Below are 57,671 nucleotides of genomic sequence, written 5' to 3'. Positions count from 1 at the left end.
TACCGTTTTATGGTGGAAAGTATTTTACTTTTTTCGAGCCTGTTTTTAATGTGGCCGATATGGCAATAAGCGCAGGGTTTATTATGCTTATTGTGTTTAATAAGAAAGCTTTTTCTAAAGAAGAAGATTAAATAAATACCTCAAATTCTAAAGTATGAAAAAACGAATAAGTTTCATTGTTTTTTTTATTTCATTACATACGTTTTCTCAAATGGACGTAAAAACCCATCTTAAAAACATTGAAAATGGTTATGAGTTTTATGCAGATAATAATGAGGTAGTTCCTGTGTCTATTAAAGTTTCTTTTACATTAAAAAATTTAAAATCATCGGAAGGCAATGATAAAATATTTCTTTTACCAGCAAATACAAAAAATATTAAGCTAACAACACTTTCTACTATTAAAAATGGAAAATATGGTGTTAGTTCTGAAACCTGGTATAATCATGGAGATCATTTTTTAACCGAATACGACAAAGATTATGAGTATAACTTGCCGTTTGAAAAAGGTGGAAGCCATAGTTTGTCTCAAGGTTATAATGGTCATTTTTCGCATCAAAATAAGAATCAATTAGATTTTACTATGCCAATTGGAACTAAAATTCTAGCGGTACGTGATGGTGTTGTTGTAAAAGTGGTAGATAGTAATACTAAAAACTGTAGTACACAAGAATGTGAAAAGTTTAATAACTATATTATCATATATCATAAGGATGGTACTTTTTCTGAATACGCTCACATTAATACAAAAGGGGCAAAAGTTAAAGCTGGAGATATAATTGAACAAGGACAGTTCATTGCCGAAAGTGGTAACATTGGTTGGTCTTCTGGTCCGCACTTACATTTTTCAGTATATCTGCAAAGAATAGATGGAAAAAGAGAATCTGTTAAAACAAAGTTTAAATTAGAGGATGGGTTGAAATCTGGTTACTTGGTGGAAAAAGAAAAGTATACCAGAAATTATAACTAAAACCGATACACCTGCTTTGGTGTAACACAGTAATCTAAGGCGATATCTCCTTCAAAAACATCTGAAATTTTAGCATCTGCCTCAAAAAAGGAAAGTCCGATTTTTATGGTTTCTGGTTTGCAAGAAGCTAAGAATGTATCATAAAAACCTTTTCCATAACCAACTCTATTTCCTTTAGTATCAAAAGCTAAAAGAGGTACAAATACAACTTCCATGCTTTCGGCAGGAATAGGGATTCCATCTACGGGCTCTGGTATGTTGTAGGTGTTCTTTTTAATGATGGTATTATCGGTTAGTAAAAAGTGCTTCAGCAAACCGGTTTTGAAATCGCTTTTAGAAAGTATAATGTTTTTATCTTTTCCAGATAAAATGTTTAAAATATAATCGGTGTTTACTTCGTGTTGTTCTGTAATGCTTAAAAAAATATGGTAAAAAGAAAAGTTCCAAATATCTAGTTGCAATAGTTGATTCGCAATTTCTAAACTGGCATCGTCTAATTGCGCTTCGGTTAGATTTCTGCGTTGTAATCTATAGGCTATTCGTAACTCGGCTTTTGTCATAATAACTCTGTGGATATATGAAACAATGCATCTCCTTGATACACAATTGGTAATTCGTTTACGTTAATGATATACCCTGCATTATCAGCTTTCACAAAGTGGTTAGACTTGCCATATGGATCTGTGATGTTTCCAATAACATCTCCCTTTTTAACCATGCTGTTTATTTCTACGGTTGCTTTAAACATCCCAGAATATTTCGCTCTAATCCATCTGCTTTCGTTAATAAAAACACAGTCTGTTTTAGGTTTAGAAACTTTAAACTTAGCAGAGAGCATTCCTAAACTGTGCAGTACTCTTTTAATACCATTTACACCGTGATTAGTGATGGTTGTATCTATATGAGAAGATTTTCCGCCTTCGAAAAGAAGTATTGGTTTTCCTAATTTCTGACAAGTACTTCTGAAAGATTTATTGATGTTTTTAGAGTATATAATAAAGGGAGCACCAAATTTTTTAGACAGGTCATCTAAGACTTTATCTTCTTTAATGATTCTAATTTGTGGCGCATTAAAACGTCCGGAACCACCCGTATGGAAATCCATTATAAAGTCTACTTCTTGTACAATTTCATGTATCAATTTGTAAGCAACTCTACTTGCTAAAGACCCTTTTAAAGTGCCAGGAAAAACACGATTTAAATCTCTTCCGTCAGGAAAATCTCTAGAAAGATTTATAAACCCAAAAACATTAATAATTGGAATACATATAATAGTTCCTTTTTTAGGAATGTTAATTCCCTTCGCAATAACTTGACGTATAATTTCAACACCATTTACTTCGTCACCATGAATTCCAGCGGTTAGTAAAACCGTTGGCCCTGGCTTTTTTGCACGTGAAATAAGCACGGGAACATCTACAGAGTTGGAAGTGTGTAGTTTTGCAACCTCAAAAGAAAGCTCTTTACTTTCTCCTAGTTTTATACTTTCACCAAGAATGGTAATGGTTTCATTATGGTTTATCATAAATTAACTAGCTATTTTTTTCTATATAAGTAATAATGCTTTTTGCAATATTTTTTTCGGTAGCTCTTTCAATTCCTTCTAATCCAGGAGTCGAGTTGACTTCTAAAATTAATGGACCTCTACTAGATTGTAGCATATCTACACCACAAACAGGAAGCTTTAATGCGCGAGAAGCATTAAGCGCTAATTTTAATTCTGGTTCACTAAGTTGAATCACGTTTGCGCTTCCACCTCTGTGTAAATTAGATCTAAACTCACCTTCTTTTCCTTGTCTTTTCATTGCACCAACCACTTGTCCGTCTACAATTAAAGCACGTAAATCTGCTCCTTTTGCTTCGCCAATAAATTCTTGAACAATGACTCTAGCTTCTAGTCCGTTAAAAGCTTCTAGTACAGATTCAGCAGCGTTTTTAGTTTCTGCTAAAACCACTCCAAGTCCTTGTGTTCCTTCTAGTAATTTAATAATTACAGGAACGCCACCAACATGTTCTATAACTTCTTCTACATCTCTAGAATAATTAGTGAAAACGGTTTTTGGCATACCAATTCCAGCTTTACTTAAACGCTGTAAACTACGTAATTTGTCTCTTGAGCGTTGTATAGCATCGGAGGTTACAATAGTGAAAACACCCATTTCTTCAAATTGTCTAACCACAGCACAACCATAGAAAGTTATAGATGCTCCAATTCTAGGAATAATAGCATCTACATAATCTAGGTATCTGTCTTTGTAGAAAATGGTTGGTTTGTGTTGCTCAATAATAATATCACACTTTAAAGGATCTATAACCTCTACTTGGTGACCGCGTTTTTCTCCTTCTTCTACTAATCTGTTTGTAGAATATAAATTTGCGTTACGCGATAAAATAACTATGTTCATAATGTTTTTAAATTGTATGATATGTTTTCTTGGTCTACATCAACCAAAAATTTTCGTTTTAAAAATTGTCTACCAATAAGTACTGGGAATCTCATTTCCTCTCTAGTGCTTAAAGTTAAGTTAATCTTATATGTTTTTCCAAAAAAAACGACTTCAGATTTCACTTTAAATCTATTTTCCTTAAAACCATTGCTGCTTTTTACATTGGTTTTTGTAAAGTTTTCAAAAATTACTTCCTTACCGCTAAAGTTAGGATGTCCTTTACTGTAAAAGGTGCATTTTAAATTTTCACCATCCACAATAATTTGCGAACAGTGTATTGCAGACGTATAAGCGCCTGTATCTATCTTAACATCTATGTTGTATAGATCTAGTTTAGGAAAGTCTATTTTGTCTACTCTTCCTATTGTTTTTCTAATCATTTATTCTATTTCAAAAAGTGGCGCAATGTAATAATTAAGTATTTGTAAAAACCTTCTTTTTTATTAAAAAATTATACGTTAAAATCAGGGTATTTTTTCTTTATAAAAAATTAAAATAAGTACATTTACAAGATGGGCGAACCTGCTTTAAAAATACAACTTAAAACCTTACCAAATGCACCAGGAGTATACCAATACTTTGATGTAGAAGATACTCTTATTTATGTTGGTAAGGCTAAGAATTTAAAAAAAAGGGTAAGCTCCTACTTTACCAAAACACATGAAAACGGTAAAACGCGAGTGCTTGTAAAAAAAATTGCAAGCATTAAACATATTGTGGTGGAGACAGAAACAGATGCGTTACTGTTAGAAAACAACTTAATTAAAAAGAATAAACCACGCTATAACGTGTTATTAAAGGATGATAAAACCTATCCTTGGATTTGCATAAAAAAAGAACGTTTTCCTAGAGTGTTTACTACTAGAAGGGTTTTTAAAGATGGTAGTGAGTACTTTGGGCCTTATACCAGTATGAAAACCGTGTACACACTTTTAGATTTAATAAAAGGGTTGTACCAATTGCGGACTTGTAAATACGATTTATCTCCGGAAAAAATTGCAACAGGAAAATATAAAGTTTGCTTAGAGTATCATTTAGGAAATTGTAAAGGTGCCTGTGAGGGTTTAGAAATGGCACAAGCATATAATGAGAACATTATAGCAATTCGAGAAATTTTAAAAGGAAACTTTAAAGATTCACTTTCGCAATTTAAACAGCAAATGAAACAATTTGCTGAAGAAATGCAATTTGAAGAAGCGCAAAAAATAAAAGAGAAAGTCGAAGTGCTTGAAAATTACCAAGCGAAATCTACCATTATTAATCCAAAAATTAGCAATGTAGATGTGTTTAGTATTGTAAGCGATGAAAGTTTTGGGTATGTGAATTTTATGCAAATTTCTTATGGTTCTATAATACGTTCGCACACTTTAGAAATTAAGAAAAAGTTGGATGAGTCTGATCAGCAACTTTTAGAATTAGCAATTACAGAGATAAGACAACGTTTTAACTCTAACTCCAGAGAACTTTATGTACCTTTTGAGGTACATGTTGGCGAGAACCTTAAAATCACGGTACCACAACTAGGCGATAAAAAACATATTCTAGACTTGTCTATTCGTAATGCCAAGTATTTTAGAATGGATCGTTTTAAACAAATTAAAATAACAGATCCAGATAGACATGTGAAAAGGATCATGGCGCAAATGAAGGCCGATTTGCACTTGAGTGAAGAACCAAGACATATTGAATGTTTTGATAATTCTAATATTCAAGGTACACATCCTGTTGCTGCGTGTGTTGTTTTTAAAAATGGGAAACCAAGTAAAAAGGATTACAGACATTTTAATATTAAAACGGTAGTTGGTCCAGATGATTTTGCTTCTATGGAAGAAGTGGTTTACAGACGTTATAAACGTTTGTTAGACGAAAAAGAACCTTTGCCACAACTGATTATTATTGATGGTGGAAAAGGACAACTTTCTTCGGCTTTAAAAAGTTTAGATGCATTAAATTTAAGAGGAACAATTGCGATCATCGGAATTGCGAAGCGTTTGGAAGAATTATTTTACCCAGATGATCCAATTCCACTATATTTAGATAAAAAAAGCGAAACGCTTAAAATTATACAACAGTTGCGTAATGAAGCACATCGTTTTGGAATAGAACATCACAGGAATAAAAGAAGTAAAACAGCTTTAAATACAGAATTGGAAGGTATTCCAGGAATTGGAGACAAAACAATAGTAGAGCTATTGAAAGTATTCAAATCTGTAAAGCGAATTGCCAATGCAAAATTGGATGAATTGGAAGCTGTTATTGGAGTATCTCGAGCAGAAAAAATATATAATTATTATCATAATAAATAAATGAACAAAGCATTAGTCTTCATATTTCTTTTTTATAGTCTTTTTAGTTTTTCACAAGAATTAGAACAAGAGGATCTAAAAGTAGGTCTGGTATTGAGTGGTGGTGGTGCAAAAGGTCTTGCGCATATTGGTACGCTTAAAGTTATTGATAGTTTAGGTATTAGAATAGATTATGTTGCTGGTACAAGTATGGGAGCAATTATAGGTTCTTTGTATGCTTCCGGTTATTCTGGTATAGAAATAGATTCCATTTTTAAAGGTGTAAACTTTGATGATATTATTAGTGACAACTTACCACGTAAAGCAAAAACGTTTTATGAACGCGATAATTCAGAAAAATATGCAATAACACTTCCGTTTAAAAAGTTTAAAGTAAAATTACCTAGAGCATTATCTCGAGGGCAAAATACATTAAGCTTACTTACCAAGTTAACTTTGCATGTAAGTGATATTGATGATTTTAGTAAACTACCAATTCCATTTTTCTGCGTTGCCACTAATATTGAAAACGGAGAAGCTGTGTATTTAGAGTCTGGCAGTTTGCCGCAATCTATTCTGGCAAGTGGTGCTTTTCCTTCTTTGTTTCAACCAGTACGAATAGACGATAAGGTTTTAATAGATGGTGGTGTTGTAAACAACTATCCAATAGATGAACTAAAAGCCAAAGGCGTAGATATTATTATTGGAGTAGATGTGCAAGATGATTTGGCAACGAGAGATCAACTGCAATCTGCAACTAAAATATTACTTCAAATAAATAATTATAGAACCATAAATGATATGAAAATCAAGTCTAAAAAGACAGATATTTATATTAAACCAGATATAACAAATTTTAGTGTTGTGTCTTTTAGTGAGGGCAGAACGATTATAGATAATGGCGTAGTAGAAACAAACAAACATATAGAAGCGCTTAAAGAGATTGTTGCCAAACAAGTAAAAAAGAAACCGCAATTAGCCAAAATAACACCAATAGACAGTTTAAAAATTAAAGGAATAAATGTTAATGGAATAGATAAATACTCCAGAGCTTATGTGCTGGGTAAATTAAAATTTAAACCCGACGAAGAAATCAGTTATAACACATTTCAAGAAGGCGTAAATAACCTTGCAGCAACTAATAATTTTGAGAATGTAAGTTATAAGCTAACACCATCTTTAGACAAAGATGGATATATGATGGATGTGAACCTAAAAGAAAGCAATTTAAATACCTTGCTAAAATTAGGGCTTCATTATGACGACTTATATAAAAGTGGTGTTCTAGTTAACGTAACTCAAAAAAAGATTCTTTTTAATAGTGATGTAGCTTCGTTGGATTTTGTAGTTGGAGATAATATTAGATATAATTTTGACTATTATGTAGATAAAGGTTTTTATTGGAGTGTTGGTGTGCATTCTAGATACAACCAATTTAAACAAAATATTCAAGCACAAACTATTTTAACAGACGAACAACTGCTAGCTGTTAATGTAAATAAACTGGATGTTAAGCTAGTGGATTTAACCAATCAGTTTTATTTGCAAACCTTATTTAGAAAAGATTTCTCATTGACATTAGGTGCAGAACATAAACACTTAAAAATAAAAACAGAAACCATACTTACCAATGCGAATCAGGAGGAAACTGTTTTTGATAATAGTAGCTATTTTAGTCTCTTCGGAAACTTAAAACTAGATACTTTTGATAATAAGTATTTTCCAAATGAAGGTGTATTCTTTGAGGGTGATTTTCATTTATACTTGTATTCTTCTGATTTTAATAGCGATTTTTCAGAATTTTCTATCGGAAAAGCAACCATTGGGTACACAAAGAGTTTTAATAATAAGATTACCACAAATATTACAGCCGAAGGCGGTTTTAAAATTGGTGAAAACGATAATAGGTCTTTAGATTTTGTAATTGGAGGTTATGGAAATAACTTCATTAATAACTATAAATCGTTCTATGGCTATGATTTTTTATCGTTAGTAGGAGATAGTTTTGTAAAAGGAACATTAAATGTAGATTATGAAATTTTTAAAAATAATCATATCAACTTAGCGGCAAACTATGCTAATATTGGTGATGGCCTTTTTGATTCTGGTAATTGGTTTTCGTCTCCAGATTATTCTGGTTATGCAGTAGGTTATTCGTTAGATACCTTTTTCGGACCAATAGAAGCAAAGTACTCTTGGTCCCCAGAAATCAAAGAAAGAATGTGGTTTTTTAACGTTGGTTTTTGGTTTTAAAAAGTCTCAAAAATTTTCACGATATTTGTAATACATGAACCATTCATAACAAAGTTTCGATACGGAGGAAGTGAATGCTTCATAGGAGCATTGAAAAACAATACGTATGAAACCATTTTGGCAAGACATATTAATCTTTTTAAAATTTCTTCAGAAAAGAAATCCAGAATGATCGTGCATTGTTTTATTCGATTTTAAAAGAAGTAGTAATAACTTTAAATTTTAAAAGAATGCCATTTTATCATAAACTAGGGAAAATTCCACCTAAAAGACACACGCAATTTAGAAAACCTGACGGAACTTTATATGCCGAACAATTATTTGGCACCATCGGTTTTGACGGTATGTCTACAAATTCATACCACGAACATAGACCAACACAGGTAAAAGAAATAAGAAAGCAATACAGCGTTGCTCCAAAAATAGCAAAAGCAAATCATATACAATCGTATCGTTTTAGAGGGTTTCAAATAAAACCAGAAATGGACTATTTAGAAAGCCGGAAAGCAGTACTTACCAATAGTGATTGTACCATAATTCTTGCTGCACCAAAACAAGCTACTCAAGATTATTTTTATAAAAATACAGATGCAGACGAACTTATCTTTATTCATAAAGGATCCGGGAAACTAAGAACACATCTTGGTAATCTAGATTTTAAATATGGAGATTATCTGTTAGTTCCAAGAGGCGTTATTTATAAAATGGACTTCGATACCGAAGATAATAGATTGTTTATTGTAGAATCTAAAAGACCAATTTATACCCCAAAACGATATAGAAATTGGTTCGGACAATTATTAGAGCATTCTCCGTTTTGTGAGCGTGATATACGTCAGCCACAAGAACTAGAAACCCATAATGAAAAAGGAGATTTCATTATTAAAGTAAAAAAACAAGATGATATTTTCGAAATGGTCTACGCAACACATCCTTTTGATGTGGTAGGTTATGACGGTTATAATTATCCGTATGCGCTTTCTATTCATGACTTTGAACCTATTACCGGACGAATTCATCAACCGCCTCCAGTGCATCAAACTTTTGAAACAGATGCATTTGTAGTTTGTAGTTTTGTACCAAGATTATATGACTATCATCCAGATTCCATTCCAGCACCTTACAACCATAGTAATATAGATAGTGATGAGGTTTTATATTATGTAGATGGCGATTTTATGAGTCGAAATGATATTGATGCCGGACACATAAGTTTACATCCTGCAGGAATACCCCACGGTCCGCACCCAGGAGCTACAGAGCGCAGTATTGGCAAAACCAAAACAGATGAGTTGGCGGTAATGGTAGATACTTTTAAACCTTTAATGGTTACCCAAGAAGCGATGGAAATTGCAGACGAAGAATACCTTAAATCTTGGTTAGAATAAAATAGAATCAAGAGGTAAGAATATAGAAAATAGAACGAGAACAATGCTAATTAATGTATTTAAAAAAGTACATATATCTTTTTTCTCACTTCTTTTTTCTTCCTTCTTTTAAAACGAATAAATTATAAAATAATTCTCCTTCCTTTTAGGAAGACTAGTATAAAAATGAATCAAAATAAATTACCCGCAGATTCATCTGCAATGACATTAGGAATTATAGCTTTAGTAATTTTGTTTTTAGGTTGCTGTTGTGGTTTGTTTTCCATAGTCTCCGTAATTTTAAGCATCATAGGTTTAGTTTCGGCGAACAAAAGTATTAGGTTATTTAAAGAAAACCCAGACGTATACTCCAGCTTCAGTTACACCAATGTAAACAACGCTAAAGTTTTAAATATTGTGGCTTTGGCGGTAAGCGGACTTATTACCATGTTATATATAACATATTTTATGATTTATGGCGTGCTTATCTCTACCATACTCATGGATACTTATAATAATAACGAAAATGATTCGTATTACGAATGGGAAAACGATTCCTTATATTATCCAGAAGAGGATCTGTTTGAAATAGAAAGTGATTCGATTATTATAGATTCCGTTTCCATAAAAAAGTATAAAGAAATAGTCAAAGCAGAAAACTAAAAATAAGTATTAGAAGCTATTTCCTGCTTTTCGTTATATCTTTTTTGAAAATAAAAAAGGATGTCACTGCAATCAGGGCTAAAAACAAGTAAACGCATCCGTAAAGAAGCAATGTTTATGAGTTAATAATAAAGTAAAAGAAAATACATTACAAAAGAAGAATTAACAAAGATGGAGATGAAAATTCAAGAATTTCAAAAAATGACAATGGGCTTTCAAAATAAGCTCTAAAAGTCTTTTTTCTTGTCTCTTTTTTCTGTCCTCTAAAAAACATACAGATGAGTAAAAAAGAAATAAAATCAGTAAACTACGGTTTAGAAAAAATATTTGAAGGAGCACAAGATTTCCTTCCGCTTTTAGGAACAGACTACGTAGAGTTTTACGTTGGTAATGCAAAACAAGCAGCACATTTTTACAAGACAGCATTCGGTTTTCAATCCCATGCATACAAAGGTTTAGAAACGGGGTCTAAAGATTCGGTGAGTTATGTGTTAACACAAGACAAAATCAAGTTGATGCTAACCACACCTTTAAATAGCAAATCTCCAATAAACGATCATATTGTAAAACATGGAGATGGTGTAAAAATAGTTGCACTTTGGGTAGAAGATGCTAGACAAGCATATAAAGAAACAACATCAAGAGGTGCAAAATCATACATGGAGCCAACAGTAGAAACAGACGAACATGGCGAAGTGGTGCGAGCAGGAATTTATACCTACGGAGAAACAGTACACATGTTTGTAGAACGTAAAAACTACAACGGAGCCTTTTTACCTGGTTTTCAAAAATGGGAATCCGATTATAATCCGCCAAGTGCAGGCTTAAAATATATTGACCATATGGTTGGTAATGTAGGTTGGAATCAAATGGATGTTTGGGTAAAATGGTATGAAGATGTTATGGGATTTGAAAATTTCTTATCCTTTGACGACAAGCAAATTCACACCGAATATTCCGCATTAATGAGTAAAGTAATGTCTAACGGAAACGGTAGAATAAAATTTCCAATAAACGAGCCAGCAAAAGCTGCAAAACGTTCTCAAATTGAAGAATATTTAGATTTTTATGAAGGTGCAGGAGTGCAGCATATTGCAGTTGCAACCGACGATATTATAAAAACCGTTTCTCAGTTAAAAGCAAACGGTGTAGAGTTTTTATCCACGCCACCAGAAGAATACTATAGATCGGTTCCTGGAAGATTAGAAGAGTTTAGTCACGAGTTAAGAGAAGATATCGAAAAACTAAAAGGTTTAGGTATTATGATTGATGCAGATGAAGAAGGATACTTATTGCAAATATTTACAAAACCAATAGAAGATAGACCAACCTTGTTTTTTGAAATTATTCAAAGAATGGGAGCTCGCGGATTTGGAGCAGGAAATTTTAAAGCGCTTTTTGAGTCTATTGAAAGAGAACAAGAAAAAAGAGGAACGTTGTAACAAATATTTAACATACGGTTCATTAAAAACTCTAACATTTATATCGTTAGAGTTTTTTGTTTTTTTACTTTTGGAATAGTAATTGTAATTATCAAACCATAACAATATAATGTAAGATAGCAAGTTACATTTACAACCAATATGGATATGAAAAAATTAATAATAATAGTACTTGCAGTGGTTACTATCGGTACTACTCAAGCGCAAGAAGATAGCGCTTTTCAAGCAGGAGAATGGTTTCGTTTTGAAATGAGCTACAGTGGTTTCCTAAAGGCAGGAAATGCAACGCTAACCGTCAAAGACGACACTATAGATGGAAAGCCTGTGTATCACGTGGTTGGTAAAGGTTGGACCACAGGAGCTATTAAATGGTTTTTTAAAGTAAAAGATAGGTATGAGAGTTATTTTGATAAAACGACTTTATTACCGTATAAGTTTATTAGAGATATCGATGAAGGTGGTCATAAAAAAGACATTGAAATAGACTTTGATCAGGTAAACAGAAAAGCACATGTACATAATAAAAGGAAGAATAGAAAAACGGTAGTAGATACAAAACCAAATGTTCAAGACATGGTTTCTATGTATTATTATTTAAGAAATAAAATAGAAATTGCGACGCTAAAACCGGGAGACGAAATTAAAACAGATATGTTTTTTGACGATGAAAACTATGGTTTTAAAATAAAGTATTTGGGCGAAGAAATTTTAGATACCGAATTCGGAAAAGTAAAAACACTCAAATTTAGACCATATGTATTGGCAGGACGTGTTTTTAAAGAAGAAGAAAGTTTAACGCTTTGGGTTTCAAAAGACAAAAATAAATTACCTTTACGTATTCAGGCAGATTTAGCAGTAGGTTCACTAAGAGCAGATCTAGATGCTTTTAAAGGCCTAAAACACCCTTTTAAAATTATTGCAGATAACTAAATAATTGATGGAAAAAGATATAACTAGCCAACTTAAAGAAAAATTCGATAATATAGGCCAAGACTTAGACGTGCATTTACAAGGCTTGTTATATAGTAAGCCTATAAATTATTGGGATTATATACAAACAGACGCATTATTAGATCTACAAACCCAACGTTCTGTTTTACCAGATGAAATGGTGTTTATTATGTATCATCAAATTAATGAGCTGTTATTTAAAATGATACTTTGGGAGATTGATCAAGTAGCAAATAAAGAAGATCTTGATGCTGTTTTTTTTACAGACAAATTAATGCGGGTAAGTCGTTATTTCGATATGCTTACTTCTTCTTTTGTAATTATGAAAGATGGAATGGATGTCGAGCAGTATAATAAATTCAGAAATACCTTAACACCGGCTAGCGGATTTCAAAGTGCACAATACAGAAAAATTGAATTCGCTTCTACAGAACTTATCAATCTAATCGATAATAGATTTCGAGATACAATCGATAGAAATACACCGTATGAACATGCTTTTGACCATTTATATTGGCAAGCAGCAGGAAAAGACTATAAAACTGGGAAGAAAAGCTATTTATTAACAGTTTTTGAAGATAGATATAAAGACGAATTTATTAGATTTACAAAATTTTATAACACACATAATCTTTACACAAAGTTTAAAGCATTACCGCAAAGTGTTAAAGAAGACAAACAATTAATAGATGCAATGCGTCATTATGACCATACTGTGAATATTAAATGGGTTATGGCTCATTATAATACAGCAAATCACTACCTAAATATTGGTGGTAAAACTGCGGAAGCAACAGGTGGAAGTGAATGGGTTAAGTATATGCATCCTAAATACCAAAGAAGAATATTTTTTCCGGAACTATGGAGCGAGCAAGAATTAAAAGATTGGGGAACAGATGTATAATTGCTTTTGCAACTATTAGTTTATTTTACAGCTGTAAACAAGAACCAAAAGAGATAATATCAGAAGAAATAGCAATAGTAGAAGAGCCAGAACAAACTTTAGAATTTGGATTCAATCTTGATGACTATATTGTTAAAAGGGATACCATCCAAAAAGGAGATAGTTTTGGTGAAATATTACAAAGAAACAGTATCAGCTTTTCGCATATCTTTCAAATAGCAGAAAAAACAAAAGATACTTTCGATATCCGAAAACTTCAGGTAGGTAAGCCATACACACTTCTATGCACCAAAGGAGATTCGCTACAAAAGCCAAACTGCTTTATTTACCAACCGAATAAAGAAGAATACGTAGTTATAAACTTTCAAGATTCGATTCATGCATATACCAGTAGGAAACCTATAAAGTATGTAGAAAAAGAAGTTGCAGGAGTTATTACTTCTAATATTTCCGAAGCATTAAGTGATCAAGATATCAGCGTGCGTTTAGCCTACAAACTAGCAGATGAAATTTATCCTTGGACTATAGATTTTAGACGTCTTCAAAAAGGGGATGCTTTTAAAGTAATTTATACCGATAAATATATAGATGATACTATTTATGCTGGAATTGCAGATGTTAAAGCTGCATATTTTAAGCATAATAACGAGCCTTTTTATGCTTTTGAATTTGAAACGGATAGCGTAACAGGAGTTTCCGATTATTTTAATGAAGAAGCAAAGAACTTACGTCGTGCTTTTTTACAAGCACCAGTTCAATTTAGCCGAATTTCATCCCGTTATAATTTAAAACGTCGTATTGCATATTACGGTAATAGATTGCGTCCGCATAGAGGAACCGATTTTGCAGCAGCTATTGGAACACCAATTCTTGCAACCGCAAACGGAACGGTGACAGAATCTACTAGACGTGGCGGTAATGGAAAGTTTGTGAAAATAAGACATAATGCCACTTACGAAACGCAATACCTTCACATGAAAGCCCAAAAGGTTAAAAAAGGACAGTTTGTAAAACAAGGAGATGTTATTGGCTGGATCGGTATGACGGGAAATACTGGAGGACCTCATGTGTGTTATCGTTTCTGGAAAAACGGAAAAGAAGTAGATCCTTTTAAACAAAAGCTTCCGGAAGCCGAACCAATTTCAGATAGCTTAAAAGTAAAATATCTAGAGTTTATTAAACCTCTAAAATTGCAACTGGATAATATTCAATATAAAATTCCAGAAATAGAAGAGAAATTAGAAGAAGTGTTTGATAATACAAATGCAATTACGCAAGTTAATAAGTAACTCTATGGCATTACCAAAAATTAACCCAACCACCACTACAGCTTGGAAAAATCTTGAAAAACATTTTAAAAATGTGCAAGATGTTGAAATGAAAAATTTATTTGCTCAAGATGAAAAAAGAGCAAACAAATTTACCATTTCGTGGGAAGATTTTTATGTCGACTTTTCGAAAAATAGAATCACCGAAGAAACTTTCGAACTGCTATTAAAATTAGCAGATGAGGTGAAGCTAAAAGAAGCAATGCAAGCTTATTTTTCTGGTGAAGTAATAAACGAAACGGAAAAAAGAGAAGTTTTACACACGGCTTTAAGAGCGCCGAAAGACGCCAATATTAAAGTGGAAGGTGTTAATGTTATGCCGGAAATATTTTCGGTAAAACAAAAAATAAAAGATTTTTCGGAAACTATTATTTCTGGAAATAAAAAAGGATATACCAACAAAGCATTTACAGATATAGTAAATATTGGTATTGGAGGTTCAGACCTTGGTCCTGCAATGGTGGTAGATTCGCTTCAGTATTACAAAAATCATTTAACCACACATTTTGTAAGTAATGTAGATGGCGATCATGTAAACGAAGTCATAAAAAAACTAAATCCAGAAACTACACTATTCGTAATTGTTTCTAAAACATTTACAACACAAGAAACCCTATCGAATGCAACGACATTAAAAGATTGGTTTTTAAAAAGTGGGAAACAAGAAGATATCGCAAAACACTTTGTGGCTGTTTCTACTAATATTGAAAAAGTAAAAGACTTTGGTGTAGACGCAAATAATATTTTTCCAATGTGGAATTGGGTTGGCGGACGTTTTTCTCTTTGGAGTGCTGTAGGCTTAACCATTAGTTTGTCGGTAGGAAATGAGAATTTTGAAAACTTACTTCTAGGAGCAAATAAAATGGATACCCATTTTAAAAACGAAGATTTTAAAAGCAATATTCCAGTAGTGCTTGCGCTAATTAGTGTATGGTATAATAACTTTTTTAAAGCCGAAAGTGAAGCTGTAATTCCGTATTCACAATACCTAAATCAATTTGCTACCTATTTACAACAAGGTATTATGGAAAGCAATGGGAAAAGTGTCGATAGAAATGGCAATCTAGTAAATTACCAAACCGGAACCATTATTTGGGGAGAACCAGGAACAAATGCACAACATGCCTTTTTTCAACTAATTCATCAAGGAACAAAAATTATTCCAGCAGATTTTATCGGATTTGCTAAATCGTTACATGGTAATAAAGACCATCAAGACAAACTTATGTCTAACTTCTTTGCACAAACAGAAGCGCTTTTAAACGGAAAAGATAAAAGCGAAGTTATTGCTGAAGGAACAGAAAAAACATTAATACCTTTTAAAGTGTTCGCTGGAAATAAGCCAACTAACACTATTTTTGTAGATAAACTCTCGCCAGAAAGCTTAGGAAAACTAATTGCGATGTATGAACATAAAATATTTGTACAAGGAATTATCTGGAATATTTTTAGCTACGACCAGTTTGGTGTGGAACTTGGAAAGCAATTAGCAGGAAAAATTTTAAAAGAATTTGAAAATGAGGATTTCGCAAATCATGATACTTCTACCTTAAATTTATTGAATCATTACAAAAAATTAACAAATTAATTGTTAAAAAGTCTGTTTATAGCTTTATTATCTAAGTTATTGAAAACGTGCTTATTTGTGTTATCTTTAAGATTGAAAATTTGTTAACGTTAAGTTAATGTTAAACCATTAATTCAATGTATTTTTGCCAAAAAATAAACCAAATATTAAATTCAATAAAATGAAAAACATTAAAAAATTTTTATTTTTAGTAGGGGCATTAGTGCTTACTACAGGAGCAATAGCTCAAAGTACTGTTACAGGTACTGTTATTGATTCCGAAATGAACGCACCACTTCCTGCGTCAAACATCATTGAAAAAGGAACTACAAATGGAGCATCATCAGATTTTGATGGTAATTTCACTATTACTACAGAAGCGAAAGCTGGTAAAATAGTTATCTCTTATGTAGGTTACACTTCTGTAACAGTATCTTTTGATGGTAATACAGATTTAGGAAACATTACTTTAACTAGTGATAACTCTTTAGAGGAAGTTGTGATTATTGGTTCTGGAGTTATTGATTTAGCAGAAGACAGAAAAACACCTGTTGCTGTTACTACTATTAAGGCTGCTGAGATTCAGCAAAAAGCTGGAAACTGGGATTTACCAGAAGTATTGAAATCTACTCCTTCTATACAAAACCTTAAATCTGGTGGTTTTGGTGATGGTCAAATGTTTATTCGTGGTTTTGATCAAACAAATACTGCATTCTTATTAAACGGACAACCAATTAATGGTATGGAAGACGGTAAAATGTACTGGTCTAACTGGTCTGGTGTAATGGATGTTGCTAATGCAATTCAAGTACAACGTGGTTTAGGAGCTTCTAAATTAGCGATTTCTTCTGTTGGTGGTACGGTAAATATTGTTACTAAAACTATTGATAGAAAAGAAGGTGGTTTTGTGCAACAAATGGTAGGTAATGATAATTACACAAAAACTACAGCATATTACTCAACAGGAGTAAATGAAAAAGGATGGTCTTTTTCAGGTTTATTAGGTCACTGGCAAGGTGATGGTTATGTAGATAATACAGATGGTGAAGGACAAACATATTTCTTTTCTGTAGGTTACCAACCTAACGAAAAACATTCCTTAAACTTCTTATTAACAGGTGCGCCACAATCGCATGCTGCAGCTGGAAGTGGTTCAATTGGATCCTTTTTAGAAAATGGAAGAAAATATAACTCATGGAATTTTAGTGGGGTAGATAGTCCTAATACTTTAAATGGAGGGAAATATCCAGGTGGAAGAAATATTTATCACAAACCAGTAGCTAATATTAGCTGGGATTGGACAATTAATGAAAAATCTGAATTGTCTACAGTACTTTACGGTTCAATGGGTCGTGGTAGTTTTGCACAAGCAAGAACTTCTGGAGATGATGTAACTTATGCAAGAGGTTCTAATAATAACCATGACTGGTTTGGTTTAGTAACAAACTATAACAACCAATTAAGTGAAACATTAAACTTTAACTTTGGTGCAGATGTACGTTTATATAACGGTTTCCACTTTAGAGATGTTAGAGAATTTATAACTATAGATTCTGTAAGTAATTCTTCTGGGTATTCTGGAGATTATGAATTAACAGATTCTTATGGTGGTGTTAACCCATGGAATGTATTCTTTAATCCAAACGATGATCATTCACAACGTTTTGGTTATGATTACGAAGAGCAAATTAACTATGCTGGTGTTTTTGGTCAATTAGAGTATTCTAAAGATAAATTATCTGCATTCTTTCAAGGAGCGGTTTCTAACCAATCGCATGTAAGAACAGAATTCTTAAACACAGAATTTGAAGGGAAATCAGAAGAATCTGATAAAGTAAATAACCTTGGGTATAACTTAAAGTTAGGTGCTGCTTATGAAGTTAATGAAACGCATAAAGTATTTGTTAACGCTGGTTACTATTCACGTCAACCTTTCCATGATACTTTATTTCAAGATAATAGAGGAGGGAATACATTATTAGATCCTGAAGCTGAAAATGAAGAAATTACAGGATTTGAAGCTGGTTACCAATTTAATGGTGGTAGAAAAATTTCTGCGAACTTAAACGTATACCATACTACTTGGGATAACGTAACTAAGTATAACAGTAACGGTGAAACAGGTGATGATTTCTTAAGTTACCAAACATTAGGAGTGAAGCAAGTGCATTATGGTGTAGAGTTAGAGGTGAATACTCGTCCTTTGGAAAATGTAAAACTTAACGGATTTGTTTCTTTAGGAGAATGGCAGTTTAAAGACAATGCTACACAAAGAACTTTTGATAACGACGGAAGCCAAGTAGGTGCGGATGAAGAGATTGTTATTGATGGATTTAGTGTTGGTGGTGCTGCGCAAGTAACAGCTGGTATTAATGGTAGCTATGAGTTTTTACCAAGATTTAGTATTGATGGTGGATGGAACTGGTATAATGATGTATTCTCAACAGGATCATTAGGAGAAGCTCCTTTATCTATGCCTTCATATGATACTGTAGATACTGGATTATCATACAAAATGTTAGTTGGTGAGAATAAAACAAATTCATTACAATTTAGAGTAAACGTAAGTAACGTTTTTGATGAAGTGTATTTAGAGTCTGTTAATGGAACAACTGCTGCTTCAGCAATTGCATCAGAAAACTATAAAGGAATTAACAAATCTAACACAGGTAGATTTGGTTACGGAAGAACTTGGAACACAAGTATCCGTTTTAATTTCTAATTCATATTAGAAAATAGAATTAAAAACCTCTTCCATTTTTGGGAGAGGTTTTTTTATGCCTAATAATTAGTACATTTGTTACCAAACTAATTCAAACTTAAATTATATGTATAGTATTGTAAAAAACCTCCATTCTTATTGGGCCTATTTAGTGCTTCTTGTTTTAATTATTGCAGTAGCAAACAGCCTATATAAGACGTTTTCTAATAAAGAGTATGAACCTAAAGATTTTAGAATTGCGTTGTTTACGCTTATCGTTTCACATATTCAGTTGTTAATTGGGTTGGTGTTATACTTTACTTCACCAAACGGCTTTCACAGTATTACCGCAAACGGTATGGGCGGATTGTCTCCTTTTGCTAGATTATTAGCAGTAGAACATCCTTTTGTAGGTATTTTAGCGGTTGCTTTTATTACTATTGGTTATTCAAAACATAAAAAGAAACTTACTTCTAAACCTAAAAATAAAACCATTGCTATCTTTTATACCATAGCACTATTGTTGGTTTTATCTAGAATTCCTTGGAGTGTTTGGTTGGCCTAACAGTAAGCAGAACATAATAATTAAACGACCTTAAAATACATTTCGTATTCTAAGGTCGTTTCTCATTTTATTAAAACTCTCCTCCTTTTTTTCAAGGAGGAGTGGCTTCTGTTTCAGAAAAGAAACAGAAGACGAGGTGGTTTTTTAATACTTCTCGTTTTTCATACGTATTGCAAAAGCTTCAGCGAAGCAATAGAAGATGCGTTTTGTTTATTAATCTCCTGTAAATAATGGTTTATTATGATAGGTTTTTATAATAGTCAAATTGAGGTACTTTCTTAATGTCCATCGAATTATAACACATGCATGGAAACTAAAAACGACCTTAAAATACATTACGTATTCTAAGGTCGTTTCTCATTTTATTAAAACCCTCGAGTTTAAAACGCTTCTCCTTTTTTCAAGGAGGAGTGGATTCTGTTTCCGAAAAGAAACAGGAGACGAGGTGGTTTTCTATTCTTTAATTTCTTTAACAAGAAAAGTGTACACCGGAAAGTGATCGCTAAATCCGTCCGTAAATCCACCATCTGCAAAGCTACGTTTTGGATATCCTTTATATCTTCCCTTTTTATTTACTAAATAGTTTTTATTAAAAATTCCAGCTTTATATAATGTGAAAGAAGAATAATCTTTTTCAATTAATGGCTTTGTTACCATAATTTGGTCAAATAAACTCCAAGCATCTCTATATGCTGTTGTACCTAAACCTTCTTTTTTAAACATATTATAATACGGATTATAAAGTCCTTTAAAGCCAACTTTATCTTTATCATTTTGTGCTTTTAAAACATCGGTAACACTTGCGTTAGTGGGATCATCATTTAAATCTCCCATGATAAATACTTTAGCATACGGATCATTAGATTGTAAGGAGTCTAAAAGTCGCTTAGTAACCTTAGCCGCTGCAACACGTTTAGGTCTACTACGCGCTTCTCCACCACTACGAGAAGGCCAGTGATTTACAATTATGTGAATCATTTCATCATCTAATTTACCACTTACTAGTAATTGATCCCTAGAGTATTTACGTTCTTTTGTTTTATCATCATAAATTTTTAATTCATGACTACTTGTAGATAAAGGAGTGAAGTATTTTTTTTGGTATATAAGAGCAACATCAATACTTCTAACATCTGGTGAGTTGTAATGCACAATGCCATAATCTTGATGGATTAATGCCGGGTCATTAACAAGATCTTCCAAGACTTCTCTGTTTTCCACTTCAGAGACACCCAATATTACAGGGGAGTTATTGGTGACGTCTTTTCCTATTTCAGAAATAACACGGGCCATATTTTTAATCTTCTTTTGGTAAACTTCAAACTGCTTTGTTTTCATTTCCATTATAGGACTTCTTTCGTCAAATTTACTTGGGTCATTAATAGTGTCAAATAAATTTTCAAGGTTATAAAATCCGACAGTATGGATTTTGAATTTTTTCTTTTCTTGAGCTTCTGCGGTGAAAACGACTGTTAAACACAGGGCTACAAGCCAGAATTTTAAATTTTTCATGAATGTGAATGTTATGTTATAGTTATGTTAATACAAAACTCCTGCCAAATGTAGATATTTATTATAAATAATGTAAATTTGTCTGCTTTAAATAATAATTATTTAATGTAATAAGAGTTTACTAACTATAAATTTAAGTATGCAAAAAAGATTACTAATTCTTTTCTTCGGAATTTTAACAGGCTTTACCACATTTGCTCAGCAAACCATGGTAACGGGAAGTGTGAAACAACCAATTTCTCTAGAGCCTATTTCAGATGTTACTGTTACTATTGAAGGAACAAACATTTCTACGTTTACAAACGAGCTAGGAGTGTTTACGTTTAGCAGTGATTTGCCATTAGGCGAACAAGTTTTAAGATTAACTAAAGAGGCTTTCGTTCCACAACGTTATCCTATTGTAGTTAATGAAGGTAAAACATTAACCATAAATGATATGGTTATGGAAAGAGACTTATCAGGAAATGATTTGTTTACTATTACGCTTTCTGATGATGAATTAAATGATGATACTACTGGAGCAGATAATATTTCTGGTCTTCTTTCTTCGTCACAAGACATTTTTCAACGTACAGCGGCTTTCGAGTTTAGTTCTTCTTTCTTTAAAGTAAGAGGTTTAGATTCAGATAACGGTTCTGTTTTAATTAATGGAATTGAAATGAACAAGCTATACAACGGAAGACCACAATGGAACAATTGGGGTGGACTTAACGATGTAATGCGTAACCAAGAATTAACTTCTGGTTTAACGCCGTCTGCGTATAACTTTGGAGGTATCTTAGGAACTTCTAATGTGAACGTAAGAGCATCTAGTTATAGAGAAGGTGGACGTGTAACGTATTCTTCTTCTAATAGAAGTTATACAAATCGTTTAATGGCTAGCTATGCTTCTGGAGCATTAGAAGGTGGTTGGGCATATACAGTTATGGCTGGAAGACGTTGGGGAAATGAAGGATATCAAGATGCTTCATTATATGACTCTAATTCTTTTTTCGCATCTGTTGAAAAGCAATTTGGAGACAAACATAGCTTAAACTTTACATCGATCTATGCACCAAATAGAAGAGGTAAATCTTCACCAAATACACAAGAAGTATACGACCTTAAAGGTATTAAGTATAACGAGTATTGGGGATATTTAGATGGTGATAAAAGAAATTCACGTATCAAAGAAGTAGAAGAACCAATTATTATGTTAAATCATTATTGGGATATTAGCTCTAAAACTTCATTAAATACCAACGTTGGTTACCAATTTGGTAAACTAGGAAATAGTCGTTTAGATTATTCTGGAGGTTCTAATCCAAGTCCAGCGTACTACCAAAACTTACCAAGTTATTATTTAGCAGATGATGATGGTCCTGATAATGCAGGAGCTTATTTAGCAGAACAAAACTTTTTAAATGATGGTCAAATAGATTGGGAGTCTATACTTACAGCAAACCAAAACAATAATATAGAAACGAATGGTAGTGATCCTGCAGCTTATGTATTATATGAAGACCGTGCAGACGATAAGCAACTTACTTTTAATTCTATTTTAAGTTCAGAAATTAATGAAAACATTTTAATTAATGCTTCTCTTAATTATAAGAAATTAAAATCTGAAAATTTTGGAGAAATAATCGATTTATTAGGTTCTAATGTAGGAGCTTTAAATGTAGATTCTTTTGATAACTTTCAATATGATAACCAAAACCCAGATCGTTTAGTTGGGGAAGGTGATAAATATAGATACAACTATAACTTATATGCAGATGTACTTTCTGGATATGCGCAAGCACAGTTTAAATATAATAAAATAGACTTTTTCGTTTCTGGTAGCCTTTCTAGTACTACATACCAAAGAGAAGGTTTATGGCAACACAGTAATTTTCTAGATACTTCAGATGGAAAAGGAAAAGAGCTTACCTTTAATGGTCTTGGTGCTAAAGCAGGATTTACGTATAAAATAACAGGAAAGCATTTATTCGATGCGAATGCTGGTTATATTGAAAGAGCACCTTCTTTACGTAATACATTCTCTAACTCAAGAGAGAATCATAATGTGGTAAGAGGTATTGAAGAAGAAAAAGTAACTTCTTTTGATGCTAGTTATATTTTTAGATCTCCAATTATAAAAGCGAGATTAACAGGATTCTATTCTACCATTAAAGATGCTAATGAAGTAGGTTTCTACTACGCAGACGGATTAAGTGGTGATGCTATTGCAGAAAATGAAACTTCAGCGTTTGTACAAGAAGTTTTAACAGGAATTAATAAAAGAAATATTGGTGTAGAATTTGGTATTGAAGCACAAGTAACACCTACTATTAAATTAAAAGCTGCCGGTTCTATTGGTGAGTATGTTTATGATAACAATCCAGATTTATACTTAACTTCAGCTGGTTTTGATTCGGCAGATGGTTCTATTTCTTACGGACAAGCAAATCTTAAAGATTATAAAGTAGCAGGAGGCCCACAACGTGCAGCTTCTGTAGGTTTTGAATACCGTGATCCTAAATACTGGTGGTTTGGTGCAACAGCTAACTTTTTCTCAAATGCATATACAGATGTGAATGCATTAACAAGAACAGAAAACTTTTATTTAGATGCTGATGGATTACCATTTAATGATTATGATCCAGAAGTAGCTACAGAGTTATTAAAACAAGAAGAATTTGACAACTACATGGTTGTAAATCTTGTTGGTGGTAAATCTTGGAAAATAGATCAGTACTATATTGGCTTTTTTGCTAGTGTAGGTAATGTATTGGATAAAGAGTACAAAACTGGTGGTTTTGAACAAGGTAGAAATGCAAATTACAGAGAGTTAAGAGACGATAATGCGAATCCATCACGTGTGTTTGGAGCAAAATATTGGTATGGTCGTGGTGCAAACTACTTTGTAAATGTGTACTTTAGATTCTAAAAAAAGAAAAATTAATTATAATAATATTACGAATTATGAAATGTAAAACATTCACGAATTCAAAAATTAAAAATAAATACGCCATGAAAAGAACGAATAAATTTTTAACGTTAATACTAACAATGGTAGCTGCAATAGCTATCACATCTTGTGTGCAAGATGACGATTATACAATTCCTAGTAGTTTAGGACAAGATGAAAATGATGCTTTAACTGCTATGTTAGCTACCGCTACAGAAGTAGATATGGCTTATGTAAAAGCATTGTATATCGAAGATGGAGAAGGAACAGTTCCTTTTCATGTAGAGAATGATGTGTATGTAAAAGGATATGTGTCTTCTAGTGATAAATCAGGAAACTTCTTTAAAGAATTTTTTCTTCAAGATGCGCCTTCTAACCCAACAGGAGCTTTAAAAATCACTATTGACCAAGTAGATACGTACAACCAATATAACCAAGGACGTGAAGTATATATTTACTTAAAAGGACTTTATATTGGAGAAGAAAGAGTTGGAAACGGAATTACTACTATTGGTGGAGGTACAGAATTCGATCAATATGGTGGTACGGTTACCAGAGTAAATGAAAACCAATTTAGAGATAATATTTTACGTTCTGATGTAACAGAAGAAATGGTTCCTTTAGAAGTAACTTTTGCTACATTAACAGATGAGCAGGTAGGTGTTTTTGTTCAAATTAATGGCGTACAGTTTGCTGATAACTTAGCTGGAGAGCGTTATTTTGATGCGGTTCAAGTATATGATACACAAAGAACTTTACAAGCTTGTGATGGATTTACCTATTCAAATATGTCTTTAGAAACGAGTTCTTTTGCTAATTTTAAAGAGCATTTATTACCAGAAGGTAATGGTTCTATAAAAGCAATTGTAAACAAAACTTTTGATGGTAGTACACGTATTCTAGCTTTAAATGCTGTGGAAGATGTAGATATGGAAGCTACAAGATGTAGTCCTTTAGATTTGGATGAGTTTGAAGTAGTTTATGAAGAAGATTTTGTTGGTGGTTTAAATGGATGGAATGTTATTAACACGGATGGAAGTCAGGAATGGTATCCAGCATCTTTCGGTGGAGTTTCTTATGTTAGAGGTTCAGGTTATGATGGTTCTAATGCAGTTACAATGGTTAGCTGGTTAATCTCACCTTCTTTTGATTTTGATGCGCAAGCGGATGAAAAAATGGTATTAGAAATAGCGGATGCTTTCAGTGACGCAGGAGAAGAGCCTTTAAAAGCTTACTATTCTACAGATTATGTTGCAGGAAGTGATCCTTCTACAGGTACTTGGGTAGAAGTAGGAGCAGCTCAAATTGAAGCGTTACCAATTAATGGTGGATTCTTCGATAATGTATATGATGCTACTAATTTTATTGATCTTTCTGGTGCAACTGGAACTGGTTTTATTGCTTTTGTTTACGATAGTAATGATGCAGCAATCTCTTCCACAAGAGATTTAGGTAATGTTAAAATATTAGCTCCTTAATTAAAATATTAAATTGGCTAATTAGTCTTAAAACCTGCTAACCAAAAATTAGCAGGTTTTATTTTTTAAACCATATATTTATTAAAAAATGACACTTTTCGATACTTTATTCTTTAGCGTATTTAAGCATTATAAAGATGCTAAAAGCAAAAAAGCAAACCAGCTAGCAACCGTTTATATTTCGGTTTTACAATGTGCTTTATTGTTACTTTTAGGTACGTTTTTTGCTGGTTTTTTCAAGCAAATGAATATGACAACAATGTCTCAAGACAAAGCAATTGTCATATTTATATTAGTAGGTATATTTATATTTTTTAAAAACTGGATGCAATATGCAGGTAGAAAACGAAAAGTACTAAACGCTAAAATGCTAAATAAGAAATCCGCTGGATATAGTATTTTTATGCTGTGGTTACTTCCAGTTGCTTGTATAGGTTTATCTGTAGTTATTTATCAAGCGATTTAATTTTTTAGTATAATTTATAGAACACGGAATACTCTTTTACACCTTCTTCAAAGTAACGTACACAGGAAAGTGATCACTATAACCACCTTGATATTTTTTGCCAACGTAAGTTCTAAAAGGCGAACCTTTGTATTTCCCCGTGGAGAGTTTTAAAAAATCTTCATCAAAGATATTGGCTTTTTGAAAAACTAAACCGTTTTCGGTGGTGTCCGAAAAGTTTTTTGTTATAAATATTTGGTCAAACAAAAACCATTGTCTGCGATGTTTTGAAGTTCCTCTAGTAAAAGAACGTAAGGTTTCCATCGGATTAAATAAATCAAAACCACTAATCAAGCGTTTTATACTATTACTGGAAGGATCATCATTAAAATCACCAATAACTATAATTTTAGCTTCCGGATCATTTAGTTTTAAATTAGAAATAATTTCACCAACCTTATTCGATCCAGCCATTCTTTTGTGTTCTGTCTCTCTTTCGCCTTCGCGTCTCGAAGACCAATGATTTACAATAACATGTGTTTTAAAACCATCTAATACACCCGAAACCAGTAAAACATCTCTTGTGTAATCTGGTAAACCTGCATCATTATATAACTCTAATGAAAAATTTTCGGATGCGGCTACAGTAAAAACGGTTTTGTCATAAAGTAAAGCAACATCAATGCCTCGTTCATCTTTAGAGTCGTAATGCACATAATTATAATTACTGTTTTCTAAATGTTTTGAAGCAATGATATCTTTTAAAACCTTTGCATTTTCCACTTCAGCCAAACCAATAATTGCAGGATTTTTTCCGTTCTCCTTTCTTCCTATATTAGAAATTACATAAGCTAGTTTTCTGATTTTATTCTTATAACGTTTAGCGGTCCAACGTTTATCTGCTTTTGGCAAAAAGTCATTATCATGCTTTTGTTTATCATCAAAAACATCAAACAAATTTTCCACATTATAGAAAGCTACAGTATGAACACTAGGATTTACAGGAATTTCGGAATAATCAATCATTAAATAATTTGTTTTATACTAGGCATTTGCCAAATAGGTAAGTCTTGAGGCTCCATATTAACAGCAAACGGGTCTTTTGTCTTTCCTCAAAAATATAAAAATTAAACCGCTTACAATTACAATTGTCCTATCTCCTTCCAAATAACCATAATAAAACGCTCTTTTTCCCTTTCTGCTTCAACATAAAAAGAAATTATAATGAAGGCTATGCTTTATTTAGCTATTTTGTATAAAGAAAAAAATCATCATTTTACTTTATAGTGGTTTAAAAGTAGAAATGGTATAACTTTGTACTTTAATTATACATATGCTAGAAAAGAAAGATATTGAGCTTGAAAAAGCTGTTTTAATAGGAGTAATAACTAAAAGTCAAAACGAAGACAAGTCGCAAGAATATTTAGACGAATTAGAGTTTTTAACATTTACTGCTGGAGGAGAAGTTTTAAAACGCTTTACCCAGAAAATGGACATGCCTAATCCTAAAACCTTTATTGGTAAAGGGAAAATGGAAGAAGTACGTAAATATATTGAAGAAAATAATGTGGGTACAGCCATTTTTGATGACGAACTATCTTCTGCGCAAGAACGTAATATTAGTAAAATATTAGAATGTAAAGTATTAGACAGAACCAATCTTATCTTAGATATTTTTGCTCAAAGAGCACAAACTAGTTACGCTAGAACACAAGTAGAATTAGCACAATGCGAATATTTACTGCCGCGATTAAAAGGAATGTGGACGCATCTAGAAAGACAAAAAGGTGGAATTGGAATGCGCGGACCTGGAGAAACAGAAATTGAAACAGATAGACGTATTGTAAGAGATCGAATCACCTTACTGAAAGACAAAATTAAGACCATAGACAAACAAATGTCGGTACAGCGAGGTAATCGCGGCCAAATGGTAAGAGTCGCGCTTGTGGGGTATACAAACGTTGGGAAATCGACTTTAATGAATGTGGTGAGTAAAAGTAAAGTGTTTGCCGAAAACAAACTTTTTGCAACACTAGACACCACCGTGCGTAAAGTAGTAATCCAGAATTTACCGTTTCTTTTAAGTGATACCGTAGGTTTTATACGTAAGCTACCAACACAATTGGTAGAAAGTTTTAAAAGTACTTTAGACGAGGTTAGAGAAGCAGATTTACTGTTGCATATTGTGGATATTTCACATCCTAATTTTGAGGAACACATAGAATCTGTAAATAAAACGCTGGGCGAAATAGATAGTACAGACAAACCAATGATTATGGTTTTTAATAAGATCGATGCCTATAAAGCAGAACCTTATGATGAAACCGATTTAATTACAGAACGTACCGAAGAACATTATTCTTTAGATGAGTGGAAAAAAACCTGGATGCACAGAGTTGGTAAAGATAATGCGTTGTTTATTTCTGCGTTAAACAAAGAAAACATAGAAGGCTTTAAAAAACGAATTTATGATGAAGTTCGTGAAATTCATGTCACCCGTTTTCCATACAATCATTTTCTGTATCCAGATTATACCGAAGAAGAAGAGTAAATTCCTGTGTAGATAGAAATTTCAAAATCAAAAATCCCAGGCCTTTATGTTTGGGATTTTTTTTGTCCAATTTTTTAAGGTGTACTGCTTATCATTATTTGGTTTATGAAACGGAATTCTAATTTAAAATGCAGTTAAAAACGTCACTTCGAGTGCTTTCGAAGCTTGAGAAATTGTATCCTAAAGTTGGGCAATTTGCTTTTGGTAGAAAAAACCAAAAACAACCACGCTTTACACGGTATCTTTTTTTTCATGCTTCAAAAAAGGTTAAGACTATTGAGGAATAGTCGAACGGTTGCAATCGTTATCGCAGGCTAACTTGTTAAATTTATTTTTTTTACGTTTTTAATTACGCATTTGCTAAGTTCCTAAATGGCTATTTGCTCCAGCTAATGAAATTAGTTTAGGTTGCAAATTAGGAAGTACTATTTTTTAATGGCGATGTACGTTCTTCTTATTTTGATAATTTAGGAATACCTTAAAAAAATAGTAGTAATACGATATCGTTGAAGATGACTTATTTTTTGGACGCTAATACGTTTAAGAGGCATGACAAATAATCCTATTTTGTAGTTTAGCGATTTAAAATAGTGACTTGTTAGCTAACGGCGTATAATTATTAGATACTTTTGTAACTAAATAAATCTGTTTTTTTCTCGTTATAGCTACTTATGATTAAGCAAAAATTAATTTCATTATTAAAAAGAAAATGGATAAAAAGAGCCATTATAGCAATTGCAGGAGTCTTTGTTTTATGCCTTATTTTTTTCGCTAGTATTTATTTTGGTGCATTTGGCAAATTACCAAACATAAGAGAATTAAGTAATTTAAAACAAGCGGAAGCAACCCAAGTTTTAGATAAAGATAGTAAGCTTATTGGTAAATATTATATTTACGATAGACAACCATTAACCTATCCGGAATTTCCAGAGCACCTTTTAAGCGCTTTAATAGCTACAGAAGATGTTCGTTTTTATGAGCACGATGGTGTAGATAATATTAGTTTGCTTCGTGTTTTTTTTAAAACAATTTTATTTCAAGATAAATCTTCGGGAGGTGGAAGTACAATAACACTACAATTGGCTAAAAACCTGTACGGAAGAGATAATCACTTTGCTTTTAGTACTATAATAAACAAGGTAAAAGAATCTATAGTTGCCAAACGAATAGAACAGATATACTCTAAAAAAGAAATATTAACAATGTACCTTAACACGGTTCCTTTTCCAGATAATACCTATGGCATAGAAAGTGCTTCTCGTAAATTTTTTAGTGTTCCTACATCAAGTTTAAACTTATCTCAAGCAGCAACTCTTGTGGGGACTTTAAAAGCAAATAATTTTTATAATCCGAGACGTAATCTAGAAAACAGTAAGCAAAGACGCGATGTAGTACTGCAACAAATGCTTAAGTATAATTACATAACCGAAACCCAATATACAGCGACTATAAAAGAATCTATAGCTTTAGATTACCAATCTTTTAATCATGATTTGGGCGTAGCGCCTTACTTTAGAGCAGAATTAAAAAAAGAGTTGGCTATTGTTTTAAAAGACTATAAAAAGCCAAATGGAGAAGCGTATAATTTATATAAAGATGGTCTAGTTGTACACACGACATTAGATTATCAAATGCAGAAATATGCAGAAGAAGCAATGCAATCCTATCTCGCAAAATTGCAAGAAGCTTTCGAAGCCTCTTATGGGAAAAATGCACCATGGAAGGTTAATAAGAAACTAATTGAAAATGTAATTAAAAAGCTTCCTTCATATAAAAAATATAAAGCACTTGGTTTAAAAGAATCACAAATTATGGATTCACTTTCTATGAAGCATGAAGTCGAGGTGTTTGATTGGAAAGAAACTAAAACCCAAAACATATCTACCATAGATAGTGTACAGCATTATTTAAAGTTTTTAAACACTGGCATGATTGCTTTAGCACCTAAAACAGGCGCTGTGAGAACTTATATTGGAGGTATAGATTATCGTTTTTTTAAATACGATCACGTTTCCCAAAGTGAACGTCAGGTAGGCTCCACATTTAAACCTTTTGTTTATACTGCAGCTATAGAAAACGGTATGAAACCATGTACCTATTTTTCGCCAGAAGCAATTACCTATACCGATTATAAGAATTGGACACCAACAAATTCTGGAAGTAACGAAGAAGATCCATACATTAATTTCAATCTTGAAAAAGCATTAAGTCAGTCTATAAATACTATTGCTGTAAAAGTTTTAAATGAAGTAGGTATAAATAAAGTTTTAACCCAAGCTAAAGAATTAGGAATCACAAAACAACTTCCTAAAGAACCCTCTTTAGCTTTAGGTGTAGCCGAAATTAATATAAAAGAACTTGCCGGAGCTTATGCTAGTTATGTGAATAATAGCAAGCCTGTTAAACCTTATTTTATTACTAAAATTGAAGATAAGAATGGTGTAGAAATTGTGTCTTTTAAAGCGGAAGTAAAAGAAACTAAAGCATATAGTGATTATACAAGGCAAGTCCTCTTACAAATGATGAAGTCTACTGTTAATTCTGGTACGGCAGCTAGATTGAGATCGACTTATAATCTAAAAAACAATATTGCGGGTAAAACAGGAACAACGCAAGATAATAAGGATGGCTGGTTTGTTGGGATTACTCCTAACTTAGTTACTGTCAATTGGGTTGGTAACGATAATTATAATATAGGTTTTAAAACCACCGGATTAGGTCAAGGTGCAAATTCTGCATTACCAATTTTTGCTAAATTTTACCAGAAATTAAATGCAGATTCCAATTACAGTTCTATAACTAAAAGTCGTTTTGAAAATCCTTCCAATGAAGTTCTTGAAGCATTAAATTGTGAAGAAGAAAAACGAGATGATTTTTTGAAGAGACTCTTTAATAAAAAGAAGAAGGAACGTAAGTTTAATAAAAAGGATTAGTTTTTTGTTTCCTTCTTTTACTGTTTCATAGTTACATGAAGAAAAAATGAAACATATAAATAAAAAAAACGCGCTTCATAGAAGCGCGTTTTTAATAAACTAATTTTTCTTTTTCTAATAATTAAAATCCGTAGTTAAAACCTACACCAAAAGCTTCTCTAATTTGGAAACCATTAGGGTTTGTGTTATCGTCATAGATTGCTTGAAACACTAAGTTCGCAGAAATGTATTTGTTTACGGACATAGAAAGATTCATTGTATAATCGATATCTACATTTTGAGGATCTTCTAGGTAGTTAGAGTATAATGCTACTATGTTTTCCATAGAAATATTCTTCGCTATGTTTAATTTGTAGTACCCTCTTAAAGCAGCGCCTAACTCAAAACGAGAAGTATCACCAGCATCAGTACCAAAGCTTCCAGCAAATTCATCATGTACCAAAATTAATTTTGCAGCAGCAGGAGAAATCATAACATTTAAGTTATCCGATTTTTTCCAAAACATGCCAGGACCAGCTTGAAAATAAGCAGGAGAGAAGAAATGTGAAGTAGTAGCTACACGAGCGTTGTCTACATATAAATATCCTTTATCCATTTGTGTTTTAAAGTTAAAGTATGCTGAGTAATACCAGTTACCAGTTGCTTTTTTACCACCAATAGAGTTGAATTCTATTCTGTCATTCGATTTTGTAAAATCTTCAGCTCCTTTGTTTTTGTTTACTCCGTAATCCACAATTAACTTGTTATCCCAAACATAATCTCCTTTAACTAAGTTTGCATCGTAGTTGATTAATAAGTTAGCAGCAGTATTACCAATACCTCCACCAGTCCATTCGTTGTTGAATGCAGATTGGTTAAATGTCACTAAAACATTCCCACCTTTTCTCCATCCTGGTAAAGCATTAATCTGAGCTTGTAAAGCATTAGCTTCTGCTTGAGCCGCATCTGCGATTGCTTGCTTTTCTGCTTTTTGTGCGTGTAATTCTTCTTTCGTTAATGTGTTTTCATCTGTCTGTGCATTTACTGAAGCTACTCCAATAAATAATGCAGCTAATAAAAATATTTTTTTCATCTTGTTTTGTTTTTTGAAGGGGCAAAAATAAGTATTAAGACAACAATAATGTATAACTGAATTTGCTTTTTCTTATTAAAATAGGTGAAACTGCTTATTTAATCGATGAAGTACTTTTAAAAAGAGGTACAGAAGAGCAAGCTTCGCCAAACATAATGGATTTAGCAACTGATTTTAACTTGCTGGTAATCATTATATAAGCGCTAGAAGGTACTGGTTTTTTAGAACAACCTTTTATAATTATTGGTTTGTCTTTATAAGTCGTAATATCTAAATTGGTAATAATGTCTTGGTATAAATAGGATTCTAAAGTTTCTAAATTACCTAAAACAGTAGTTTTAGCAAAAGGTTCTAACTGAATAGTTAAAAGCATGTATGCCCAATCTGGTACTATGGCATCTGTAGTGCAAGTTAATGCTACCAACGCATCTTGGTATTGCGACCAGTCGTGCTTTTTAACGATCGCTCTAAAATCTTTTTCACGAAGAACGAATCCTTCATAAAGCCAGTCTTTAATATCAAAGAGTACGCGTCTGCCTTGCGGATAATAATCCTCAAGATCAAAAACAACTAGTTTACTAGTTGCTACGCGATTTATAATTTCTTCAGCCATACTACGAAGATACGTGTTTTAAATGATTAGTTTTATGGGCGTTCAAGTGAAATGTATTTAATAAATTTTGTAACGATTACGCCTTGACTATGGTTAGTAAAGGAATGCATAGAGCTTAACTATTGAATTAGCAATTAGCCAATTTTTTTTATTAGCTTTTAAGATATTTATTATAGGCTTTTTTACTCTCAAAAATAGTGTCCATTGCTATAGTTTCAGAAGAGGATTCCGTATAAATTCTCAATTCGCGTATTTCCCCAGGTTTAAAATTTAAATTTTCAAAGTTTAAAGTTGGAGTCCTACCATATTCGTAAGGTATTATTTGTAATTTGTATAAGCCATTATCTATCTCTCTTTGAAAATCACCATTAGAATCCGTAATTGTTTTAAATTCTTTGTTGTTTTCTTTATTAATAAAAATTAGTTCCATGCCTTTTCCTACAGGTGCATCATAATTACTCATCTTTCCGGTAATAGAAACAATTGTCGTGTCTGCAATCCCTTTCAAATTATTTTCCTTAATCTCACCATAAAAAAGTGGTTGGAATTTGGCTATTTTAGCTATATAAGGTTTTTGTATTATACAAGAATAAAAACTAATGGATATCAAGGAAACGAAACAACAATATCGAAGTGAAATCTTTCTGTTTTGAATGTGTTTTTTCATAGTACTAGCAACTTATTGGTAACCTTCTGCTTGCAGTGTGAATAATTCGGAATACAAAGATTTGTTTTTCATGAGTTCTTCATGTGTTCCCATTTCTAAAACACGTCCTTCTTCTAGAACCAAAATTCTATCTGCTTGTCTTACGGTGCTAAATCTGTGTGAAATAATGACACTCGTTTTAAATTGGGTTAAACCAATAAAACGGTCAAAAACTTCGCTTTCTGCTTTCGCATCTAGTGCAGAAGTTGGTTCGTCTAAAATCATAACTTTAGCATCTTTCATATATGCTCTTGCTAATGCTACTTTTTGCCATTGCCCGCCAGAAAGCTCTTGTCCTTTTGAAAAACGTTTACCAAGTTGTTGGTCGTAACCAAACTTTAAATCTTGCACGACTTCATTCGCTAAACTAAGTTCGGCTGCATTTTCAATTTTAGATTGGTTGTCAATCTCGCTAATATCACCAATGGCTATATTTTCTCTAACAGTAAATTCGTACTTAAAAAAGTCTTGAAAAATAACACCAAAATATTCTTGATACTTTGCTTTGTCAAATCTGTTAATATTAATACCATCTAATAATATTTCGCCAGAAGTAGGTTCGTAAAAGCGTAATAATAGTTTGGTTAATGTGGTTTTTCCTGCGCCATTCTGACCTACAAAGGCTAATTTTTCGCCAGCTTTCATAGTAAAACTAATACCTTTTAGTATTTCGTTATCAGATCCTGGATATGCGAAATGCACATTTTTAAATTCAAATCCTTCCTTAATCGTTTCCGGAAGTGACATATCTTCTTTATGTGCTGGTGCTATAGAAATATCTAAAAAATCAAAATAATCTTTTAGGTATAAAGAACTTTCGGTAATTCTTGTAAACTTAGAAAAGAAGTCTTGTAAGTTTCTAGTAAGTCTGTTAAATGCTCCAGATAAAAAGGTCAATTCCCCTAAAGTAATCACTCCTGAAATCACTCTATATATTATGAAAACGTATGCGCCATAATAACTTAAAGTCCCTAAGACATTAAATAAGAATCCTAAAGCTGAACGTTTTACCGCTAGTTTTTTATTAAGATTATAATATTCATTGGAGAGGTTTTTAAAACGATCGACTACAAAATCGGTTAAACCAAAGAGTTTTATTTCTTTTGCCGTTTTATCGTTTGCGCCAATAAATCGTAAATAATCTAATTCTCTTCGTTCTGCTGTCCAACCTCTTGCTAAAGAGTATTGTTGTTGACTAAACCAAATTTCGTTGATAAACGAAGGAATAATACTTAATACTAAAAGGAGGATTAAATACGGTTCAAAATAAATTAAACCAGCGACTAAGGTGAGTATCGATATTAAGCTTTGTACTTCGCCTAATGCGTTAGACATTAATCCTACGCGACCTGTGGTTTGTGTTCTAGCGCGTTCTAACTTATCATAAAACTCAGAATCTTCTAAAAGACTGATGTTTATTTGATTTGTTTTTTTTATGATTCTTATGGAAGAATCTATGGAATACGAATCACCTAGTAAACTATCGGTTAATGAAATGGCTCTGCTGACTAAATCGGATAGAATAATTAATCCAAATTCTATGGCCACATAGGTCCAAAGTAACGTTAAATCAGATGCATCTACTTTGGTTTGAAGAATTATTTCATCAATAATTATTTTACCAAACCAAAGTATCACTACTGGTAATACGGCACCAATTCCTCTACAAAAAGCAGATAATAAGAAAAGCTTTTTGTTGGTTTTCCAAATCTCTTTAAAGAATCTAGGAATAAAAACTAGTGCGCTAAAAGATTTTCTTAAGCTGGTTTTTTTACCATCTTTAAGAGATTTAGGTGCTTGTCTAGCCATTTATATTTTTTAATTAAAGCATTCCAAGCTCTAACTTGGCTTCTTCACTCATTAGGTCTTGATTCCAAGGTGGATCGAAAGTAATTTCTACTTCTGCGTCTTTTACCTCGTTTATAGATTTAATTTTCTCTTCTACTTCTAAAGGAAGTGTTTCTGCAACAGGACAGTTTGGTGTTGTTAAGGTCATTAAGATTTTTACTTCGTAATCTTCATTAACAAAAACATCGTAAATTAATCCTAATTCGTAAATGTCTACAGGAATTTCTGGATCGTAAATCGTTTTGATAACGGTTACAATTTTTTCTCCTAATGCTGCTGTATCTATAGTTTCGCTCATCGAAATTTTATTTTTTTCGTTCCCATGTATATGAGAATCTTTATTTTTTATTTCCGCGAAAGCGGAAATCTATTTTTATAAAAACACGTGCTGGTATGTACAAGAAGTATTTTTATTGTAATTGTGTTTGGTATGCAATAGCATACAGTTTTAATTGTTTAATCATACTAACTAAACCGTTTGCTCTGGTAGGAGACAAATGTTCTTTAAGTCCGATTTGGTCTATAAAATCGGTGTTAGCTTCTAAAATATCTTTTGGATGTTGGTTAGAAAAAACACGAATTAATATTGCTATAATTCCTTTTGTAATTATGGCATCACTATCTGCAGTGAAATCTATTTTATCGTCTTTTAACTCTGCATGTACCCAAACTTTACTTTGGCAACCTTTAATAATGTTATCTTCGGTTTTATATTGTGCATTAATTAAAGGTAAATCTTTTCCAAGATCTATCATGTACTGATAACGTTCTTCCCAGTCTTCAAACATGGCGAACTCCTCAATTATTTCGTTTTGTATTTCTTGAATATTCACGTGATTTTATTTTATGCAAAAATACAATTAAGTATTATTTTCAGCATTATAATTATTGCTTTTCACTCAGACTAAAAATAGTATTTACTAAATCTTCAATTTTGGAATTTGGTTTTCCAGCATCAAAAGTTTTAGTACTATATGTTGTACCATTTTTAGTGATTTTTAGTGTTGCTGCTGCGGCTCCATCATATTGATGCGCTGCAGAAGGTGACTCTAGACTTCCTAATTCTTCTAAGTTTAAAACTTCGACTTTGTTAAATATATCTGTCGTTTCTTGTGCACTAAACTTTCTTGCTTCTGTTGCAGAACCTCTTTGTTTTTGAGAAATAATGCTATCGTTTTTAATCTCTACCTTAAAAAAACTACCTCTTGTAGACGAGATATACTCTATAGAATAATCATCTCCTTGGGCTATTTTTGAGTTCAAATTTTTAGTAGCAAAGATAAAATCCTTTTTATTGTTTCTTAAAGTTAGAATATTATTGTCAACGGAAAAATTTGTAGTTCCTTCTAATATTTTTAGAAAGTTTTGTTCTATATCCATATAGCGTTTGCAATGCATTCTTGTAGACATAAAAGTTCCAAATTTTATAGTGTTTCCTTCCGTAGAATACGTTGCAGAAAAGTTATTGCAACCTGCAAACCCGGAAACTTTGTTGTTGGTTGCATCAAAATTTAAATGGCTGTTCTCTGGTAATTCTTTATTGTCAATAAATGACGAAATCATATATTTTCCAGAAAGTGTCTCCGTTTGTTTCGCTTTTATATTGTCTTCTGTATTTGCTGTAGCTTTTGTATTTCCGCAGGATTCAAGAGCTAAAAAAGTTAAGAGTATAGTAATAAATTTCATAATTTTCATTGGTTAAAATTTAAAGTATAATATACAAAAAGGGCGCCAAACTTTACGAAAGCATCATTTTCGCTTTCTTTACTCCGGAAACCAAAACATCAATTTCTTCTTTGGTATTATAAAAAGCGAAAGAAGCACGAACGGTTCCTGGGATTTTAAAGTAATCCATAATAGGTTGCGCACAATGATGACCAGTTCTAACGGCAATTCCTAATTTATCTAAAATGGTTCCCACATCATAAGGATGAATCCCTTCTAAATTAAAGGAAATAACCGAAGTTTTGTTTTTTGCTGTCCCATAAATTTTTAAGCCTTCAATCTCTAAAAGTGCTTTAGTTGCGTATTCTAAAAGTTCATGCTCATAGGTTGCTATGGCATCAAAACCAATAGCATTCATATAATCTATGGCTGCTCCAAACGCGATTCCACCGCAAATATTTGGTGTTCCTGCTTCAAACTTATGCGGTAATCCTGCGTAAGTAGTTTTTGTAAAACTCACTTCTGCTATCATTTCTCCACCACCTTGATACGGAGGTAATTTGTTTAGCCATGCTTCTTTTCCGTAAAGCATACCAACTCCGGTTGGACCACACATTTTATGTGCAGATGCTACATAAAAATCTACATCTAGAGCTTGTACATCTGGTTTTACGTGCGGACAAGCTTGTGCGCCATCAATTAGAACAGCAGCACCAACTTGATGTGCTTTTTCTATAATTTCTTCAATAGGATTTATGGTTCCTAAAGCGTTAGAAATATGATTTACAAAAACAAGTTTCGTGTTTTCGTTCAGTAATTTGTCGTATTCAGACATTACCAATTCGCCATCTTGGTTCATTGGAATCACTTTTAAAATAGCACCCGTTTTTTCACATAACATTTGCCAAGGCACTATATTACTATGATGCTCTAAAGCAGAAACAATAATTTCATCTCCTTTTTGTAATAACGAAGAAAAACCACTAGCTACTAAATTGATACTGTGGGTTGTTCCAGAGGTATAAATAATTTCGTGCGCATGTGCTGCGTTAAAATGTTTTTGAATGGTATGTCTTGCAGCTTCGTATTTATCTGTTGCTTCTTGACTCAATGTATGTACACCACGATGAATGTTGGCATTGTAATTACTATAATAATCTACAATAACATCTATTACTTGTTGCGGTGTTTGTGATGTTGCTGCATTGTCAAAATACACCAACGGTTTACCGTTTACTTGTCTTTTAAGTATTGGGAAATCGGCTCTTATTTTCTTCAAATCTAACATGCTACAAATTTACGTTTTGTTTCATAAAACTAGTATAAAGAAAATATAAAAGATAAAATTTATTATAATTTTATTACAATGCATTTAAATAAAATGTATCTTTGAAATATGTATAGCAAAGAATTAACAAAAGGAACCTTACAACCTATCATTTTAAAGCTGATTAGCGAAAGCGAAAAAATGTATGGTTATGAGATAACACAAGAAGTGAAGAAATTGACTTCTGGTAAGATCGATATATCGGAAGGCGCATTATATCCTATTCTACATAAGTTGGAAGCTAAAGGCGTTTTAGAAACCGAAAAGGTATATATAGGAAAACGTGTTCGGAAATATTATACGGTCACTTCGGAAGGAAGAAAGGTTGCAGAAGCAATGACTCAAGAGGTTAATAATTTTATAAGCACCTTAAATTTAATTTTTAACCCTAAACCTAGTATAGAATGCAAATAGAAGAAAAACATATTGACTTTATAGAAAAGAGTTTGAAGTTTTACGGTGTAAAATCGGAAAGCTTAAGAGAAGATTTAGTAGATCATATTTGTACCTATATAGAAAGCCAAGATGCTAATGATTTTAACGCCTTGTATCAAGAAGCTTTGCAAAAGTTTGGTGGTTATGCTAGTTTTCAAAACCTACAATTAGAAAGCAATTTTCAGAAAATAGAACAACAAATGACAGTTTTAAGTAAGCTTCAGTTTATTGGAGGTCTTCTTTTAATAATACTTCTGGTATTAGGTTTTACATTTAAAATCATGCATTGGCCCTATGCCAATTTATTTATGCTTTTGAGTTGTGCTGTTTTAGTAATGTTTCTTGCTCCAGTTAGTTTATATGGTCGATATAAAAAATCTATTCACAAATTTTCTTAGACTAAAAACAATTCCAAATTATAAGCAATGCGAAATTTAAAACAGTATCCTACTATTTTTTGTTTATGGATTTGTGCTTTTTTAAGTGCTCAAAATAAGTACACTTCAGAGATTGATCAACTTCTGGAAAAATATCAAAGTGTAGATGCACCAGGTTTTAGTGTTAGCGTTATATCTGGAAAGGAAAGTATATATGCTAAAGGTTTTGGTTTGGCTAATCTGGATTATAACATTAAAAATTCGGACACTATTATTTTTAGTTTGGCTTCTATAGGAAAACAATTTACGGCTTCTGCTATTTGGGTATTAGTTAACGAAGGTAAGATTGGCTTAGAAGAGGATATACGTAAATATTTGCCTGAATTTCCAGAATACCAACAACCTATAAAAATTAAGCATTTATTAAATCATACCAGTGGTATTCGAAATTACCATGCACTAATGGCTTTATCTGGATTTGATTATGATAAAACATATTATGATAATAATACGGTTTTTGAATTAGCATGTAAGCAAAAGGGCTTGAGTAATCTTCCTGGTGAAAAAGTAGCGTATTCTAATACGAATTATACTTTGTTAGCAATCCTTATTGAGCGAATTTCTGGGCAAAATTTAAATGAATTTTTAAAATTTAATATTTTAAATCCGCTAAAAATGCATGCTACTTTTGTGCGAGTAGCAAATGGTAAAACGATAAAGAATAAAGCAGTTGGTTACCAAAAACAAAATAATGAATTTGTGTATTCTTCTAGTAATCAATTAAGCTATGGTGCTGGTAGCATGGGATCTTCTATCAACGATATGGCGATTTGGATGCGGATGCTAAATGAACAAATTTTGGAGTTTAAAGGGTTGTCTCAATTCTTGAAAGCCACCGAGATTCTAAAGGATGGTGAAAAAGCAAAATATGCACGCGGTATCATGATAGATACTTATAAAGGTAATATTGTTGCAAGTCATGGCGGATATGCTTTTGGAGGTAGAACGCAATTAATTACTATTGCTGAAAAGCAACTAGGGATCCTAGTACTCACTAATTTGCAATCTATAGATGCGCCAAGTATTGCGTATCAAATTTTAGATATTCTGCTATCTGATGATAATAATAATGTAGTAGTTCATAAAGAGGAAGAAGTCTTTAAGCAAGCTAGATTAGATAAATATATTGGCGATTATAAGGAAATTAATAGTGATATGACTATGCAGTTATTTGTGGAGAATGATACCCTAAAAGCTAAAGGGTCGATAGGTAGAAGTGCAACTTCGTTACTGCAATTCGCCGCTAATAAATTTCACAGAAAAGATAGTCAGCAAGTGAAATATGATTTTACACCTGCAAGCCATCATGATATGATTATTCTATTTGGTGGTACGCCTTTTTATTTTAAACGTGCTACGTTAATAGATCCAGAAACGGTGAATAGTACTGATTTTGTAGGTTCTTATTTTTCGGAAGAAGTTGGTGTTACCTATCGTTTTTTTGTAGCGGATAATGTTTTTAAATTATCTTATAAAAACAATGAAAATATACCTTTGCATCCGATTCAGTTAGACGAATTTGGAAATAATAGCAGAACACTTTATCGTTTTACTAGAGATAAAGAAAATCATATAATAGGAATGCTTTTGTATAGTGAAGGTACTATAAAAGATATTTTTTTTAAAAAAGAAGCGAGTATTAATCGATCCTAATTAGTCTGTTGGAGTTTTTTTAATTCCATAAATTTTATCCATTTTCTTAAACTAAAAACTATGAAAAAATCATTTTATGTTGTTGGCTTTTTAACTTTTTTTATACTTGGTATTGGCGCTATGTTTGAATTTTTAACTTGGCCGTATCGAGGTGTTGTTGTTTTTATTGGATTCTTGTTTTTGAATTTTGGTTTTATACCAATGTATTTTTATCAGAAGTATCAGGGAGTGAAAATTTAGTTTCTAGATGTATTAAAAACAAAAACGGCAAACATATATTGTTTGCCGTTTTTGTTTTTTAGCCCAGATTGCGGCTTTGTTGGAGCTCCTCGAAGAGAGCGACTGCCAAAAGCTGGATTAGCTTCAAATAAAAAATATTTTAGTTATCTTCTAAAGATTCCTGACTGCACAGGAATTAAAGATCAAAACCAATATTTACACCTAATTTAGTTGCGATAAGTTTGTTAATACGTTTCTTTAATTCCGGAATTTTCACCGATTCTAAAACGTTATTTGCAAATGCATACATTAATAAAGCTTTGGCTTCTTTTTCTGGAATACCACGAGAACGCAAGTAAAACATAGCGCTTTCATCTAACTGCCCAATAGTACAACCATGTGAACATTTTACATCATCTGCAAAAATTTCTAGTTGTGGCTTTGAGTTTATCGTTGCTTTGTCGCTTAACAAAATATTGTTATTAGACTGAAATGCATTGGTTTTTTGCGCTTCTTTATTTACCACTACTTTACCATTAAAAACTCCTGTTGCGCTATCGTTAAAAATACCTTTGTAGTCTTGATGACTTTCGCAATTAGGTTCTATATGATGCACTAATGTGTTGTGATCTACGTGTTGTTTGTCGCCAATAATAGTGATACCATTTAATGTAGAATCCATATATTCTCCATTTTGGTAAAAGTTAAGATTGTTACGTGTTAACTTTCCGCCAAAACTAAAGGTATGCACTGCAACATGACTTTCGCGTTTTTGATTCACAAAAGTGCTGTCTATTAAAGATGCGTTAGAATTGTCGTTTTGAATCTTATAATAATCTACAATGGCACGTTTGTTTCCAAAAATTTCGGTGACACTATTGGTTAAAACAGGATTGTCTGTTAAACTTTGGTGACGTTCAATGATTTGAACATGCGAATTTTCGTCTACAACAATTAAGTTTCGTGGTTGTTGCATTAAAGCAACTTCGCTTCCTGTAGAGAAGTGTATGATTTGAATTGGCTTATTCACCAATTTATTTTTAGGAATATGAATATAAGCTCCTTCTTGTGCAAATGCTGTATTTAATGAAGTGATGCTATCTTTTGTAGCTACTTTATTAAAATAGTTTTCAATAATTAGACGATATTTTGGTTTGCTTAAAGCAGCAGACATCAAACATACGTCTAGTCCATCATGTGTAGTTTGCGATAAATGCGAAGCGAATTTACCATCTATAAATACAATATTATAGGTGTCTATGTCATTAATAAAATACTTTTTAACATCACTATATTCTATGGCATTTTCTTGTTTTGGGAAAACACTATAGTCATGTTTTAAAATATTGTTTAACGAGGTATATTTCCAAGCTTCTTCTTTTTTGGAAGGAAAGCCTTCCGTTTCAAAAGTTTTTATAGCTTCGGTACGAATATCATGTATTGGACTATCTAAGTCTGCATGATTTTCGAAAGCTAAAAAGGAGGAAACTAATTTTTCTTTTAAATCCATTTTTTTTTAGTTGTTAGTTATTAGTTCATGGTCGCTAGTTTTCACTGTCGACATGAAACCGTAAACTAATTTAACTTAAGTAATTACTATATCTAGCTTAACTAAAAGCCAACAACGAATTACTAAATACTAATTATGCGTTTACTTCTTCTTTAATCCAGTCGTAACCTTTTTCTTCTAACTCATGTGCTAGAGCAGCGGTTCCAGATTTTACAATTTTACCATTGTATAAAACGTGTACAAAGTCCGGTTTTATATAATCTAGTAAACGTTGGTAATGTGTAATTAAAATTACAGCATTGTCTTCGCTTTTTAACTTATTTACCCCATTTGCTACAATACGTAATGCATCGATATCTAAACCAGAATCTGTTTCATCCAGAATAGCAAGTTTAGGCTCTAACATGGCCATTTGAAAAATCTCATTACGTTTCTTTTCACCACCAGAAAAACCTTGGTTTAAAGATCTAGATAAGAATTTTCGGTCTATTTCTAATAACTCTGATTTCTCACGAATCATTTTTAACATGTCTTTTGCAGGCATGTCATCTAAACCTTTTGCTTTACGATTTGCGTTGATAGCCGTTTTAATAAAGTTGGTTACCGAAACTCCAGGAATTTCTACAGGATATTGAAAAGAAAGAAAAATACCTTTGTGTGCGCGTTCTTCTGCAGCAAGTTCTTCGATGTCTTCCCCATTTAAAAGAATGGTTCCATCGGTAACTTCATATTCTTCTTTTCCTGCAATTACCGAAGCTAAAGTACTTTTACCAGAACCGTTTGGTCCCATGATTGCGTGTACTTCTCCAGCTTTTACTTCTAGATTAATTCCTCTTAAAATTGCCTTGTCTTCTACACTTGCGTGTAAGTTGTTAATTTTTAACATATATAATTGAACGTTTAAAATTCTAAATTAATTTTGTTCGGACAGTCTTCTCGATGGATTTTTTACAAAAATCACTGGGACTGTCGCAAACATGTTGGTTAGAATTTATTTACTTGTTTCCTAATTTAACTACGTTTTCTGCTTGCATTTCAATAGCAGAAATATTTAATATTTCTTTAATTTCTACTTGATTATCCCAGCCTTCTTTTCCTTCTGGTTTGGATTTAATAGCTCCTCGAACTTCTACCATTACGAAGTCGGTATCTTCTTTTTTAAAGTCTTTGGCTTTTTTGTTTAATTCGGTAACTTTATCATTTAAAATAACGCCGTAAATCTCATTTTTAGTTTGTAATACTGCAGCATCTGCATAATATACAAACTCTCCTTTAAGTAAGGTTAAACCGTCACTTTGTTTTACTGTTCTACCATCTTCTGTTTCGGTGGTTTCTGCATTTTCCTTTTTTGCTTCGTTTTTACAGCTTGTAAATGCTACCGCTAATACTAATAAGAATACTAATTTTTTCATAATTATTTTTCCGTGCAAACGGAAATCTCATTTTAATTAAACATTGGTTATATATAATTTAGACTTGTCAAGTCTGTTATATTATCCTACAGAACCTTCTAGAGAAATTTCTAAAAGCTTTTGGGCTTCTACAGCAAATTCCATCGGTAATTTATTTAATACATCTTTACTAAAACCGTTTACAATTAATGCGATGGCTTTTTCGGTATCAATACCACGTTGGTTACAGTAAAATAATTGGTCTTCACCAATTTTACTTGTCGTTGCTTCGTGCTCTATTTGTGCTGTTTTATTTTTAACTTCTATGTATGGAAATGTGTGTGCTCCACATGCATTTCCCATTAATAAACTATCACATTGGCTAAAGTTACGCGCATTTTCTGCACGAGCGCTTACTTGCACTAAACCTCTATATGAGTTTTGTGATTTTCCAGCCGAAATACCTTTAGAAATAATAGTTGATTTTGTGTTTTTACCTAAATGAATCATTTTGGTTCCTGTATCTGCTTGCTGATAATTATTAGTTACCGCAATAGAATAAAACTCACCAACCGAATTGTCCCCTTTTAAAATACAAGAAGGATATTTCCATGTTACCGCAGATCCAGTTTCTACTTGTGTCCAAGAGATTTTTGCGTTTTTCTCGCATAAACCACGTTTAGTTACAAAGTTGTAAACACCACCTACACCTTTATCATTTCCTGGGTACCAGTTTTGCACGGTAGAGTATTTAATTTCTGCATCGTCTAAAGCAATAAGCTCTACAACTGCTGCGTGCAATTGGTTTTCGTCACGACTTGGCGCGGTACAACCTTCTAGGTACGAAACGTAACTACCTTCGTCTGCAACCAATAATGTGCGTTCAAATTGTCCGGTTCCACCTTGATTAATTCTGAAATAAGTAGATAATTCCATTGGGCATTTTACACCTTTCGGAATATAACAAAAAGAACCATCACTAAATACTGCTGAATTTAAAGCCGCATAAAAGTTGTCTTTTATTGGTACAATAGTTCCAATATATTTTCTTACTAATTCTGGGTGTTCTTGTATTGCTTCCGAAATTGGCATAAAAATAATACCTTTTTCTGCTAATGTCTTTTTGAAAGTCGTCGCAACCGAAACAGAATCCACAACAATATCCATTGCGACATTGTTCATCTTTTTTTGTTCGTCTACAGAGATTCCTAGTTTTTTATACATTGCTAATAGATCTGGATCTACATCGTCTAATGTTTTATTAGGATCTACAGCTACAGGAGCCGAGTAGTATGCAATCGCTTGAAAATCTGGCTTTGTATAATTTACATTCGCCCAATCTGGCTCTTCCATTTCTTGCCAAACCTTAAAGGCTTCTAATCTCCAATCTGTCATCCATTGTGGCTCATTTTTCTTTTTAGAAATAGCGCGAACAATATCTTCATTTAATCCAATAGGAAATGTTTCAGATTCAATATCTGTAAAAAAACCATATTCGTATTCTTTGGTTTTAAGCTCTTCTCTTAGATCGTCTTCTGTATATTTACTCATATCAAAAATTTAATTTTAAAGTCTTCCTTACCGGAAGATTTAGATTGGCTTATAGCGAAAAAGATTCGCCACAACCACAAGTTCTATTCGCATTCGGATTATTAAATACGAAACCTGTTCCGTTTAATCCTCCCGAATACTCTAGTGTTGTTCCTATTAGGTACAAAAAGCTTTTTTTGTCGACAATGATTTTTACATTGTTGTCTTCAAACATTTTGTCTTCTTCTTGCTTTTCTTTATCAAATTTTAAATCATAAGATAAACCAGAGCAACCTCCACTTTTTACACCAACACGAACGTAGTCTGTTACTGCATTATAGCCTTCGTCCGTCATAAGTTCTATAACTTTCTTTTTAGCTGTTTCTGAAACTTTTATCATATTATTAAATAGATTATTTCTAAATAGACTGCAAATATACAATATAAGTCATGGATTTCCATATAAGCTTACATTATATTAGTGATGTTTTTATAAGAAAAATCTATTGCTAGATATCGGCTAGTTTGTTAACGTATAAAGCATCTAAAAGCTATAAATGAAAATGATTAATTGGGTTTTATATGGATTTGAAACTTGTGCTAATTTTATTGTTTCTTTTTTCATTGAAAAATAACTACGCATTAAAAATAAGCTTCTTATTTTTGCAGCATGATAGAAGATAAAAATCAACAACGTACCGCATTAAGTGATTTAGGAGAATTTGGACTAATAGACCACTTAACTTCGCAGTTTGAAGTTTCACATAAATCCACCATTAAATCTATTGGAGATGATGCTGCGGTTTTAGAGTTTACAAATAAACAAATAGTGGTTACTACTGATTTATTAGTAGAAGGCGTACATTTTGATTTAAGCTATGTACCTTTAAAACACTTGGGGTATAAAGCGGTTGTTGTTAATTTATCGGACGTTTTTGCTATGAATGCAAATGCAACGCAAATTACAGTTTCTATTGCTGTTTCTAACCGATTTCCATTAGAAGCATTGGAAGAATTATATGCGGGAATTGCAACTGCAGCAAAAATTTACGATGTGGATGTGGTTGGTGGAGATACCACTTCATCTACCTCCGGATTATTAATTTCTATTACTGCTATTGGTGAAGTAGAAAAAGAAGATGTTGTGTATAGAAGTGGTGCTAAACCTAATGACTTGCTAGTTGTAACTGGTGATATTGGTGGTGCTTATATGGGATTACAAGTTTTAGAACGCGAAAAACAAGTGTTTTTGGTAAACCCTAATAGCCAACCAGATATGGATGCGTATTCCTATATTATGGAAAGACAATTAAAACCGGAAGCTAGAAAAGATATTATTAAACTTTTTAAAGATTTAGAGGTAAAACCAAGTGCTATGATAGATGTAAGTGATGGCTTATCTTCCGAAATTATGCATTTATGTAAACATAGTAATGTTGGTTGTGATTTGTATGAAGACAAATTACCATTAGATCCTCAAGTTATTTCTACTTGTGAAGAATTCAATATCGATAGTACAACGGTGGCACTAAGTGGAGGTGAAGATTATGAATTGCTATTTACACTTTCGCAAGAAGACTACCCGAAAATTAAAGCAAATCCTAATTTTACGGTAATTGGTTATATGACAGAACCAAACGTAGGAATGCATTTAGTAACTAGAGGAGAAACTAAAATTCCTTTAAAAGCACAAGGATGGAACGCGCTTAACGATCAAGAATAAGTCTCTTTTCGTTTTACCTTTTTATAATGCACACTTTTTAAAACAGAATTAATCTTTTTAAATTTAGGTGTAAGTGGTGTTAAGTTACCATTAGCACTGGTGGTCATTTGTTTTTTACAATGTTTGCATTGATATTCTTTCACATGCGCTGTGATATCTTTTGAAACTTTAAAATCATGACCAAAAACGCTACAATGAATAGTGTTCATAGAATTTAATTAGCTAGTTTAGAGTTAACTAAGCTAATAGATTTTATTCGGTCTATTAAATAAGTGACTAGTTAATCGACGAAGCGTAAGATTTTTCCTGTAAACGTGATATTTTCCTGTTGTAAATACGTTCTAAGACAGAATTAATTTGTTCAAATTTAGGAGTAAGCGGAATTAAATTACCATTACTGTTAGTCGTTAATTGTTTTTTGCAATTAGCACATTGGTATTCCTTTACATGATAGGTTACTTTTTTGGAAACTTCATATTTGTGTCCAAAAATGTTGCAAACTAATTTTGGAATAAAAGCTGGTTTGATGGTAGGTGTGTTCATTTTATTAGCGTTTGGTTATAGTAAACGTAATAAAAAAAATAACATAAACGGTGAAACGCATGATTTATTCGATGAAATGCATTATTTCATTCAAAAGTAGGATTGGATTTTCTATATGACTCATATGTCCTTCGCTAAAAACTATCGTATTAATTTGGGTGTCTTTAGTTTCTTTAATTAACTTTTCTCCGTTTACTACAGGATCATTTTTCCCTATAATGATACTTCTTTTTCCTTTTAAAGATTGAAATAGCTCTTGTCTGTCTGGTCTTAATCGCATACCTTCTTGACAAGCAATATAACCTTGAACTGGAGTTTTTAGGGCTTCCTTCAAAGCAGCGTCAAATTCCGTTTTATATAATGTCTTACTTTTTTCACTAAATAAATTAGCAAAAGACATACGTACCATATTATTAAAGTTGGTTTGTATCATCTTGTTGGCTCGAGCACGAAGTAGTTTACGTTCTTCATCATCTGCTTCGTAGGTAGAATTCATTAAACATAAACCCTTTAGATTTTCTGGGTTTTTTTCGGCGAAAGCCAAAGCAGCATAGCCACCCATAGAATGACCAATCATATAATACTTGCGCAATCTTAAATGTTTTAAAACGGTAAGAACAGCTTCTGCCATTTCTTCCATAGTATGTACATATCCTAAGCAAGGTGTTTTTCCGTGACCCAATAAATCGATGCAGATTACTCGGTTTCTTTTGGTTAATTCGGGTAATAGACCATTCCACATCGTGCTGTTTTCTAAAAACCCATGTAATAATATTATAGCAGTGCCTTCTCCTTGATCTGCGTAAAAAACATTAATACCTTTGTATTCTAAAATCATATTTAAACTATCTTCGACAAAGATAAAGAGATTGCTGCCGTTAACAAGAAAGACCAAATATTATTAGCTAAAATGAATAAAACTAAAGAATTATTAATTACAAGTTTCGCCTTGTTTTCGTTATTTTTTGGAGCAGGGAATTTACTCTTGCCTCCACTTTTGGGTTATAATGCGGGAGGAAATTGGTTTTGGGTAACTCTAGGTTTTATAATAACAGCCGTTGCAATTCCTATAATAGGTATTTATGCACATGCTAAATTGCAAGGTACTTTGTATGATTTTGGTAAAAAAGTATCGCCTACTTTTAGTCTTATTTATTGTGTCCTTATATATATTATTGCCGTCGCAATTCCTTCACCACGTACCGCAGCAGCAACACATGAAATTGCAATACATCCAAACTTTGGAACTTCGCCATTACTAACCAGTAGTATTTATTTTATTTTGGTATTACTTTTTGCATTAAACCGCTCTAAAATATTAAACCTTATTGGTAAATATCTGACACCATTTATAGTTCTTATGTTGCTTTTGGTAATAGGTATTGGTTTGTTTTCTGCACAAATGATTCCGAACCCTTCGCAATTTGAAGCACCACTTGTTAACGGGATTTTAGAAGGGTATCAAACCTTTGATGCTATTGGAGCAGTAGTGGTTGGTGCCGTAATTATTATATCTATTAATTTAAGAACCAATGCGTCTTTTGAGGCTAAAAAAGATCTAATTAAAAAATCTGGTCTCCTCGCAGGATTGGGCTTGTTTGTTATTTATGCGGGACTAATTGCTGTTGGTGCATTTTATGGATCAGAAATAGATGTAAATAGTGCATTAAGTAGTGATATGCAACGTGCAAATCTGTTAACAGGAATTAGTAAAAAAGCATTAGGTACTTTTGGTAATACTATTTTAAGTGTGCTAATTGCGTTGGCATGTTTTACAACTGCAGTAGGAATTGTAACAGGAACAGCAGATTATTTTAAAGGCTTAATTAAAAATTCGCAAACGGTTTATGTAATTTCGGCAGTAATTGCTTGTGTCATTGGTGTGGTAGTTGGTCAGTTAGATTTTAATTCCATTATTGTTATTGCATTACCAGTCTTATTATTTATTTATCCAATAACTATTGTATTGATTTTATTAAATGCAATCCCAAATAAATTTGCTTCCAAGGCGGTATTCCGAATAGTCGTTTTAGTAACCTTTATTTTTAGTATTCCAGATGTGCTTAATTTTTTAAGTCCGTCAGACGATTTAACCCAAGTAATTTCAAGTATTCCATTTGCAAATCATAGTTTAGGTTGGGTGTTGCCAGCTTTTATTGGATTCATTCTGTTAAATCTCAAAACTTTTACGACTAAAGCCACATCTAACTAATAGGCGAAGCATGGCAGAACAAGACATAACAAAGTATTCCTATAAAGATGTATTTTCTTTAAGTGTTGTACAGTTTGAAAAAGCCTGCGTTTTTAATAAACCAGAGCAAATCGATGCCTATAATATCTATTGGATAAAAAAAGGAAAAGGGACCTATAACATCGATTTTGAAAGTTATAATTTTCAAGATAATGTGCTGTTCTTTTTATCTCCCGGACAAGTGTTTTCCGTAGATTCTGAAAAAATTCAAGAAGCCTATAAAATATCTTTTATTAAGGATTTCTACTGCATTCAAACACATGATAAAGAAGTCGCTTGTAATGGCGTTCTTTTTAATAATGTATACGAAACCCCTTTTGTAAAACCTTGTACCAGCGATACGCAAAAGCTTCAGTTTATACTAGAAGGTTTAATCGAAGAGTTTAAAACCAACGAAGCTGCGCAATATGATATGCTGCAAACCTATTTAAAACAATTCATTATTCATGCGGTTCGCGTTCAAAAAGAACACCTTACTATTAAGGAAGACACAGAAACCAAACTTTTTAAAGAGTTTAGCGTATTGGTTGAGCAAAACTACAAGAAGTTGCATGCAGTAACCGATTATGCCAATAGATTAGCGATCTCTCCAAAATCCTTAACCAAACATTTTAATAAAATGGGAAGCCAGACACCCAGCGATTTTATTAAAAATAGAATCATTTTAGAAGCCAAACGACAATTGATTTATTCCAATGAATCCGTGAAGCAAATTGCATACGATTTAGGATTTAACGACGCCGCGTATTTTACAAGATTCTTCAAAAAAGCAGTATTAAAATCACCACTTCAGTTTAAAAAAGAACATTAGTTTTTTTGGCGTGACCATAAAGGTCAGGCTGTACATTATATCTTTTTTTGCCATATATGGCAGCAAAAAAAGGATGCCACTTCCATCCTTCACGCAATGATTACCGATTCGAAACCCAATAAAACCTAGCAAAAACAAGGTTGTCCAAGCATAAGGAACTTTTGTCCATTTTTTCAAGCGTATTGCTGTTGCATCTTTGCAGTGTAATTAATTAGTAACATTAAAAACGCAACCAATATGAAAACAACAGAAAATAAACAATGTCCAAATTGTTGGGGATTTCAAGAATATGATGAAAAGCAACCCGATAACAAAATTTGCGATTGCGCAAAACCAGAGTAAAACAAAACAAGAATAATTAAAGTAAATATAAATAAGAACCCTGCCTTCGCAGGAATATAAAACAAATATTATGAGCACAAGAATTGAAACATTAAATCCAGAAACAACCACAGGAAAAGCTAAAGAATTGTTTAATGCAGTACAAGACAAATTAGGATTTATTCCAAACTTAATTAAAGTATTTGGTAATTCACCAGCAACCTTGCAAACCTATTTAAGTTTAGGCGAGTTAACAGGAAGTGGAAATTTTAGTAACAAATTTAGAGAGCAATTAGCATTAGCAATTGCCGAAGAAAATGCATGTAACTATTGCTTATCTGCACACACAGCAATTGGTAAAATGAACGGTTTAACCGAAGAGCAAACAGAATTAAGCAGACAAGGTATTGCTGCAGATGCTAAAACGCAGGCAGGTTTACAATTTGCACAAGACGTAACAAAAAATAGAGGACAAGTTTCTACAGCGGCTATACAGGCGGTAAAAGAAGCAGGTTATAATGATGGTGATATTTTAGAAATCGTGTTAAACGTAGTTTCTAATACACTTACCAATTATGTAAACCATATAGCAGAAACCGAAGTAGATTTTCCAAGTGTAGAAACAGGGAAATTCACAGTAACAAGCAATTAATAAATCAAAAAAGTAATAACAAATTAGAAAGCACAAAATCATGAAAAATTTATTTATCGCAGTATTTTTAGTAGCATTTTCAATCACAGCTACCGCGCAAGACAAAAGGACTAAAAGTACAACAGCAACAACGGTTGCGTTAGAACAAACATTAGGGGAGTTCACCCAAAAAGAATTAACACTTAAAGAAGGTACCTATGTATTTCAAGTTTCTAATAATAATGCCGCACCAGAAGTTGGTCTCGTTTTAATAGAAGCAGGAAAAGATGGAGCAGATCCTAAAAACCATATTGCAGATGCTTATGTTTCTCAAATGGTAAAACACGGTAAAACAGAATCTTCAAAAGAAGTAACACTTACCAAAGGAACATACCAATATTTTTGTCCTTTTAATAAAACACCACAATATACTTTAACCGTAGAGTAGTGGTTTGATTAATAGTTTTTAGTGTAAAAGCGAGCTTTAGTAAAGCTCGCTTTTTTTGTTTTCTTTTTCAGGTTTTGCGATATTGATTTAAAATTTAAAGTCATGAAAAAAATCATTTTAAACGTATTCTTTATTTGTGTTTGTTTTCTTTCTTATGCGAGCCATACACCAAAAGTTGGCGATGTATTAATTGTTTAAAGCGCCTTCCTGTCAGTTTTATAATCATATCTCATTTCCGCAATTAAATATATTAGTAAAACGCGGTAAACTAGCGAGCTATAAGTCCGTCATTGGTAATGAAGTTGTGGTAGAAGAAGTGTTTACAAAAAAGGATAAAACCTATGTCGTTTTAAAAAAGAAAGATGGTACCAAGTTTTTCGGACTGTATATAGATGTAAAAGCGAATTACCAAAATGCTATGGATTTTGGTGAGTTGGAGTTGTTGAAGCCTTAGTGTTAGGTCAATGTTGTTTACTGCCACTGTTGGTGTTTTTCATCAACAGTGATTTTTGGAATGTTATTGCTAGTGTTGATGTTTTCCACCAGCATGTATAATATGAGTTTCTTGCCGCTGTTGGTGTTTTTTACCAACAGTGTATTGTCAATGGAAAGAGTAATTCTAAAGAGTAATATAGTTTCTATAGATTTGTCGGTGAAAAACACCAACAAAGGCGAATGGTGTTTATCATCATTTGTGTTATTGCTACTGTTGGTGTTTTTCACCAACGGTAATTTTTGGAATGTTATTGCTAGTGTTGATGTTTTCCACCAGCATGTATAATATGAGTTTCTTGCCGCTGTTGGTGTTTTTCACCAACAGTGTATTGTCAATGGAAAGAGTAATTCTAAAGAGTAATATAGTTTCTATAGATTTGTCGGTGAAAAACACCAACAAAGGCGAATGGTGTTTATCATCATTGGTGTTATTGCCACTGTTGGTGTTTTTCACCAACAGTGATGTCTAGATTTATAAGAGAAATTCAAGAGATGTAGTTTAATCTTCCATAAGTTTGTTGGTGAAAAACACCAACAAAGGCGAAATAAATAAAAGGCGGTTTTAAGATTATTCCCAATGTTGGTGTGTGTCATCAGCATTTAAAACTACTATTTCACGGAATCAATCTAGTTGTTTTTTTTATGACAAAATTGGTGTTTTTCACCAACATATATAATATAAATTTTAAGCTAAAATGGAATTAAAACCTATTAAAATAGAAGATTGTCCGCAGTTTTATACTGCTTCTATTTTAAATAGTAAACACCTTTTAAAGCCTGAAAAGTACAAGCAAGTATTAATAGAATCCTTAAAGTATTTAGTTAGCCAAAAACGAGTCATTGTATTTGGTTATGTAATTATGGACAATCATATTCATATTGTTTGGAAACCAACATTATTGTATTCATTAAAACATACACAGCTAAGTTTTATGAAATTCACTGCACAGCGAATTAAAAGAGATTTAGAAGAAAATCATACGAATGTTTTGCGCTTTTTTTTAGTGGAGGCAAAAGATAGGAATTACCAGTTTTGGAAACGAAACCCTTTATGTGTTGATCTTTATAATAATCATATTATTGAACAGAAATTAAACTATATACATCAAAATCCAGTAAAAGCGGGAATATGCGAAAATCCTGAAGATTATAAGTATTCGTCTGCAAAATTTTATAAAGAATTAGGAGATGAATTTGGTTTTTTAACAGATTACAGATAATTTTATTATTAATGTTTTTTAAGTTTTGTTGAGTAAAATTATGTTTTCTGGCAACAGTGTTTGCCGCTGTTGGTGTTTTTTACCAAGAGTTTATTGTCAATGGAAATAGTAATTCTAAAGAGTAATATAATTTCTATGGATTTGTCGGTGAAAAACACCAACAAAGGCGAATTGCTAGTGTTGCTGTTTTTCACCAGCATGTATGATATGAGTTTTTTGCCGCTGTTGGTGTTTTTACCAACAGTATTGTTTCGGATCTTAATATTATGTTTTCTGGCAACAGTGTTTGCCACTGTTGGTGTTTTTCACCAACAGTTTATTGTCAATGGGTAGAGTGATTCTAAAGAGTAATATAGTTTCTATGGATTTGTTGGCGAAAAAAGCACCAACAAAGGCGAAACAAATTATAGGTGGTTTTAATATTGTTCTTGCCAATGTTGGTGTTTTTCACCAACATTTAAAACCATTAATTCTTCAAGTTCTTAATTACCGAAAACGCCTTATCCACCACATGATCTTCTACTAATACTGTAAATTCGTTGGTGGTAGAAACTACTTCGTAAATCGGAATGTTTTCCCAGGCCAAACGCTTAAAAATCTGATAGTATAAACCAGATATTTTAGAGTTGTCTTTTGGTAAACGCACACTAATTGCAGATAAACCTTCTTGAATTCCTAGTTGGTTCTCGTCTGCAAAACATTTTAAAATTGCCTTTTTTTCCGAACTAGAAATAATGATATTACTTTCGTAAATTCCTCGAGTGAAGGCGTAAAAAATATCTTTATTCGTTTCTACTTGGTCTAAAATTTTGGTATGACTTTGTATTAGGGTTTCCGAATTCTGAAACGTAAAATCACTCAAATTAGAACGTACCGTTATATCTCCTAATTTTTGTAATGTACTTTTTAGTTTTAACGAATGACGCAAGGTATTCGGTGTGTTGTATCTTCGTAAAGCCATCATAATTGCTCCAGACTTTACCGGTTTTCCTAACATAACACCAATTGGCGCGTTTAATTCTTCGGCTAAAGCAGAGTAGTTAATGATACTTCTGGATAAAGCTTCTTCTAAAAAAGGCTGCGTGATCAATATATCTTCCACGCAAGAGGCAATAGTTTTCATAAGCAGAACGGTATTTATTTGTGTTCTTCTGTCATTCCGAACTAGATACGGAATCCATTAAATAGATTGTTAATTATTTAACAATTTGTGTAAAAATAGTATAATTTTTTCATTTTTATGGCTATCAAGAGCTTGCTTTGTAGTTTTACTTTATAAAATAGAAAGCAATATGTTGGTATTAAAATTTGGAGGAACTTCTGTCGGATCGGTAGAAAACATGATTCATGTAAAAGATATTATTAATAACGGACAACAAAAAGTGGTGGTTTTATCGGCAATGTCGGGAACTACAAATGCTTTAGTTAAAATTTCAGAGTACATTAAAAACGGAAACGTAGACGAAGCATTAATTGTTATAGATGCCCTTAGAAATAATTATCATAAAACCATTGAAACCTTAATTGCAAAACCGCAGTTACAACAAGAAGTTCTTGGGTATGTAAATAATGTGTTTACAGCTTTGGAAGCATTAGTGAATAAGAGATATGATGTTTTGTTATATAACCAAATTGTGGCGCAAGGCGAATTGTTGTCTACTTTTATTTTTAGTCGTTACTTGCAGCAAGAAGGAATTAATGCATCTTTATTGCCTGCTTTAGATTTTATGCGAATAGATAAAACCAACGAGCCAGATAACTATTATATACAGCAGAATTTAAACCGAATTATTTCGGAAACTCCAGATGCTGAGATTTACATCACACAAGGTTTTATTAGTCGGGATGCCGAAGGTAATGTTGCAAATTTACAACGTGGCGGAAGCGATTATACAGCAACAATTATTGGCGCAGTTTTAAAAGCGGAAGAAGTACAAATCTGGACGGATATTGACGGATTTCATAATAACGATCCCCGATTTGTAGAAAATACCAAAGCCATTTCAAATCTGTCTTTTGATGAATCTGCAGAGTTGGCCTATTTCGGAGCAAAAATTTTACATCCGCAAACTGTTATGCCTGTTAGAGCATTGGATATTCCTGTACGATTAAAAAACACCATGTCTCCAGCATCTTATGGAACCTTAATTACAAACCAAATTCATGGCGAAGGAATTAAAGCAATTGCCGCTAAAGATGGTATTACGGCTATAAAGATTAAATCGGCTAGAATGCTACTGGCACATGGTTTTTTAAAGAAAGTATTCGAAATCTTTGAGCGCTATGAAACGTCTATCGATATGATTACTACTTCCGAAATTGCGGTGTCGTTAACTATTGATGATACTAAGCATTTGGAAGCTATTGTAGACGAGTTAAGTAAATTTGCAGTTGTAGAAGTAGATGATCACATGAGTATTGTGTGCTTGGTTGGTAACGCAATTATTTTTCATGCAGACACGCCAAATTTATTTCAAATTTTGCAAGATGTTAGCGTGCGTATGATTTCTTATGGAGGAAGTAATAACAATATCTCCTTATTAATTAATACAAGTGATAAAGTGGAAACGTTAAAGAAGTTACAGCGCTATGTTTTTGAAAATAGTGGCGTTGTGGTTTAGTGTTAGCTACTATTGGTTTTTTGTGCCAATCCAAACCGTGCCTTTTGTTGTTCTATAATGTGTGATTTTATCGTCGACACGAAGTATAGGATTTCTTTTTAGTTGCTTTTTATACCATTTTTGCATTGCGTAGTAATCTTTATTAGAGGCATATACTTCTGCGGTTTCTTCTATGTCTTCAGTGGTGAAATTATGTTCGTCTAAAGCATAAATCCATTGAAAAGCATCTAACTCATTTTTTAGTTTTCCATAATTTTGCGTAGGCATTGATTTTTGTTTTTCTGGACGATAATACGTAGTATCATAAAAGTTTAAAAATCCATCTATTGCACAAACAACCTGTGAGTTTTCTATAAAAGGTTCGTTTAACCAAATAGCTAAATAATAAGGTTTGTCTATTGTTTTTAGTTGCGTTTCCCAATGGTTGAAAATGGCTACTAAGCTTTGTAAAATAAGTTTTCGAGCTTTTCTTTTTGGTTTCGGAATCGCTGCTCCTGTAATAGAAATCTCCCCGAATGGACGAACCCAAACTTTTTCGTAATTTCTTTGGTAACGTGCTATATATTTTAAATCTAAAGGAAGACTATCGTTTTTCCATTTTTCGATGTCTTTAAAAATACGATTGTGTCCTCTTAATTTTTTCGTTTTCATTTGAAGGTCTTTTTTAAATTTATAAACGGCGTATCATAGCGCTTTTCAAATGTAATAGTTAGATGTCGAAAAAAAAAAGCGAACCGTGAAGCTCGCTTTTTTTTTATTAAATAATATGTCTAGTCCTAAATAATCAATACAGATTATTAAAGATTAAAAATAATTAATTAAACCTGAACAATAGATTTATTGTTCAGGTTTTTTGATTTATATGTTTTTCTTTTTAGAATATTTTGTTGATGCATTTTCTCAGGTG

56 protein-coding genes (1 of these 56 running past the window's edge) are annotated in these 57,671 nt (G+C 32.5%); 30 read left to right on the top strand and 26 right to left on the bottom strand.

Annotation, left to right across the window (positions count from 1 at the left end):
- Positions 1 to 131, top strand: partial view of a lipoprotein signal peptidase gene (locus tag ACVCXO_RS14745; protein WP_452231160.1) — the end only. It extends 496 nt beyond the left edge of the window; the window shows 131 of its 627 coding nt (coding positions 497-627); its start codon lies off the left edge, out of view; it ends in the stop codon at positions 129 to 131.
- A gap of 23 nt (positions 132 to 154) precedes the next feature.
- On the top strand, positions 155 to 970 hold the full coding sequence (locus ACVCXO_RS14740) for a M23 family metallopeptidase (RefSeq protein WP_452230356.1): 816 nt from the start codon (positions 155 to 157) through the stop codon (positions 968 to 970).
- Here ACVCXO_RS14740 and ACVCXO_RS14735 read toward each other — a convergent pair.
- Genes ACVCXO_RS14735 through ACVCXO_RS14720 form a run of 4 tightly spaced genes read right to left on the bottom strand, consistent with a single transcriptional unit; the run spans position 967 to position 3,797 of the window.
- On the bottom strand, positions 967 to 1,530 hold the full coding sequence (locus tag ACVCXO_RS14735; RefSeq protein WP_452230355.1) for a 5-formyltetrahydrofolate cyclo-ligase: 564 nt from the start codon (positions 1,528 to 1,530) through the stop codon (positions 967 to 969). The two genes, ACVCXO_RS14740 and ACVCXO_RS14735, sit on opposite strands and share 4 nt — an antisense overlap.
- The gene (locus tag ACVCXO_RS14730) at positions 1,527 to 2,495 is read right to left on the bottom strand and encodes a succinylglutamate desuccinylase/aspartoacylase family protein (protein ID WP_452230354.1); all 969 of its coding nucleotides are present in this window, start codon (positions 2,493 to 2,495) and stop codon (positions 1,527 to 1,529) included. The genes ACVCXO_RS14735 and ACVCXO_RS14730 overlap by 4 nt, the downstream gene beginning before the upstream one ends.
- Positions 2,496 to 2,502: 7 nt before the next feature.
- Complete coding sequence (gene rimK, locus ACVCXO_RS14725; RefSeq protein WP_452230353.1) at positions 2,503 to 3,375, bottom strand: 30S ribosomal protein S6--L-glutamate ligase; 873 nt, start codon at positions 3,373 to 3,375, stop codon at positions 2,503 to 2,505.
- Complete coding sequence (locus ACVCXO_RS14720; protein WP_452230352.1) at positions 3,372 to 3,797, bottom strand: ATP-dependent zinc protease family protein; 426 nt, start codon at positions 3,795 to 3,797, stop codon at positions 3,372 to 3,374. Before ACVCXO_RS14720 ends, rimK begins: the two co-directional genes overlap by 4 nt.
- A 132-nt stretch (positions 3,798 to 3,929) precedes the next feature.
- On the opposite strand from ACVCXO_RS14720, the gene uvrC reads away from it, so the two are divergent.
- From uvrC to ACVCXO_RS14665, 11 genes are all read left to right on the top strand, one after another.
- Positions 3,930 to 5,723: an excinuclease ABC subunit UvrC gene (gene uvrC, locus ACVCXO_RS14715; RefSeq protein WP_452230351.1), complete on the top strand. Its 1,794-nt coding sequence runs from the start codon at positions 3,930 to 3,932 to the stop codon at positions 5,721 to 5,723.
- Positions 5,724 to 7,955, top strand: a complete 2,232-nt coding sequence (locus ACVCXO_RS14710) for a patatin-like phospholipase family protein (protein ID WP_452230350.1) — start codon at positions 5,724 to 5,726, stop codon at positions 7,953 to 7,955.
- Between the two features lie 230 nt (positions 7,956 to 8,185).
- Positions 8,186 to 9,343 (top strand): homogentisate 1,2-dioxygenase, encoded by a 1,158-nt coding sequence (locus ACVCXO_RS14705; RefSeq protein WP_452230349.1) that lies wholly within the window; start codon positions 8,186 to 8,188, stop codon positions 9,341 to 9,343.
- A 165-nt stretch (positions 9,344 to 9,508) separates the two neighbouring features.
- Positions 9,509 to 9,985, top strand: coding sequence for a CCC motif membrane protein (locus ACVCXO_RS14700; RefSeq protein WP_452230348.1), 477 nt, complete (start codon positions 9,509 to 9,511; stop codon positions 9,983 to 9,985).
- 278 nt (positions 9,986 to 10,263) lie between these two features.
- A complete protein-coding gene (gene hppD, locus ACVCXO_RS14695) occupies positions 10,264 to 11,427 on the top strand; it encodes a 4-hydroxyphenylpyruvate dioxygenase (protein WP_452230347.1) in 1,164 nt (387 codons plus the stop codon).
- Between the two features lie 147 nt (positions 11,428 to 11,574).
- Complete coding sequence (locus ACVCXO_RS14690; protein ID WP_452230346.1) at positions 11,575 to 12,357, top strand: DUF3108 domain-containing protein; 783 nt, start codon at positions 11,575 to 11,577, stop codon at positions 12,355 to 12,357.
- Positions 12,358 to 12,364: 7 nt separating this feature from the next.
- Entirely contained in the window at positions 12,365 to 13,282 is a 918-nt protein-coding gene (locus ACVCXO_RS14685; RefSeq protein ID WP_452230345.1) for a tryptophan 2,3-dioxygenase family protein, read from the top strand.
- Positions 13,240 to 14,571, top strand: a complete 1,332-nt coding sequence (locus tag ACVCXO_RS14680) for a peptidoglycan DD-metalloendopeptidase family protein (RefSeq protein WP_452230344.1) — start codon at positions 13,240 to 13,242, stop codon at positions 14,569 to 14,571. The genes ACVCXO_RS14685 and ACVCXO_RS14680 overlap by 43 nt, the downstream gene beginning before the upstream one ends.
- A gap of 4 nt (positions 14,572 to 14,575) precedes the next feature.
- Positions 14,576 to 16,198 (top strand): glucose-6-phosphate isomerase, encoded by a 1,623-nt coding sequence (gene pgi, locus ACVCXO_RS14675; RefSeq protein ID WP_452230343.1) that lies wholly within the window; start codon positions 14,576 to 14,578, stop codon positions 16,196 to 16,198.
- Between the two features lie 160 nt (positions 16,199 to 16,358).
- Positions 16,359 to 18,899, top strand: a complete 2,541-nt coding sequence (locus ACVCXO_RS14670) for a TonB-dependent receptor domain-containing protein (protein ID WP_452230342.1) — start codon at positions 16,359 to 16,361, stop codon at positions 18,897 to 18,899.
- Positions 18,900 to 19,005: 106 nt separating this feature from the next.
- Positions 19,006 to 19,443 carry a hypothetical protein gene (locus tag ACVCXO_RS14665; protein ID WP_452230341.1) on the top strand — a complete coding sequence of 146 codons (438 nt, stop codon included), beginning with the start codon at positions 19,006 to 19,008 and terminating at the stop codon, positions 19,441 to 19,443.
- Between the two features lie 453 nt (positions 19,444 to 19,896).
- On the opposite strand, the gene ACVCXO_RS14660 is transcribed toward ACVCXO_RS14665, so the two are convergent.
- Positions 19,897 to 20,955, bottom strand: a complete 1,059-nt coding sequence (locus tag ACVCXO_RS14660; RefSeq protein WP_452230340.1) for an endonuclease/exonuclease/phosphatase family protein — start codon at positions 20,953 to 20,955, stop codon at positions 19,897 to 19,899.
- A gap of 139 nt (positions 20,956 to 21,094) precedes the next feature.
- On the opposite strand from ACVCXO_RS14660, the gene ACVCXO_RS14655 reads away from it, so the two are divergent.
- From ACVCXO_RS14655 to ACVCXO_RS14645, 3 genes are all read left to right on the top strand, one after another.
- The gene (locus ACVCXO_RS14655) at positions 21,095 to 23,866 is read left to right on the top strand and encodes a carboxypeptidase regulatory-like domain-containing protein (protein WP_452230339.1); all 2,772 of its coding nucleotides are present in this window, start codon (positions 21,095 to 21,097) and stop codon (positions 23,864 to 23,866) included.
- An 83-nt stretch (positions 23,867 to 23,949) separates the two neighbouring features.
- Positions 23,950 to 25,365, top strand: coding sequence for a DUF5689 domain-containing protein (locus tag ACVCXO_RS14650; RefSeq protein ID WP_452230338.1), 1,416 nt, complete (start codon positions 23,950 to 23,952; stop codon positions 25,363 to 25,365).
- 88 nt (positions 25,366 to 25,453) lie between these two features.
- Positions 25,454 to 25,831, top strand: coding sequence for a hypothetical protein (locus tag ACVCXO_RS14645; RefSeq protein ID WP_452230337.1), 378 nt, complete (start codon positions 25,454 to 25,456; stop codon positions 25,829 to 25,831).
- 36 nt (positions 25,832 to 25,867) lie between these two features.
- Here ACVCXO_RS14645 and ACVCXO_RS14640 read toward each other — a convergent pair whose 3' ends face one another.
- Positions 25,868 to 26,836 (bottom strand): endonuclease/exonuclease/phosphatase family protein, encoded by a 969-nt coding sequence (locus ACVCXO_RS14640; protein WP_452230336.1) that lies wholly within the window; start codon positions 26,834 to 26,836, stop codon positions 25,868 to 25,870.
- Between the two features lie 307 nt (positions 26,837 to 27,143).
- Between ACVCXO_RS14640 and hflX the strand changes: the two genes are divergently transcribed.
- Both hflX and ACVCXO_RS14630 read left to right on the top strand, forming a co-directional pair.
- Positions 27,144 to 28,361 (top strand): GTPase HflX, encoded by a 1,218-nt coding sequence (gene hflX, locus ACVCXO_RS14635; RefSeq protein ID WP_452230335.1) that lies wholly within the window; start codon positions 27,144 to 27,146, stop codon positions 28,359 to 28,361.
- A 671-nt stretch (positions 28,362 to 29,032) separates the two neighbouring features.
- Entirely contained in the window at positions 29,033 to 31,294 is a 2,262-nt protein-coding gene (locus ACVCXO_RS14630; protein ID WP_452230334.1) for a transglycosylase domain-containing protein, read from the top strand.
- Between the two features lie 121 nt (positions 31,295 to 31,415).
- Here the strand turns inward: ACVCXO_RS14630 and ACVCXO_RS14625 are convergent, their stop codons facing one another.
- The 8 genes from ACVCXO_RS14625 to ACVCXO_RS14590 form a co-directional block, all read right to left on the bottom strand.
- Complete coding sequence (locus ACVCXO_RS14625) at positions 31,416 to 32,366, bottom strand: DUF3078 domain-containing protein (protein WP_452230333.1); 951 nt, start codon at positions 32,364 to 32,366, stop codon at positions 31,416 to 31,418.
- Between the two features lie 94 nt (positions 32,367 to 32,460).
- Positions 32,461 to 32,979, bottom strand: coding sequence for a DUF2480 family protein (locus ACVCXO_RS14620; protein ID WP_452230332.1), 519 nt, complete (start codon positions 32,977 to 32,979; stop codon positions 32,461 to 32,463).
- A gap of 151 nt (positions 32,980 to 33,130) precedes the next feature.
- Positions 33,131 to 33,646: a carboxypeptidase regulatory-like domain-containing protein gene (locus ACVCXO_RS14615; RefSeq protein WP_452230331.1), complete on the bottom strand. Its 516-nt coding sequence runs from the start codon at positions 33,644 to 33,646 to the stop codon at positions 33,131 to 33,133.
- 12 nt (positions 33,647 to 33,658) lie between these two features.
- The gene (locus tag ACVCXO_RS14610) at positions 33,659 to 35,494 is read right to left on the bottom strand and encodes an ABC transporter ATP-binding protein (RefSeq protein ID WP_452230330.1); all 1,836 of its coding nucleotides are present in this window, start codon (positions 35,492 to 35,494) and stop codon (positions 33,659 to 33,661) included.
- Positions 35,495 to 35,507: 13 nt separating this feature from the next.
- Positions 35,508 to 35,831, bottom strand: a complete 324-nt coding sequence (locus tag ACVCXO_RS14605) for an iron-sulfur cluster assembly protein (protein ID WP_055442204.1) — start codon at positions 35,829 to 35,831, stop codon at positions 35,508 to 35,510.
- A 112-nt stretch (positions 35,832 to 35,943) separates the two neighbouring features.
- Positions 35,944 to 36,366, bottom strand: coding sequence for a SufE family protein (locus ACVCXO_RS14600; RefSeq protein WP_452230329.1), 423 nt, complete (start codon positions 36,364 to 36,366; stop codon positions 35,944 to 35,946).
- Positions 36,367 to 36,418: 52 nt separating this feature from the next.
- A complete protein-coding gene (locus ACVCXO_RS14595; protein WP_452230328.1) occupies positions 36,419 to 37,219 on the bottom strand; it encodes an META domain-containing protein in 801 nt (266 codons plus the stop codon).
- Between the two features lie 52 nt (positions 37,220 to 37,271).
- Positions 37,272 to 38,486, bottom strand: a complete 1,215-nt coding sequence (locus ACVCXO_RS14590; protein ID WP_452230327.1) for an aminotransferase class V-fold PLP-dependent enzyme — start codon at positions 38,484 to 38,486, stop codon at positions 37,272 to 37,274.
- A 108-nt stretch (positions 38,487 to 38,594) separates the two neighbouring features.
- On the opposite strand from ACVCXO_RS14590, the gene ACVCXO_RS14585 reads away from it, so the two are divergent.
- Genes ACVCXO_RS14585 through ACVCXO_RS14570 form a run of 4 tightly spaced genes read left to right on the top strand, consistent with a single transcriptional unit; the run spans position 38,595 to position 41,290 of the window.
- Positions 38,595 to 38,939, top strand: a complete 345-nt coding sequence (locus tag ACVCXO_RS14585; RefSeq protein WP_452230326.1) for a PadR family transcriptional regulator — start codon at positions 38,595 to 38,597, stop codon at positions 38,937 to 38,939.
- Entirely contained in the window at positions 38,930 to 39,358 is a 429-nt protein-coding gene (locus ACVCXO_RS14580; RefSeq protein ID WP_452230325.1) for a hypothetical protein, read from the top strand. The genes ACVCXO_RS14585 and ACVCXO_RS14580 overlap by 10 nt, the downstream gene beginning before the upstream one ends.
- Before the next feature lie 27 nt (positions 39,359 to 39,385).
- Entirely contained in the window at positions 39,386 to 41,050 is a 1,665-nt protein-coding gene (locus tag ACVCXO_RS14575) for a serine hydrolase domain-containing protein (protein WP_452230324.1), read from the top strand.
- Positions 41,051 to 41,110: 60 nt separating this feature from the next.
- Positions 41,111 to 41,290 carry a hypothetical protein gene (locus ACVCXO_RS14570; protein ID WP_452230323.1) on the top strand — a complete coding sequence of 60 codons (180 nt, stop codon included), beginning with the start codon at positions 41,111 to 41,113 and terminating at the stop codon, positions 41,288 to 41,290.
- A 175-nt stretch (positions 41,291 to 41,465) separates the two neighbouring features.
- Here the strand turns inward: ACVCXO_RS14570 and sufD are convergent, their stop codons facing one another.
- The 5 genes from sufD to ACVCXO_RS14545 all read right to left on the bottom strand — a co-directional run bounded on the left by sufD (position 41,466) and on the right by ACVCXO_RS14545 (position 46,100).
- Positions 41,466 to 42,779, bottom strand: coding sequence for a Fe-S cluster assembly protein SufD (gene sufD / locus ACVCXO_RS14565; RefSeq protein WP_452230322.1), 1,314 nt, complete (start codon positions 42,777 to 42,779; stop codon positions 41,466 to 41,468).
- A 133-nt stretch (positions 42,780 to 42,912) separates the two neighbouring features.
- Entirely contained in the window at positions 42,913 to 43,665 is a 753-nt protein-coding gene (sufC, locus tag ACVCXO_RS14560) for a Fe-S cluster assembly ATPase SufC (protein WP_452230321.1), read from the bottom strand.
- A gap of 109 nt (positions 43,666 to 43,774) precedes the next feature.
- Positions 43,775 to 44,191 (bottom strand): hypothetical protein, encoded by a 417-nt coding sequence (locus ACVCXO_RS14555; protein ID WP_452230320.1) that lies wholly within the window; start codon positions 44,189 to 44,191, stop codon positions 43,775 to 43,777.
- A gap of 81 nt (positions 44,192 to 44,272) precedes the next feature.
- Positions 44,273 to 45,721, bottom strand: coding sequence for a Fe-S cluster assembly protein SufB (gene sufB, locus ACVCXO_RS14550; RefSeq protein ID WP_452230319.1), 1,449 nt, complete (start codon positions 45,719 to 45,721; stop codon positions 44,273 to 44,275).
- Positions 45,722 to 45,770: 49 nt separating this feature from the next.
- The gene (locus ACVCXO_RS14545) at positions 45,771 to 46,100 is read right to left on the bottom strand and encodes a HesB/IscA family protein (RefSeq protein WP_452230318.1); all 330 of its coding nucleotides are present in this window, start codon (positions 46,098 to 46,100) and stop codon (positions 45,771 to 45,773) included.
- A 270-nt stretch (positions 46,101 to 46,370) separates the two neighbouring features.
- Between ACVCXO_RS14545 and thiL the strand changes: the two genes are divergently transcribed.
- Complete coding sequence (gene thiL / locus ACVCXO_RS14540) at positions 46,371 to 47,423, top strand: thiamine-phosphate kinase (protein ID WP_452230317.1); 1,053 nt, start codon at positions 46,371 to 46,373, stop codon at positions 47,421 to 47,423.
- On the opposite strand, the gene ACVCXO_RS14535 is transcribed toward thiL, so the two are convergent.
- The 3 genes from ACVCXO_RS14535 to ACVCXO_RS14525 form a co-directional block, all read right to left on the bottom strand.
- Entirely contained in the window at positions 47,414 to 47,632 is a 219-nt protein-coding gene (locus ACVCXO_RS14535) for a hypothetical protein (protein WP_452230316.1), read from the bottom strand. The two genes, thiL and ACVCXO_RS14535, sit on opposite strands and share 10 nt — an antisense overlap.
- A gap of 67 nt (positions 47,633 to 47,699) precedes the next feature.
- Entirely contained in the window at positions 47,700 to 47,966 is a 267-nt protein-coding gene (locus ACVCXO_RS14530; RefSeq protein WP_452230315.1) for a DUF1660 family phage protein, read from the bottom strand.
- Positions 47,967 to 48,030: 64 nt separating this feature from the next.
- Entirely contained in the window at positions 48,031 to 48,804 is a 774-nt protein-coding gene (locus ACVCXO_RS14525) for an alpha/beta fold hydrolase (protein ID WP_452230314.1), read from the bottom strand.
- Between the two features lie 72 nt (positions 48,805 to 48,876).
- Here ACVCXO_RS14525 and brnQ point away from each other — a divergent pair, with 72 nt between their 5' ends.
- The 5 genes from brnQ to ACVCXO_RS14500 all read left to right on the top strand — a co-directional run bounded on the left by brnQ (position 48,877) and on the right by ACVCXO_RS14500 (position 52,882).
- On the top strand, positions 48,877 to 50,178 hold the full coding sequence (brnQ, locus tag ACVCXO_RS14520) for a branched-chain amino acid transport system II carrier protein (RefSeq protein ID WP_452230313.1): 1,302 nt from the start codon (positions 48,877 to 48,879) through the stop codon (positions 50,176 to 50,178).
- 10 nt (positions 50,179 to 50,188) lie between these two features.
- Positions 50,189 to 51,028: a helix-turn-helix domain-containing protein gene (locus ACVCXO_RS14515; RefSeq protein WP_452230312.1), complete on the top strand. Its 840-nt coding sequence runs from the start codon at positions 50,189 to 50,191 to the stop codon at positions 51,026 to 51,028.
- A 412-nt stretch (positions 51,029 to 51,440) separates the two neighbouring features.
- The gene (locus tag ACVCXO_RS14510) at positions 51,441 to 52,001 is read left to right on the top strand and encodes a carboxymuconolactone decarboxylase family protein (protein WP_452230311.1); all 561 of its coding nucleotides are present in this window, start codon (positions 51,441 to 51,443) and stop codon (positions 51,999 to 52,001) included.
- A gap of 40 nt (positions 52,002 to 52,041) precedes the next feature.
- Positions 52,042 to 52,428: a hypothetical protein gene (locus tag ACVCXO_RS14505; protein ID WP_452230310.1), complete on the top strand. Its 387-nt coding sequence runs from the start codon at positions 52,042 to 52,044 to the stop codon at positions 52,426 to 52,428.
- A 190-nt stretch (positions 52,429 to 52,618) separates the two neighbouring features.
- A complete protein-coding gene (locus ACVCXO_RS14500; protein WP_452230309.1) occupies positions 52,619 to 52,882 on the top strand; it encodes a hypothetical protein in 264 nt (87 codons plus the stop codon).
- 17 nt (positions 52,883 to 52,899) lie between these two features.
- On the opposite strand, the gene ACVCXO_RS14495 is transcribed toward ACVCXO_RS14500, so the two are convergent.
- Together ACVCXO_RS14495 and ACVCXO_RS14490 are read right to left on the bottom strand one after the other, a co-directional pair.
- Positions 52,900 to 53,151 carry a hypothetical protein gene (locus ACVCXO_RS14495; RefSeq protein WP_452230308.1) on the bottom strand — a complete coding sequence of 84 codons (252 nt, stop codon included), beginning with the start codon at positions 53,149 to 53,151 and terminating at the stop codon, positions 52,900 to 52,902.
- On the bottom strand, positions 53,132 to 53,377 hold the full coding sequence (locus tag ACVCXO_RS14490; protein ID WP_452230307.1) for a hypothetical protein: 246 nt from the start codon (positions 53,375 to 53,377) through the stop codon (positions 53,132 to 53,134). Before ACVCXO_RS14490 ends, ACVCXO_RS14495 begins: the two co-directional genes overlap by 20 nt.
- A 241-nt stretch (positions 53,378 to 53,618) precedes the next feature.
- On the opposite strand from ACVCXO_RS14490, the gene ACVCXO_RS14485 reads away from it, so the two are divergent.
- Positions 53,619 to 54,143, top strand: coding sequence for a transposase (locus tag ACVCXO_RS14485; protein WP_452230306.1), 525 nt, complete (start codon positions 53,619 to 53,621; stop codon positions 54,141 to 54,143).
- Positions 54,144 to 54,609: 466 nt separating this feature from the next.
- Here the strand turns inward: ACVCXO_RS14485 and ACVCXO_RS14480 are convergent, their stop codons facing one another.
- Positions 54,610 to 55,266, bottom strand: a complete 657-nt coding sequence (locus tag ACVCXO_RS14480) for a hypothetical protein (protein WP_452230305.1) — start codon at positions 55,264 to 55,266, stop codon at positions 54,610 to 54,612.
- A gap of 169 nt (positions 55,267 to 55,435) precedes the next feature.
- Between ACVCXO_RS14480 and ACVCXO_RS14475 the strand changes: the two genes are divergently transcribed.
- Positions 55,436 to 56,764 (top strand): aspartate kinase, encoded by a 1,329-nt coding sequence (locus tag ACVCXO_RS14475; protein WP_452230304.1) that lies wholly within the window; start codon positions 55,436 to 55,438, stop codon positions 56,762 to 56,764.
- Positions 56,765 to 56,773: 9 nt separating this feature from the next.
- Here the strand turns inward: ACVCXO_RS14475 and ACVCXO_RS14470 are convergent, their stop codons facing one another.
- Positions 56,774 to 57,415, bottom strand: coding sequence for a hypothetical protein (locus tag ACVCXO_RS14470; protein ID WP_452230303.1), 642 nt, complete (start codon positions 57,413 to 57,415; stop codon positions 56,774 to 56,776).
- Between the last annotated feature and the right edge of the window lie 256 nt (positions 57,416 to 57,671).

The sequence above is a fragment of the Lacinutrix sp. MEBiC02404 genome, from assembly GCF_053601575.1.
This window is presented reverse-complemented; position numbering and strand designations above follow the sequence as displayed.

Excerpts from the sequence above, each read along its gene's own strand:
- ACVCXO_RS14740 (WP_452230356.1), top strand. The coding sequence starts at position 155 with ATGAAAAAACGAATAAGTTTCATTGTTTTTTTTATTTCATTACATACG.
- ACVCXO_RS14735 (WP_452230355.1), bottom strand. The coding sequence starts at position 1,530 with ATGACAAAAGCCGAGTTACGAATAGCCTATAGATTACAACGCAGAAAT.
- ACVCXO_RS14730 (WP_452230354.1), bottom strand. The coding sequence starts at position 2,495 with ATGATAAACCATAATGAAACCATTACCATTCTTGGTGAAAGTATAAAA.
- rimK (WP_452230353.1), bottom strand. The coding sequence starts at position 3,375 with ATGAACATAGTTATTTTATCGCGTAACGCAAATTTATATTCTACAAAC.
- ACVCXO_RS14720 (WP_452230352.1), bottom strand. The coding sequence starts at position 3,797 with ATGATTAGAAAAACAATAGGAAGAGTAGACAAAATAGACTTTCCTAAA.
- uvrC (WP_452230351.1), top strand. The coding sequence starts at position 3,930 with ATGGGCGAACCTGCTTTAAAAATACAACTTAAAACCTTACCAAATGCA.
- ACVCXO_RS14710 (WP_452230350.1), top strand. The coding sequence starts at position 5,724 with ATGAACAAAGCATTAGTCTTCATATTTCTTTTTTATAGTCTTTTTAGT.
- ACVCXO_RS14705 (WP_452230349.1), top strand. The coding sequence starts at position 8,186 with ATGCCATTTTATCATAAACTAGGGAAAATTCCACCTAAAAGACACACG.
- ACVCXO_RS14700 (WP_452230348.1), top strand. The coding sequence starts at position 9,509 with ATGAATCAAAATAAATTACCCGCAGATTCATCTGCAATGACATTAGGA.
- hppD (WP_452230347.1), top strand. The coding sequence starts at position 10,264 with ATGAGTAAAAAAGAAATAAAATCAGTAAACTACGGTTTAGAAAAAATA.
- ACVCXO_RS14690 (WP_452230346.1), top strand. The coding sequence starts at position 11,575 with ATGAAAAAATTAATAATAATAGTACTTGCAGTGGTTACTATCGGTACT.
- ACVCXO_RS14685 (WP_452230345.1), top strand. The coding sequence starts at position 12,365 with ATGGAAAAAGATATAACTAGCCAACTTAAAGAAAAATTCGATAATATA.
- ACVCXO_RS14680 (WP_452230344.1), top strand. The coding sequence starts at position 13,240 with ATGGAGCGAGCAAGAATTAAAAGATTGGGGAACAGATGTATAATTGCT.
- pgi (WP_452230343.1), top strand. The coding sequence starts at position 14,576 with ATGGCATTACCAAAAATTAACCCAACCACCACTACAGCTTGGAAAAAT.
- ACVCXO_RS14670 (WP_452230342.1), top strand. The coding sequence starts at position 16,359 with ATGAAAAACATTAAAAAATTTTTATTTTTAGTAGGGGCATTAGTGCTT.
- ACVCXO_RS14665 (WP_452230341.1), top strand. The coding sequence starts at position 19,006 with ATGTATAGTATTGTAAAAAACCTCCATTCTTATTGGGCCTATTTAGTG.
- ACVCXO_RS14660 (WP_452230340.1), bottom strand. The coding sequence starts at position 20,955 with ATGAAAAATTTAAAATTCTGGCTTGTAGCCCTGTGTTTAACAGTCGTT.
- ACVCXO_RS14655 (WP_452230339.1), top strand. The coding sequence starts at position 21,095 with ATGCAAAAAAGATTACTAATTCTTTTCTTCGGAATTTTAACAGGCTTT.
- ACVCXO_RS14650 (WP_452230338.1), top strand. The coding sequence starts at position 23,950 with ATGAAAAGAACGAATAAATTTTTAACGTTAATACTAACAATGGTAGCT.
- ACVCXO_RS14645 (WP_452230337.1), top strand. The coding sequence starts at position 25,454 with ATGACACTTTTCGATACTTTATTCTTTAGCGTATTTAAGCATTATAAA.
- ACVCXO_RS14640 (WP_452230336.1), bottom strand. The coding sequence starts at position 26,836 with ATGATTGATTATTCCGAAATTCCTGTAAATCCTAGTGTTCATACTGTA.
- hflX (WP_452230335.1), top strand. The coding sequence starts at position 27,144 with ATGCTAGAAAAGAAAGATATTGAGCTTGAAAAAGCTGTTTTAATAGGA.
- ACVCXO_RS14630 (WP_452230334.1), top strand. The coding sequence starts at position 29,033 with ATGATTAAGCAAAAATTAATTTCATTATTAAAAAGAAAATGGATAAAA.
- ACVCXO_RS14625 (WP_452230333.1), bottom strand. The coding sequence starts at position 32,366 with ATGAAAAAAATATTTTTATTAGCTGCATTATTTATTGGAGTAGCTTCA.
- ACVCXO_RS14620 (WP_452230332.1), bottom strand. The coding sequence starts at position 32,979 with ATGGCTGAAGAAATTATAAATCGCGTAGCAACTAGTAAACTAGTTGTT.
- ACVCXO_RS14615 (WP_452230331.1), bottom strand. The coding sequence starts at position 33,646 with ATGAAAAAACACATTCAAAACAGAAAGATTTCACTTCGATATTGTTGT.
- ACVCXO_RS14610 (WP_452230330.1), bottom strand. The coding sequence starts at position 35,494 with ATGGCTAGACAAGCACCTAAATCTCTTAAAGATGGTAAAAAAACCAGC.
- ACVCXO_RS14605 (WP_055442204.1), bottom strand. The coding sequence starts at position 35,831 with ATGAGCGAAACTATAGATACAGCAGCATTAGGAGAAAAAATTGTAACC.
- ACVCXO_RS14595 (WP_452230328.1), bottom strand. The coding sequence starts at position 37,219 with ATGAAATTTATTACTATACTCTTAACTTTTTTAGCTCTTGAATCCTGC.
- ACVCXO_RS14590 (WP_452230327.1), bottom strand. The coding sequence starts at position 38,486 with ATGTTAGATTTGAAGAAAATAAGAGCCGATTTCCCAATACTTAAAAGA.
- ACVCXO_RS14585 (WP_452230326.1), top strand. The coding sequence starts at position 38,595 with ATGTATAGCAAAGAATTAACAAAAGGAACCTTACAACCTATCATTTTA.
- ACVCXO_RS14580 (WP_452230325.1), top strand. The coding sequence starts at position 38,930 with ATGCAAATAGAAGAAAAACATATTGACTTTATAGAAAAGAGTTTGAAG.
- ACVCXO_RS14575 (WP_452230324.1), top strand. The coding sequence starts at position 39,386 with ATGCGAAATTTAAAACAGTATCCTACTATTTTTTGTTTATGGATTTGT.
- ACVCXO_RS14570 (WP_452230323.1), top strand. The coding sequence starts at position 41,111 with ATGAAAAAATCATTTTATGTTGTTGGCTTTTTAACTTTTTTTATACTT.
- sufD (WP_452230322.1), bottom strand. The coding sequence starts at position 42,779 with ATGGATTTAAAAGAAAAATTAGTTTCCTCCTTTTTAGCTTTCGAAAAT.
- sufC (WP_452230321.1), bottom strand. The coding sequence starts at position 43,665 with ATGTTAAAAATTAACAACTTACACGCAAGTGTAGAAGACAAGGCAATT.
- ACVCXO_RS14555 (WP_452230320.1), bottom strand. The coding sequence starts at position 44,191 with ATGAAAAAATTAGTATTCTTATTAGTATTAGCGGTAGCATTTACAAGC.
- sufB (WP_452230319.1), bottom strand. The coding sequence starts at position 45,721 with ATGAGTAAATATACAGAAGACGATCTAAGAGAAGAGCTTAAAACCAAA.
- ACVCXO_RS14545 (WP_452230318.1), bottom strand. The coding sequence starts at position 46,100 with ATGATAAAAGTTTCAGAAACAGCTAAAAAGAAAGTTATAGAACTTATG.
- thiL (WP_452230317.1), top strand. The coding sequence starts at position 46,371 with ATGATAGAAGATAAAAATCAACAACGTACCGCATTAAGTGATTTAGGA.
- ACVCXO_RS14535 (WP_452230316.1), bottom strand. The coding sequence starts at position 47,632 with ATGAACACTATTCATTGTAGCGTTTTTGGTCATGATTTTAAAGTTTCA.
- ACVCXO_RS14530 (WP_452230315.1), bottom strand. The coding sequence starts at position 47,966 with ATGAACACACCTACCATCAAACCAGCTTTTATTCCAAAATTAGTTTGC.
- ACVCXO_RS14525 (WP_452230314.1), bottom strand. The coding sequence starts at position 48,804 with ATGATTTTAGAATACAAAGGTATTAATGTTTTTTACGCAGATCAAGGA.
- brnQ (WP_452230313.1), top strand. The coding sequence starts at position 48,877 with ATGAATAAAACTAAAGAATTATTAATTACAAGTTTCGCCTTGTTTTCG.
- ACVCXO_RS14515 (WP_452230312.1), top strand. The coding sequence starts at position 50,189 with ATGGCAGAACAAGACATAACAAAGTATTCCTATAAAGATGTATTTTCT.
- ACVCXO_RS14510 (WP_452230311.1), top strand. The coding sequence starts at position 51,441 with ATGAGCACAAGAATTGAAACATTAAATCCAGAAACAACCACAGGAAAA.
- ACVCXO_RS14505 (WP_452230310.1), top strand. The coding sequence starts at position 52,042 with ATGAAAAATTTATTTATCGCAGTATTTTTAGTAGCATTTTCAATCACA.
- ACVCXO_RS14485 (WP_452230306.1), top strand. The coding sequence starts at position 53,619 with ATGGAATTAAAACCTATTAAAATAGAAGATTGTCCGCAGTTTTATACT.
- ACVCXO_RS14480 (WP_452230305.1), bottom strand. The coding sequence starts at position 55,266 with ATGAAAACTATTGCCTCTTGCGTGGAAGATATATTGATCACGCAGCCT.
- ACVCXO_RS14475 (WP_452230304.1), top strand. The coding sequence starts at position 55,436 with ATGTTGGTATTAAAATTTGGAGGAACTTCTGTCGGATCGGTAGAAAAC.
- ACVCXO_RS14470 (WP_452230303.1), bottom strand. The coding sequence starts at position 57,415 with ATGAAAACGAAAAAATTAAGAGGACACAATCGTATTTTTAAAGACATC.